This is a genomic window from Roseibium sp. 10G30-5 (genome assembly GCF_055809635.1).
The window spans coordinates 3,651,326-3,708,996 of record NZ_CM147918.1; the positions used below are offsets into that span (position 1 = coordinate 3,651,326).

Annotated in this window: 38 protein-coding genes and 12 pseudogenes (2 of these 50 running past the window's edge); 29 read left to right on the plus strand and 21 right to left on the minus strand. The window is 56.8% G+C overall.

The window, feature by feature from the left end; all coding sequences use genetic code 11:
* The 4 genes and pseudogenes from AC0L7U_RS18420 to rpsF all read right to left on the minus strand — a co-directional run.
* A protein-coding gene (locus AC0L7U_RS18420) for a replicative DNA helicase (protein ID WP_473692729.1) crosses the window boundary here: on the minus strand, positions 1 to 591 show its beginning. Its footprint begins 894 nt before the window's first position; 591 of the gene's 1,485 nt are visible here — the first part of the coding sequence; the start codon lies at positions 589 to 591; its stop codon lies off the left edge, out of view.
* Positions 592 to 967: 376 nt separating this feature from the next.
* A complete protein-coding gene (gene rplI, locus AC0L7U_RS18425) occupies positions 968 to 1,570 on the minus strand; it encodes a 50S ribosomal protein L9 (protein WP_473692730.1) in 603 nt (200 codons plus the stop codon).
* Positions 1,571 to 1,724: 154 nt separating this feature from the next.
* The gene (gene rpsR, locus AC0L7U_RS18430) at positions 1,725 to 1,973 is read right to left on the minus strand and encodes a 30S ribosomal protein S18 (RefSeq protein WP_473692731.1); all 249 of its coding nucleotides are present in this window, start codon (positions 1,971 to 1,973) and stop codon (positions 1,725 to 1,727) included.
* Positions 1,974 to 1,978: 5 nt separating this feature from the next.
* A pseudogene (gene rpsF / locus AC0L7U_RS18435) lies at positions 1,979 to 2,360 on the minus strand (30S ribosomal protein S6).
* 706 nt (positions 2,361 to 3,066) lie between these two features.
* Here rpsF and fabD point away from each other — a divergent pair.
* The 7 genes and pseudogenes from fabD to gmk all read left to right on the plus strand — a co-directional run bounded on the left by fabD (position 3,067) and on the right by gmk (position 9,627).
* Positions 3,067 to 4,012: pseudogene (fabD, locus tag AC0L7U_RS18440) on the plus strand (ACP S-malonyltransferase).
* 45 nt (positions 4,013 to 4,057) lie between these two features.
* On the plus strand, positions 4,058 to 4,795 hold the full coding sequence (fabG, locus tag AC0L7U_RS18445) for a 3-oxoacyl-ACP reductase FabG (protein WP_473692732.1): 738 nt from the start codon (positions 4,058 to 4,060) through the stop codon (positions 4,793 to 4,795).
* Between the two features lie 288 nt (positions 4,796 to 5,083).
* Positions 5,084 to 5,320, plus strand: coding sequence for an acyl carrier protein (locus AC0L7U_RS18450; protein WP_073014292.1), 237 nt, complete (start codon positions 5,084 to 5,086; stop codon positions 5,318 to 5,320).
* Positions 5,321 to 5,402: 82 nt separating this feature from the next.
* Positions 5,403 to 6,669 (plus strand): annotated as a pseudogene (gene fabF / locus AC0L7U_RS18455) (beta-ketoacyl-ACP synthase II).
* Positions 6,670 to 6,798: 129 nt separating this feature from the next.
* Positions 6,799 to 7,995: an endolytic transglycosylase MltG gene (mltG, locus tag AC0L7U_RS18460; protein ID WP_473692733.1), complete on the plus strand. Its 1,197-nt coding sequence runs from the start codon at positions 6,799 to 6,801 to the stop codon at positions 7,993 to 7,995.
* Between the two features lie 20 nt (positions 7,996 to 8,015).
* The gene (locus AC0L7U_RS18465) at positions 8,016 to 8,909 is read left to right on the plus strand and encodes a YicC/YloC family endoribonuclease (protein WP_473692734.1); all 894 of its coding nucleotides are present in this window, start codon (positions 8,016 to 8,018) and stop codon (positions 8,907 to 8,909) included.
* Positions 8,910 to 8,916: 7 nt separating this feature from the next.
* A complete protein-coding gene (gmk, locus tag AC0L7U_RS18470) occupies positions 8,917 to 9,627 on the plus strand; it encodes a guanylate kinase (protein ID WP_473695908.1) in 711 nt (236 codons plus the stop codon).
* A gap of 138 nt (positions 9,628 to 9,765) precedes the next feature.
* Here gmk and rsmA read toward each other — a convergent pair whose 3' ends face one another.
* The 6 genes and pseudogenes from rsmA to lptF form a co-directional block, all read right to left on the minus strand.
* Positions 9,766 to 10,632, minus strand: a complete 867-nt coding sequence (rsmA, locus tag AC0L7U_RS18475; protein WP_473692735.1) for a 16S rRNA (adenine(1518)-N(6)/adenine(1519)-N(6))-dimethyltransferase RsmA — start codon at positions 10,630 to 10,632, stop codon at positions 9,766 to 9,768.
* Between the two features lies 1 nt (position 10,633).
* Entirely contained in the window at positions 10,634 to 11,659 is a 1,026-nt protein-coding gene (gene pdxA, locus AC0L7U_RS18480; RefSeq protein WP_473692736.1) for a 4-hydroxythreonine-4-phosphate dehydrogenase PdxA, read from the minus strand.
* A gap of 7 nt (positions 11,660 to 11,666) precedes the next feature.
* On the minus strand, positions 11,667 to 12,599 hold the full coding sequence (locus AC0L7U_RS18485) for a SurA N-terminal domain-containing protein (protein ID WP_473692737.1): 933 nt from the start codon (positions 12,597 to 12,599) through the stop codon (positions 11,667 to 11,669).
* 367 nt (positions 12,600 to 12,966) lie between these two features.
* Positions 12,967 to 15,255 carry an LPS-assembly protein LptD gene (locus AC0L7U_RS18490; RefSeq protein ID WP_473692738.1) on the minus strand — a complete coding sequence of 763 codons (2,289 nt, stop codon included), beginning with the start codon at positions 15,253 to 15,255 and terminating at the stop codon, positions 12,967 to 12,969.
* Positions 15,256 to 15,382: 127 nt separating this feature from the next.
* Positions 15,383 to 16,477, minus strand: a complete 1,095-nt coding sequence (lptG, locus tag AC0L7U_RS18495) for an LPS export ABC transporter permease LptG (RefSeq protein WP_473692739.1) — start codon at positions 16,475 to 16,477, stop codon at positions 15,383 to 15,385.
* A 2-nt stretch (positions 16,478 to 16,479) separates the two neighbouring features.
* Positions 16,480 to 17,661: pseudogene (lptF, locus tag AC0L7U_RS18500) on the minus strand (LPS export ABC transporter permease LptF).
* 240 nt (positions 17,662 to 17,901) lie between these two features.
* On the opposite strand from lptF, the gene AC0L7U_RS18505 reads away from it, so the two are divergent.
* The 4 genes from AC0L7U_RS18505 to AC0L7U_RS18520 all read left to right on the plus strand — a co-directional run bounded on the left by AC0L7U_RS18505 (position 17,902) and on the right by AC0L7U_RS18520 (position 21,273).
* On the plus strand, positions 17,902 to 19,407 hold the full coding sequence (locus tag AC0L7U_RS18505; protein ID WP_473692740.1) for a leucyl aminopeptidase: 1,506 nt from the start codon (positions 17,902 to 17,904) through the stop codon (positions 19,405 to 19,407).
* A gap of 480 nt (positions 19,408 to 19,887) precedes the next feature.
* Entirely contained in the window at positions 19,888 to 20,343 is a 456-nt protein-coding gene (locus AC0L7U_RS18510; protein WP_473692741.1) for a DNA polymerase III subunit chi, read from the plus strand.
* Positions 20,344 to 20,488: 145 nt separating this feature from the next.
* Complete coding sequence (locus tag AC0L7U_RS18515; protein ID WP_473692742.1) at positions 20,489 to 20,836, plus strand: TM2 domain-containing protein; 348 nt, start codon at positions 20,489 to 20,491, stop codon at positions 20,834 to 20,836.
* Positions 20,837 to 21,003: 167 nt separating this feature from the next.
* Positions 21,004 to 21,273, plus strand: a complete 270-nt coding sequence (locus AC0L7U_RS18520) for a TM2 domain-containing protein (RefSeq protein WP_473692744.1) — start codon at positions 21,004 to 21,006, stop codon at positions 21,271 to 21,273.
* An 80-nt stretch (positions 21,274 to 21,353) separates the two neighbouring features.
* Here the strand turns inward: AC0L7U_RS18520 and AC0L7U_RS18525 are convergent.
* Together AC0L7U_RS18525 and AC0L7U_RS18530 are read right to left on the minus strand one after the other, a co-directional pair.
* Positions 21,354 to 23,255, minus strand: a pseudogene (locus AC0L7U_RS18525) (ABC-F family ATP-binding cassette domain-containing protein).
* A gap of 98 nt (positions 23,256 to 23,353) precedes the next feature.
* A complete protein-coding gene (locus AC0L7U_RS18530; protein ID WP_473692745.1) occupies positions 23,354 to 24,589 on the minus strand; it encodes a hypothetical protein in 1,236 nt (411 codons plus the stop codon).
* A gap of 297 nt (positions 24,590 to 24,886) precedes the next feature.
* On the opposite strand from AC0L7U_RS18530, the gene ndk reads away from it, so the two are divergent.
* Together ndk and AC0L7U_RS18540 are read left to right on the plus strand one after the other, a co-directional pair.
* Complete coding sequence (gene ndk / locus AC0L7U_RS18535; protein WP_473692746.1) at positions 24,887 to 25,309, plus strand: nucleoside-diphosphate kinase; 423 nt, start codon at positions 24,887 to 24,889, stop codon at positions 25,307 to 25,309.
* A 199-nt stretch (positions 25,310 to 25,508) separates the two neighbouring features.
* Positions 25,509 to 27,607: pseudogene (locus tag AC0L7U_RS18540) on the plus strand (molybdopterin-containing oxidoreductase family protein).
* Between the two features lie 111 nt (positions 27,608 to 27,718).
* Here the strand turns inward: AC0L7U_RS18540 and purN are convergent.
* Positions 27,719 to 28,399, minus strand: a complete 681-nt coding sequence (purN, locus tag AC0L7U_RS18545) for a phosphoribosylglycinamide formyltransferase (protein ID WP_473692747.1) — start codon at positions 28,397 to 28,399, stop codon at positions 27,719 to 27,721.
* Between the two features lie 3 nt (positions 28,400 to 28,402).
* A pseudogene (gene purM / locus AC0L7U_RS18550) lies at positions 28,403 to 29,481 on the minus strand (phosphoribosylformylglycinamidine cyclo-ligase).
* A 257-nt stretch (positions 29,482 to 29,738) separates the two neighbouring features.
* On the opposite strand from purM, the pseudogene AC0L7U_RS18555 reads away from it, so the two are divergent.
* From AC0L7U_RS18555 to AC0L7U_RS18570, 4 genes and pseudogenes are all read left to right on the plus strand, one after another.
* Positions 29,739 to 30,823: pseudogene (locus AC0L7U_RS18555) on the plus strand (AI-2E family transporter).
* Between the two features lie 9 nt (positions 30,824 to 30,832).
* Positions 30,833 to 31,513, plus strand: a complete 681-nt coding sequence (locus tag AC0L7U_RS18560; protein ID WP_473692748.1) for an HdaA/DnaA family protein — start codon at positions 30,833 to 30,835, stop codon at positions 31,511 to 31,513.
* Positions 31,514 to 31,600: 87 nt separating this feature from the next.
* Positions 31,601 to 33,820 carry an RNA degradosome polyphosphate kinase gene (locus AC0L7U_RS18565; RefSeq protein ID WP_473692749.1) on the plus strand — a complete coding sequence of 740 codons (2,220 nt, stop codon included), beginning with the start codon at positions 31,601 to 31,603 and terminating at the stop codon, positions 33,818 to 33,820.
* A gap of 59 nt (positions 33,821 to 33,879) precedes the next feature.
* Entirely contained in the window at positions 33,880 to 35,409 is a 1,530-nt protein-coding gene (locus AC0L7U_RS18570; protein ID WP_473692750.1) for a Ppx/GppA family phosphatase, read from the plus strand.
* A gap of 145 nt (positions 35,410 to 35,554) precedes the next feature.
* On the opposite strand, the pseudogene rnd reads toward AC0L7U_RS18570, so the two are convergent.
* Positions 35,555 to 36,744, minus strand: a pseudogene (gene rnd / locus AC0L7U_RS18575) (ribonuclease D).
* 180 nt (positions 36,745 to 36,924) lie between these two features.
* On the opposite strand from rnd, the gene AC0L7U_RS18580 reads away from it, so the two are divergent.
* The 4 genes from AC0L7U_RS18580 (at position 36,925) to AC0L7U_RS18595 (ending at position 41,499) form a co-directional block, all read left to right on the plus strand.
* Positions 36,925 to 37,590, plus strand: coding sequence for a nucleotide-binding protein (locus tag AC0L7U_RS18580; RefSeq protein WP_473692751.1), 666 nt, complete (start codon positions 36,925 to 36,927; stop codon positions 37,588 to 37,590).
* Positions 37,591 to 37,765: 175 nt separating this feature from the next.
* Positions 37,766 to 39,547 carry an aspartate--tRNA ligase gene (aspS, locus tag AC0L7U_RS18585; protein WP_473692752.1) on the plus strand — a complete coding sequence of 594 codons (1,782 nt, stop codon included), beginning with the start codon at positions 37,766 to 37,768 and terminating at the stop codon, positions 39,545 to 39,547.
* 172 nt (positions 39,548 to 39,719) lie between these two features.
* Positions 39,720 to 40,760 carry an ABC transporter permease gene (locus AC0L7U_RS18590; protein WP_473692753.1) on the plus strand — a complete coding sequence of 347 codons (1,041 nt, stop codon included), beginning with the start codon at positions 39,720 to 39,722 and terminating at the stop codon, positions 40,758 to 40,760.
* Positions 40,744 to 41,499: an ABC transporter ATP-binding protein gene (locus AC0L7U_RS18595; protein ID WP_473692754.1), complete on the plus strand. Its 756-nt coding sequence runs from the start codon at positions 40,744 to 40,746 to the stop codon at positions 41,497 to 41,499. Before AC0L7U_RS18590 ends, AC0L7U_RS18595 begins: the two co-directional genes overlap by 17 nt.
* A gap of 119 nt (positions 41,500 to 41,618) precedes the next feature.
* Here the strand turns inward: AC0L7U_RS18595 and AC0L7U_RS18600 are convergent, their stop codons facing one another.
* Together AC0L7U_RS18600 and AC0L7U_RS18605 are read right to left on the minus strand one after the other, a co-directional pair.
* Positions 41,619 to 43,943, minus strand: a complete 2,325-nt coding sequence (locus AC0L7U_RS18600; protein WP_473692755.1) for a hypothetical protein — start codon at positions 43,941 to 43,943, stop codon at positions 41,619 to 41,621.
* Positions 43,944 to 44,008: 65 nt separating this feature from the next.
* Positions 44,009 to 45,202, minus strand: coding sequence for a hypothetical protein (locus AC0L7U_RS18605; protein WP_473692756.1), 1,194 nt, complete (start codon positions 45,200 to 45,202; stop codon positions 44,009 to 44,011).
* Between the two features lie 426 nt (positions 45,203 to 45,628).
* Here AC0L7U_RS18605 and AC0L7U_RS18610 point away from each other — a divergent pair, with 426 nt between their 5' ends.
* The gene (locus AC0L7U_RS18610; RefSeq protein WP_473692757.1) at positions 45,629 to 47,254 is read left to right on the plus strand and encodes an EAL domain-containing protein; all 1,626 of its coding nucleotides are present in this window, start codon (positions 45,629 to 45,631) and stop codon (positions 47,252 to 47,254) included.
* Between the two features lie 25 nt (positions 47,255 to 47,279).
* Here the strand turns inward: AC0L7U_RS18610 and AC0L7U_RS18615 are convergent, their stop codons facing one another.
* Complete coding sequence (locus AC0L7U_RS18615) at positions 47,280 to 47,774, minus strand: ureidoglycolate lyase (RefSeq protein WP_473692758.1); 495 nt, start codon at positions 47,772 to 47,774, stop codon at positions 47,280 to 47,282.
* Positions 47,774 to 48,601, minus strand: coding sequence for a bifunctional allantoicase/(S)-ureidoglycine aminohydrolase (locus AC0L7U_RS18620; protein ID WP_473692759.1), 828 nt, complete (start codon positions 48,599 to 48,601; stop codon positions 47,774 to 47,776). The genes AC0L7U_RS18615 and AC0L7U_RS18620 overlap by 1 nt, the downstream gene beginning before the upstream one ends.
* 259 nt (positions 48,602 to 48,860) lie before the next feature.
* Between AC0L7U_RS18620 and AC0L7U_RS18625 the strand changes: the two are divergent.
* A pseudogene (locus AC0L7U_RS18625) lies at positions 48,861 to 49,254 on the plus strand (NADH:ubiquinone oxidoreductase subunit NDUFA12).
* A gap of 169 nt (positions 49,255 to 49,423) precedes the next feature.
* Positions 49,424 to 49,987 carry a DUF924 family protein gene (locus AC0L7U_RS18630; protein WP_473692760.1) on the plus strand — a complete coding sequence of 188 codons (564 nt, stop codon included), beginning with the start codon at positions 49,424 to 49,426 and terminating at the stop codon, positions 49,985 to 49,987.
* A gap of 21 nt (positions 49,988 to 50,008) precedes the next feature.
* On the opposite strand, the gene AC0L7U_RS18635 is transcribed toward AC0L7U_RS18630, so the two are convergent.
* Both AC0L7U_RS18635 and AC0L7U_RS18640 read right to left on the minus strand, forming a co-directional pair.
* The gene (locus AC0L7U_RS18635; protein ID WP_473692761.1) at positions 50,009 to 50,539 is read right to left on the minus strand and encodes a GNAT family N-acetyltransferase; all 531 of its coding nucleotides are present in this window, start codon (positions 50,537 to 50,539) and stop codon (positions 50,009 to 50,011) included.
* A 148-nt stretch (positions 50,540 to 50,687) separates the two neighbouring features.
* Positions 50,688 to 51,354 (minus strand): annotated as a pseudogene (locus tag AC0L7U_RS18640) (alpha/beta hydrolase).
* Positions 51,355 to 51,634: 280 nt separating this feature from the next.
* Here AC0L7U_RS18640 and AC0L7U_RS18645 point away from each other — a divergent pair.
* The 5 genes and pseudogenes from AC0L7U_RS18645 to AC0L7U_RS18665 all read left to right on the plus strand — a co-directional run.
* Positions 51,635 to 52,825, plus strand: coding sequence for a cysteine desulfurase family protein (locus AC0L7U_RS18645; RefSeq protein WP_473692762.1), 1,191 nt, complete (start codon positions 51,635 to 51,637; stop codon positions 52,823 to 52,825).
* 147 nt (positions 52,826 to 52,972) lie between these two features.
* Positions 52,973 to 54,444 (plus strand): annotated as a pseudogene (gene sufB, locus AC0L7U_RS18650) (Fe-S cluster assembly protein SufB).
* Between the two features lie 82 nt (positions 54,445 to 54,526).
* Positions 54,527 to 55,285, plus strand: coding sequence for a Fe-S cluster assembly ATPase SufC (sufC, locus tag AC0L7U_RS18655; RefSeq protein ID WP_473692763.1), 759 nt, complete (start codon positions 54,527 to 54,529; stop codon positions 55,283 to 55,285).
* A 23-nt stretch (positions 55,286 to 55,308) separates the two neighbouring features.
* Entirely contained in the window at positions 55,309 to 56,631 is a 1,323-nt protein-coding gene (locus tag AC0L7U_RS18660; RefSeq protein WP_473692764.1) for a SufB/SufD family protein, read from the plus strand.
* Positions 56,632 to 56,642: 11 nt separating this feature from the next.
* A protein-coding gene (locus AC0L7U_RS18665; protein WP_473692765.1) for a cysteine desulfurase crosses the window boundary here: on the plus strand, positions 56,643 to 57,671 show its 5' portion. Its footprint extends 225 nt past the window's final position; the window shows 1,029 of its 1,254 coding nt (coding positions 1-1,029); the start codon lies at positions 56,643 to 56,645; its stop codon lies off the right edge, out of view.

A 57,671-nucleotide genomic window follows, 5' to 3' on the forward strand; every position in this document is an offset into this window, starting at 1 on the left:
GATGCCCGACAGTGCGCCTTCACGGTTCCATGCGGCGTGAGCCATCTCGATGGTTTCGGTGAGGGCATCGCCAAAGGCAACGAAGCCACCTTCCTGACGGCCTGTTTCGGCAAGCTCGAAGAGGCGGCGCTCCGCATCGTCGATCTGTTGGTTTGGCGGCACGTCGATGGGCGCGTCATAGGCGATGTTGACCATGTCTTCGCCGATGCGGATCAAGTTCCGGCGCAGGGCAAGATCATAGATCGTGCGGCCATAGTCTTCGGCATTGATGATCGAGGCCGCATCGGCTGCCAGTCGCAGCAGATATTGCGTGGCGCTCAGATCGGCGATTTTGGCTTCCGCCGGATAAAACGTTTTGAGGGTGATCGGCGAAGCGGTTTTGCCGGCGCGGATGAGTTGGCTAACCTTTTCGTAGATTTCCTGATGCTGGGGCACAAAGAAGTGGTGTGTTTCCAGAAAGTCGGAGACCCGGTAAAAAGTCTCGTTGTTGATCAGGATTGCGCCAAGCAACTGGCGTTCGGCCTCCGCATTGTGGGGGGCGAGACGCTGGTCTTTCTCTGCTTGCTCGACCGACTGCAATTTACCCTTCATGTGATCCCCCGAAGCCCGTGACCTTTCCGGTCTAACCGCAAGTTCATGACTCCATCAAGCATCCAATAACCTTGACTGCGATTCAGATTTCAGGCGGGGGAACAACGGGGATATCGTGGCGGGACGCTTGACGGCGGGGCACAATGAGAAGTCGAAATTGAGTGCATTCAAATGATTGATTTTATTGAATTACATTAGCCGAAAGAATGATTTCCGCTAGGTACTCGTGAAACTTGCGGGGTAAAAAAACACAAATGAGAATTGTTAAAATTGACAATGAAATGAATTGAAGCACGTCAATAAAAAAGGACGACATCTCTCGATGCCGTCCTTCTCAATCGCATTTTCAACCTAGTCAATTATGACCATGTGAAAATTACGCGTCTTCGTTTTCGCCTTCGGCGTCTGCAGCGTCTTCCTCAGCAGAGGTGTCTTCTGCATCGCCTTCTGCGTCTTCTTCTTCTTCTTCGAATTCGAAGACTTCATCCTGCGGCGTCGTCAGGTCTTCACCGGCGGACTGGCGGATGGCCTCGTCTTCAGAACGAGCAACGTTGACGTTGACGAACACTTCGACTTCCGGGTGCAGCGCGATGCCGACCGAGTGAATGCCGACTGTCTTGATCGGGTGGTTCAGCTCAATCTGGCCGCGCGAGACGGAGAAGCCCTTGTCGGTCAGGCCGTCTGCAATGTCGCGCTTGGACACAGAGCCGTAAAGCTGACCGGTTTCACCAGCCGAGCGGATCACGATCAGGCTTTCACCATTGACCTTGCCTGCAACGACTTCAGCTTCCTGGCGACGTTCCAGGTTGCGGGCTTCAAGCTGAACACGTTCGCTTTCGAAGCGGGTGATGTTCGCCTTGTTTGCGCGAAGGGCCTTGCCTTGCGGCAGAAGGAAGTTACGAGCGTAACCGTCGCGAACGCGAACAGTGTCACCCATCTGGCCGAGCTTTGCGATACGCTCGAGAAGAATAACTTGCATGGATATCTCCTGCGGTCTGTCCCGCATGGTCTTGTGCCATGCGGTTAGAGGCCGATCACTTCTGGACCGGTCGGCCCCAATCCGGGTTGATCCGGTCCGAAGACCGGATCAATGAGCGGCAATCAGACGATTGCACAATCTCGGGGTCGTTTGCTTAGCTGATGACGAAAGGCAACAGGCCGAGCAGACGGGCGCGCTTGATGGCACGAGCCAGTTCACGCTGCTTCTTTGCAGAAACGGCGGTGATACGGCTCGGAACGATCTTGCCGCGCTCGGAGATGTAACGCTGCAGCAGACGGATGTCCTTGTAGTCGATCTTCGGCGAGTTAGCACCGGAGAACGGACAGGTCTTCCGGCGACGGAAGAACGGACGGCGGCTGGGAAGCTGTGCGATATCAACCATTTTGATTACTCCGCTGCATCAGGTTTACGAGGACCGCGACCGCCACCACGACGATCATCACGATCGCGCTTCTGCATCATCGCCGAAGGATCTTCTTCGTGTGCTTCGACCTTGAAGGTCATGAAGCGCAGGATGTCTTCGCTGAGGCCCATCTGGCGTTCCATTTCTGCAACGGCCGGATGCGGAGCTTCAATGTTCATGAGAACATAGTGAGCCTTACGGTTCTTCTTGATGCGGTATGCGAGGGACCGCAGACCCCAAGTTTCCACCTTGCCGACAGAACCACCATTGGACTCAAGAAGAGCCTTGTACTGTTCGACGAGTTGTTCGACCTGCTGGGCCGACACATCCTGGCGCGCTATGGAATACGTGCTCGTAAAGAGGCATGGAAAAAGCCTTTCCTTGTTAAACCGACGGAAACAGGCGCAAAGCCTCCTCGTGACCCGTGGAAAGGTGACGAGAATTCTAACGAGAGCGGAGACACGGGAAGACGGACCTCTTTTCAGGTGTCCTGGTGCACGCAGCACCCTTCCGTTCAGCCCCCGGCCAAATTTCCGAGTGGGGGCTGTATACACGCTTCAGCATCAAAAGCAAGGCAGAGACCACCGATCAGCGCAGAATTCCGCGCAACTCCGTATCTTTGGAGTGAAACTGCGCTTTTTGTCATTTTGCGGTCTCAAGCAGGCAGACAAAAGCCACTGTCGATCTCCTTATATAATGAATGAGAGACTGGAGCGTGAGGGGCTGCGTCTCTGTCCTGAAGCGTGTCGCAAAGACCGCTTGCTTCCCCCTGATTGCAGAGTGTCGGATGTTGCGCTGCAAGCGATAGGGTGCGGCGCACATCTGTTCACAAGGCGTCGCGAAGCAGGTTATCAACCGCCCAAAAAGGCCGGAAACCGGGCGAAATGCCTGCCGAGCTCTTGACATTCTCTATCAACACGTACCATAGGCACGAAAAACGAGGCGGCAGAGCAATCTGGCCGCTGGCAAGAAGTGGAGCCGCGCTTCGGCGTTGGCGCGCTGCCTTTTCCTGCCATGGGCGACGGGCAGACAGACACTTGATGAACAGAGAACAAGGCGGAGGGGTGCTCCAATGAGTATCGCGTTCACATTTCCGGGTCAGGGCAGCTAAGGCTGTTGGCATGGGCAAGGGGCTTGCTGATGCCTATCCGGAAGCCAAGGCGGTCTTCGACGAGGTTGACGATGCTTTGGGTCAGAAGCTTTCCTCCATCATGTGGGAGGGGCCGGAAAGCGATTTGACGCTGACCGCCAACGCACAGCCGGCGCTGATGGCTGTCAGCCTTGCGACGATGCGCGTTCTGGAATCCAAGGGGCTGGTGCTCAAGGATACGGTCAGCTTCGTTGCCGGACATTCGCTTGGCGAATATTCTGCTCTTGCGGCGGCCGGCAGCCTGGACATTGCGACTGCGGCCAAGCTTTTGCGTATTCGTGGTGATGCCATGCAAAACGCGGTTCCTGTCGGGCAGGGTGGTATGGCCGCTCTTCTCGGGCTTGATTTCGAAACGGCTCAGGCTGTGGCTGAAGAGGCCGCGCAGGGCGAGGTCTGTCAGGCTGCCAATGACAATGCGGATGGTCAGGTTGTCGTCTCCGGTCACCTTGCAGCGGTCGAACGCGCTTGTGAAATCGCCAAGTCCAAGGGCGCACGCCGCGCCGTGATGCTGCCTGTCAGTGCGCCGTTTCATTGTTCCTTGATGGCACCTGCTGCCGATGCCATGGCGGATGCACTTGCCAATGCCAATGTGCGACCGACAGTGGTGCCGCTGGTGGCCAATGTTCTGGCTGCGCCGATCACCGATCCGGCTGAAATCCGCTTGCGTCTCGTTGAACAGGTTACCGGCACTGTACGCTGGCGTGAATCGGTTTTGTGGTTGGCCGAGCAGGGCGTCACTGAATTGGTGGAAGTCGGGTCCGGCAAGGTTTTGTCAGGCATGGTGCGTCGCATTGCAAAGGGCGTCACGGCAACGCCGATCAACACCCCGGAAGAGATTGACGCGCTGATTGCCCGCCTTATCGGCTGAGGCCTCGCGGACAACAGACTGTCACGTCACAGGAAGGAAACAAACATGTTCACCCTTGAAGGGAAAACGGCTCTGGTGACCGGTGCAACCGGCGGGATCGGCGAAGCCATTGCACGCGCACTTCATGCGCAAGGTGCAACGGTCGCCTTGTCCGGTACGCGCGCTGAGAAGCTGGAAACGCTGGCCAATGATCTGGGTGAGCGGGTTTTCGTGACCCCGGCCAATCTGTCGGACCGCGAGGCAGTCGATGCGCTGGTGCCAAACGCCGAGAAGGTCATGGGTCAACTCGACATTCTGGTTAATAACGCTGGCATCACCCGCGACAATCTTTTCATGCGCATGAAAGATGATGAGTGGGATCAGGTTCTCGAAGTCAACCTGACTTCCAACTTCCGCATCTGCCGTGCCGCCATCAAGGGCATGATGAAGCGCCGCTCCGGCCGCATCATCGGCATCACATCGGTTGTTGGTGTGACCGGCAATCCGGGCCAGACCAACTATGCTGCGGCGAAGGCCGGAATGATCGGCATGTACAAGTCGCTTGCTCGTGAGGTTGCCAGCCGTAATATTACGGTCAACACTGTGGCACCCGGATTCATCGAAACAGCGATGACTGATGTGCTGAACGACAAGCAGAAGGAATCGATTCTGCAGAGCGTTCCCAGCGGCCGTTTGGGCAAGGCTGGGGAAATCGCTTCTGCCTGTGCGTTCCTTGCAAGCGATGAAGCTGCCTATGTGACCGGGCAGACGCTGCATGTGAACGGCGGTATGGCTATGATTTAACAGTCAGAATCAAAAAATATCCAAAGAAGTTTCGGGTCGCGTACGCGCGGTCCAGTTCGGCTGGTCAATGCTTCTAAAGTGTGCTACCTACCCGCCGATTGTTCCAGAATGGCGACCACATCAGTCCGACGTGGGGTCAGAACGTGTTCAAAACCGCGAAAGCCAGCGGCTGGTCCGAGTGACAGTTCGAACGGTTCGCGCGTCTTGTACAAACTGAATCGCCGTGACGGCCCTGCTTGCGATCCTGTCGCAAAATGGGTCGAAACAGCAAAATCAAGGAAGTAGAAAATGAGCGATATCGCGGATCGTGTTAAGAAAATCGTAATCGAGCACCTGGGCGTTGACGCCGAGAAAGTTACGGATAACGCTAGCTTCATCGACGATCTCGGCGCAGACAGCCTCGACACGGTCGAGCTGGTCATGGCGTTTGAAGAAGAATTCGGTGTTGAAATTCCGGACGATGCAGCAGAAACCATCCTGACGGTTGGCGATGCAGTCAAGTTCCTGGAAAAGAACGCTGGCTAACCGCCAGCCCTATCTGAAATGACACGGTAGGGGCGGCCTTGGCATTGCAGGGGTCGCCCTACCTTGCAACAAGTGCAGGTTCATGAGGCGAGTTGTCGTAACCGGATTGGGCATGGTGTCTCCGCTTGGCGGAAACGTTGATGCCTCTTGGAAAAACATCCTCGCGGGCAAAAGCGGGGCCCGGCGGATCACCAACTTCGAAGTTGATGATCTGGCGTGTCAGATCGCAGCCCAGTTACCAAGGTGGCGCATCCGAAGACGGCGGCTTCAATGCCGACGACTGGATGGAGCCGAAAGAGCAGCGCAAGGTTGATGATTTCATCGTCTATGCGGTTGCCGCTGCTGATCAGGCCATGGCCGACAGTGGCTGGAAGCCTGAAAAATACGAAGATCAGGTTCGTTCCGGCGTTCTGATCGGGTCCGGCATCGGTGGCCTTCAGGGCATCGAAGAAGCCGCCCATGTCATGCGTGACAAGGGACCTCGTCGGATTTCTCCGTTTTTCATTCCTGACCGTCTGATCAATCTGGCTGGCGGGTATGTTTCAATTCGCCATGGTCTCAAGGGGCCGAACCATGCTGTCGTGACGGCCTGTTCGACCGGCGCGCACGCCATTGGTGATGCATCGCGCCTCATTGGCTATGGCGATGCGGATGTCATGGTCGCGGGTGGAGCTGAATCTCCGGTTTGTCGTCTGGCTCTAGCTGGTTTCGCTGCCTGTCGCGCTCTTTCGACCGGCTATAATGATCAGGCTGAAAAAGCCTCGCGCCCGTATGATCAGGGCCGTGATGGTTTTGTGATGGGCGAAGGCGCGGGTGTTGTCGTTCTGGAAGAGTACGAACATGCCAAGGCGCGTGGAGCCAAGATCTACGCCGAAGTCGTGGGCTACGGCCTGTCGGGCGATGCGTATCACATTACCGCTCCATCTTCTGATGGTGATGGCGCATATCGTTGCATGGAAGCCGCGTTGAACCGCGCAGGCATGACCGCAGCCGATGTGGACTACGTCAACGCGCATGGCACGTCGACTCCACTTGGGGACGAGATCGAACTGGGTGCCATCACGCGTCTGGCCGGTGACAGTGTCTCCAAGCTGACGATGTCCTCGACCAAGTCGTCGACGGGCCATCTTCTGGGTGCTGCTGGTGCCATTGAGGCGATCTTCTCGATTCTTGCAATCCGTGACAGCGTTGCTCCGCCAACCATCAACCTGGACAACCCGTCCGTTGAAACAGCGATTGATCTGGTTCCGCATACGCCCAAGAACATGAACATCGATGTTGCGCTGTCGAACTCCTTTGGGTTCGGTGGCACCAATGCATCTTTGGTGTTCAAGAAGGTCGCGTCCTAAGGCCGACACGCTTTCCGGACCCCGGCGGCCTGTTTTTGCACCGCCGGGGTTCATTCTATTTGCGCCCTTAACAGGCCTCACTTTTCGGCAAGGTCCGAAGGCAACGATTCTCTCGACGAGGCGGTCTCCATGCGCATCAAACCGAAAAGCCCCCGTGAAGCCCTTCAGCCGGATCAGGCGCCAGGTCCACCACCACGGTCTCGTTCGGTGCGCAATCCCTTCGTCATTCTGATCAATATGATTATCACGCTGGTCGTCCTCTGCATTCTGGCAGGCGGCGCGGCACTTTATTTCGGCAAGAAGATTTTTGACGAGCCTGGCCCCTTGCGCGCCGCAAAAACGGTTCTGATCCCCAAAGGCGCCGGATTGTCCGGCATCATCGCCCGCTTGCAGCAGGATGGTTTGATTGACGATGACGTTGTCAACGAAGCCGTCTTCAATGCAGGTGTACGCTTTTACAAGAACACCACCAGCCTCAAGGCCGGTGAGTATGCTTTCGACCCTGGCGTGAGCATGCACGGCATCATGAGCAAGCTGGTGTCAGGCAAGGCTGTTGTTCACGAGTTGACAATCCCGGAAGGTTGGACCACCGATCAGATCGTCGACAAAGTCCGCCAGGATCCGGTTCTGACCGGGCAGATCACGCGGATGCCCAAGGAAGGCGAATTGCTGCCTGAGACCTATAGTTTTAGCCGTGGGACGTCGCGTCAGTCGATTGTTGACGACATGGAGAAGGCACAGCAGAAGCTTTTGAAAAAAGTATGGGCGCGCCGCAGTCCTGATTTGCCGTTGGATGGGCCTGAGCAACTGGTGATTCTCGCATCGATTGTCGAGAAGGAAACAGGCAAGGCGGATGAGCGGCCGCGTGTTGCGGGCGTGTTTATCAACCGTCTGAAAAAGGGGATGCGTCTGCAATCCGATCCGACCATTCTCTATGGTTTGTATCGTGGCAAGGCGTGGACGAAGGATCGTTCGTCGATCAAGCAGTCCGAGTTGAAGCAGGAAAACCCCTACAACACCTATCAGATCAATGGCCTGCCACCGGGGCCGATTGGCAATCCGGGGCGCGCAGCCATGGAGGCTGTTGCAAATCCCTCGCGTACGAAGGATCTTTATTTCGTTGCTGACGGGACCGGTGGTCATGTGTTCGCAGAAACCTATGAGCAGCATCGCAAGAACGTGAGCGAATGGCGGGAGCGTGAAAAAGAACGCAAGGCCAAAGCTGCCGCTGCGGAGGCGACCGAGAGCAAGACCCCAGACGCAGACAAAGCGTCTGAGGACGAAAAGACGGGCGCTGACGGCAAGGCCGATACGTCCGACAAATAAAAAAGACCAGGAGGGACGGCATGGCACTTGCCAGTATGACGGGCTTTTCACGCGCAACCGGCACCAGCGGTACCGTGCGCTGGACATGGGAACTGCGCTCGGTCAATGGCAAGTCGCTGGACCTCCGGCTACGGATGTCCACCGGTCTGGAAGACCTTGAAAGCAAGGTTCGGGCCGCCTGTTCGGCTGTCCTTGCTCGGGGCAATGTCACTGTTGGCTTATCGATGCAGCGCGAACGCGGCACCGATGTGCTCTCGGTCAATCAGGACGCGCTCAATGCTGTTCTGGCCGCAGCCCGTGTGCTGCGCGAGCAGGTTCCGGACGTTATCGCCCCCACGGTTGATGGTCTTTTGTCGCAAAAGGGGGTCATGGAGCTGAAGGAGCCAGAAGACAGCGAGGCTGAAAAAGCCGCGCTTCGGGTCGCCTTGCTGCAAACTCTCGACGAAGCTTTGAGAGGCATGGTGGACATGCGCGCGGGAGAGGGGCAGGCTATCGTTCGGCTTATTAGCGAACAGCTCGACACCATCACCGCATTGACGCAGCGAGCTGAGGGGCTGCCTGCGCGCAGCACGAACGCCATTCGCGAGAAACTTGCCCGTCAGGTGGCGGAATTACTGCGTGCCTCCAATGGCGCTCTCGATGAGCAGCGCCTGCATCAGGAGGCTGCGATCCTGGCCACAAAAGCCGACATTCGTGAAGAGTTGGACCGTCTCAGCGCCCATGTGGCGGCTGCGCACGATCTGCTTGCCAGGGGCGGGGCCGTTGGGCGGCGTCTTGATTTTCTCGCCCAAGAATTCAACCGCGAAGCAAATACGCTCTGCTCCAAATCGAATGACGTCGAGTTGACCACTATCGGGCTGGACCTGAAGGCTGTGATTGACCAGATGCGTGAGCAGATCCAGAATCTGGAGTAACAAGATGATGTCCGACAGGGATGCAAGGCCGACCGGCACCACAGTGAGCAGTGAGCAGGCCGAAAAGGCACGGCGTGGATTGATGCTTGTGTTGTCCTCGCCATCAGGCGCAGGCAAGTCGACCATCGCGCGTATGCTTCTGGAGCGGGAGGACAGTCTGGAATTGTCAATCTCGGTTACGACGCGAGAGCGCCGCGCGCAAGAGATCGACGGAACGCACTATCACTTCCTGACCAAGGACCAATTTGCAGAGCGTCGCGACACGGGCCAGCTGCTGGAATGGGCGGAGGTGCATGGCAATTATTATGCGACGCCGCGTGAGCCTGTCGAGGCGGCGCTGCAGCAGGGTCATGACGTGCTTTTCGACATCGACGTTCAGGGCACCTTCCAACTTTACGAGACAATGCGCTCCGATGTGGTGTCGGTTTTCATCCTGCCGCCGTCCATTATGGAGATGAAAGCGCGTATCAAGGGACGCCAGCAAGAGCCGGAAGAGGTGATTTTGCGTCGCATGAAAACCGCTGTTGGCGAAATGCGGCACTGGTCCAAATATGACTACGTCGTCGTCAATGATGACCTGCAAAAGGCCTATGACAGCGTGCGGTCGATTTTGAAGGCGGAGCGCCTGAAGCAATCACGCTCGCCCGCCGTGGCCCCGTTGATTGACGGCATGGTGCAGGATCTGGAAGACTATGTGAAAGACGTTGACGTGAGCTGAGCTTTCACGTGCGCCGACATTCTGCTGAAATTGAAAAGACGGCCACCGTGGAAACCCCGGTGGCCGTCTTTTCAAATCGCTGATCGAAACATTTGAACTTTGCCGCCATCGGCGATGGCGCCAACGTCGGATTGTGTCTCAACTCTTGATAAGATTGCTGTCAACAAGCTGGCTCAGTCTGACAAAGCCGTCGATGTCGATTTCTTCGGCACGAGATGTGGGAGCAATGCCTGCCTCTGTCAGAAGGCTCTCTACCGGCACGGAAAGGCTTCCCTGAAGCGTTTTCAGGCTGGCCCGAAGCATTTTGCGTCTCTGGCCAAACGCGGCCGCTGTCATCCGCTCAAGCGTCTTCAGAGTGCAAGGAGCCGGTGTGGGTCGGGGAGTCAGATGCACCACAGCCGAGGTGACTTTGGGCGGCGGCGTGAAAGCTTTTGGGTTGAGATCAAACAGGATGCCCGCTTGGGTGCGCCAGCCTGCCAGAACTGCCAGTCGGCCATAAGCCTTGGAGCGTGTGTCGGCGACGATCCGTTCGGCCACTTCTTTCTGGAACATCAGCGTCAGCGACGTCCAGAACGGCGGCCAGTCGGGCGTCGTGATCCAGTTCACCAGCAATTGTGTGCCCACGTTATAGGGCAGGTTGGCGATGATCTTGATCGGACCTTCTGCCGCGAGTGGGCGTGGATCGAAGCTGAGAGCGTCCCCGTCAATCACTTCCAGCCTGTTGTCGTGATAAGCGGCGATCTCAGCCAGGGCTGGAAGACAGCGAGTGTCTTTTTCAATTGCGACGACACGCTTTGCCCCGGCGGCCAGAAGTGCTCTGGTCAGGCCACCGGGACCAGGGCCGATTTCCAGTACGGTGCAATCGCTCAGATCACCGGCTGACCGGGCGATCCGTGATGTCAGGTTCAGGTCGAGCAGAAAGTTCTGGCCGAGCGACTTCTTGGCATCCAGCCCATGCGTCGCAATGACCTCCCGCAGGGGAGGCAGATCGTCGATCTGCGCCATGTTACAGGCTTCCTGATTTTGAGAGCAGCGCTGCCATGCGCAAAGCGGAGACGAAGCTGTCGGGTTTGGCAGTCCCCGTTCCGGCTATGCCATAGGCCGTGCCATGGTCGGGGGAGGTGCGCACAAACGGCAACCCCAGCGTAACATTGACGGCATCATCAAAGCCGATGGTCTTTGCTGGTGTGAGAACCTGATCATGATACATGCCGAGCGCGCAGTCATATGTCGCTCTGGCGCGCGGATGGAACATTGTGTCGGCCGGATGTGGCCCGCTGACCTCAATGCCTTCCGCCTTCAGCGCTGCAATGGCAGGGACCATGATGGTTTGTTCTTCGTGTCCCATGGAGCCGTTTTCACCGGCGTGCGGGTTGAGGCCACACAGGGCAATACGCGGGACAGTCAGGCCGAAACGGTCTTTCAGATCCCTGTAAACAATGCGAACGGTCTCGATCAGCAGATCGCTGGTCAGGGCCTTGGGAACGTCGCCCAAGGCAATGTGGATTGTAACCGGCACCACCATCAATTCCGGCCCGGCGATCATCATCACGGGACGACTGCCGAGTGCATCTGGCCAATGCTGTGCAGCAAGGGCTCCGAGAAATTCCGTGTGACCGGGATAGTCGAAGCCGACACTATAGAGTGCGGCTTTGTTGATCGGATTGGTCACCACGGCGGCGGCCCGTCCAGCCCTGACGTCTTCAACGCAGGCCTCAATGGATTGGATGACGCCGCGCGCCGCGCTCGCGCTTTCCACGCCCGGTGTATCGTCGCCCAGGGGCACATCCGTGGCGACGATTGGCAAACTGGTTTGGAAGATTGTTGTGGCGTCTTCCGGGTCAACAAGCTGAATGGGAACATCAAGCCCCAGTCGCTTGGCACGATGTGCCATGAAGCCCGGGTCGGTGCGCACATAAAAGGGCGGAACGTCCAAGACACCGCGCTGGTGCCAGGCAAGCAGCGTGATGTCAGGACCAATTCCTGCCGGCTCGCCGCAGGTCACCGCAAGCGGCTTGTGACGAGACGCCATGCTTGTCTTACTTCTCAACAATGATCGCATTCTGATGAAGCGTCCGCAGATACCGCTTGGAAAGCTGTTCGCCTTCCTTCTGGCGCAGTTCGTTTTTCATCTTCGACTGTGCAGCAACGTCGGATTTGAGCTCGCGCTTTGAGCAAACGGCAATAAGTTCATAGCCATTCGAGGATTTCTTTGGTGAAGTCAGATGACCTTCTGCGGTTTTTGCGATTTCGTCTTTCAAATCATCCGGAAGCTCTGTTTCAAGACGACGACCGATTGGCTTGACCACCACTTCCTTATATTTGTGCAGCGTTGCCTCGGATGCATCGCAGCCGTTGAACGAGGATCGCAGGCGATTGGCGATCGCATGACGCTGCGACCGATAGCCGTTGCTGGATTTCTCCGGCACCACGACGATGATACGCTCCAGATCATATTCTGTGCTCGTCTGCTTGTCGTCTTTCGGGTCCTTGCGCAAGGCCGCAATGACGTCGGAATCCGTAACATTTACCGTGGCGCGAAACCGCTGGTGCACAATTTCGGACCAGGCGAGTTGTGCTTTGAGGCGGTCCTTCAGCGTTTGAGGGTTGACGCCCCCATGACGCAGGGCTGCCGACAACTGGCTTGGCGACATATGCACGCGCTTGGCAATGCTGGCGAAAGCTCCGTCAACATTGCCTTGCGGCACCGAGACTCCGACGCGCTTGGCCTCGGCGAGCTTCAAGGTGTCGTCAATCAGCTCTTGGCGCGCCAGACGTTGCGCGACACTGGCTGCCTTGCGTTCCGTCATGCGGAGCAGGCGTGCGCGCTGCGAAATATCGTAGGATGTGATCGGTTGGCCATTCACGACCACTTCTATTGAGTTCGCTGCGAAGCTTGGAGCAGGTCCAGCCAAGGCAAAGAGCACCATAAGTGGGGCGAGAAAGGTAAGGCGTGGTGAAATCCTGATCATGCCGATGGTCCGGTATCCTGTCTATCGCAACGCGGGTAGGCGATATTTCGCACATACGCCTGAGAATATCAAAGTCTGAGAACAGTAAAGCAGGTCATTTGTTCGAAAAAATGGCCAATTTCAGGTTCTCTTTGGAAAAGCGGTGCGATGGTCAAGCCACGCGATGTCCGAAATGCCGATGACCATCAGACCGCGGTTTTAAGCAAGGCTATCTTTCTTGCAGAAATCCGCGATGCAGAGGGAACCGAAAGGTTTCGTAAATGTTAACAGTGCAACAAGTGGTCGTTCACTTGAGCCGGATGGTTGAGAACACACAAGCCAATACTGCGGATCAGGACAGTCCCCTTAAGCCGCAGGACCTGGATTTTTAATAATTGTTGCTGAAGTTGGTCGAGCCAAGCGTTCGCAGTCCGATACGCATGAAAATCGTGCGATTGACGTCTTCGGTATCATTATCGCTTCGGTCTTCGCCATAGGCCAGTGACACGGAGAAGCCTTCGTCGTCATATCCGATGCCGAACGCATTCTGCACGATGTCCGAGTTTTCGATGTCGTAGCGCAGTGAGCCAAAGACGCGCCAATTTTCCTGCAACCGCAGGCTGGCTGATGTCAGAACTTCCTGACGCGGGTCGTCGATACCGCGATCTGGCTGTGCGCCGAGATACGCATAGGCAAGCGATCCGACAACCGGCCCATAGGTCCCGGTGATCTGGGTCAAGACACGTTGTGGTGAGAAGTTCTCGTGATCGAAGCGTCCCTGTGCCCCAACGCGGATGCCATATTGGGTGTCAAGATAAAGGCTGCCGACGTAATCGGAGGCATTCGTCTCTAGCCCTGAATCGGCAGACGAGTTCAGAAGATCCGATTCCGCATAGGAATTGTCGCCCGTGATCTGGTAGGAGCGGCCGAGCAGGGCGCTCAGATAATAGCCGCGGTTCAACTGAAGCTTGTAGTTCAAGCCCAGATTGACGCGCGATCCGCCTTCCTCCCGATCAAAGCCCGTGAACTTGTCATAATCAAACAAGCTGGACGCGTCGAAGACAAGACTTTGCGAATCTTCATTGGGAAGATCGTTGATGTGCTGTTCATTCGGACGGAAGATAACCTGAGCCATTGGCTCGATGATCTGGTTGCCGCCACTGAATGTGGAGATGAACGGATAGCGATATTCAAGTCCAATGGCGGGCATTGCCTTGGCCACCATGGTCTGGTCTGTCAGAGCGGTGACGTTGTCGTCGGTCGAATCGACGAAATACAAGTCCCCGCGCACATAAGCAAAAGGCGTGAAGACTTGTCCGAGCGGGTCAATGAACGTGCGCCGCCATTGTCCTTTGACGCTGAAGCGAGAGAAGTTGCCCGCCGCACCACGGAACCGGTCAACGTCGGACCCCGCAGCCTGAAACGCGTCGGTCTGCGAGCGGGTGAGAGCTGTAAAGTTGCTCCGCAATGACACTTCGCCCCACAGAACAGGGTCCGCGAACACATGATTGTAGTCCACCGTGGCAACGTAGGGCTGCTTGTCCTGAAGGTTCTGACCAACCTTTGTAAAGGCCGCGCTCGGGTCATTGGTGCCGTCGGTGGTGTAGTCTTCTTGCGAAATCGAGAAGGCGTAGGCGTTGAATTCAAGCGAATTTCGATCCGTTGCGCCGCGCAGGTAGATGTTGTTCGTGGTGCTGGTATTGACGAATTTCACCATGTCGTAGTCATCGAAGAATTTTCGATCACTCTTGTAGGTGAGGTTCCAGCCGTAGTTCCAGATGTCTGTCAGCTTGAAGGCGCCTGTGGTCGAGATAGCACCCCGGAAATGGCGATCGCCACTGTAGCCCTCGAACACGTCCGGATCGCTCTGCGATATGGCCGCACCTGAAATTGTGTACTGGCCATTCGACAAGCGCTGACGGAATGTCACATCCCCGAGCACGCCCTGCTTGGAAAGTGGCGTGATACGCGTGGTCACATCGTAGCTTGGATTGAGCGCCCAGTAGTAGGGAATGGTTGCACCGACGCCGAGCTGATCCGACATGGTGAAACTGGGGATGAGGAAGCCGGACTTGCGTTTGACCGATGGATCAAGCACGGAGAAAAACGGCAGGTAGGCAATCGGCTTGCCGTAAAACTCAAACGATGCATTGTCGAAATGGATCGTATGCGTCTTGTTGTTGTGAATGATCTTCTGCGCGCGGACCCGCCACAGCGGTGGCTTTGTCGGCGAATAGGGCCGGCTGGTGTAAACGGAGTAGATGCCGTTTTCCATCGTCGTCGTCGTTCCGTTTTCGCGCGATGCTTTTGCGGCGATGAAACGGGTGCGATCCGGCGTGTCGAGCTGAATGGTGTTGGCGAAGCCATTGGCCAGATCTTCGGAGAGCTGCAACTCGCGCGAGCGAACGATATTGCCGTCTGCATCGACGAGAATAACATTGCCCTTGGCCATCAGGGTCTTCTTGCCACGATTGTAGATCAGGCGATCCGCATCAACGGTGACATTCTGATAATAGACCTGCACATGACCATTGGCGACGATCACGTCATGATCGAAGTCATAGGTCAGTTGGGTGGCTTCCAGAAGCATCTGGGAGGTTTTTTTCTGCCCGTCCTTTGCCGCACCGACATGCCCCGGCAGGCTTTGCGCCAAGGCAGGCAGACCAGATGCGCTCACCAGAGCAAGTGTCGAGGCCGACAGGCACAAAGCAACAGAAAGGCTGCGGACTGTCTTATTCAGACGGTCCGTCGCATTTCCACAATTGTTCTGTGGCCTCGTGAAAAAGCAACTGGTCACGCGGTCTTCACCCATCTTCTTGACCCAGGAGGATCGTAAGCCCCATCAAAACCCCAAAAACGCCGGGCGCCCAAGCCGCAAAAACGGGCGGAACAATTCCCGCGCCCCCGAAATCTTTTGCGAGTTCCGATAGAACGTAAAGCACGAACCCGGCAAGGATTCCACCCAGAATCAATCTTCCGAGTCCTCCAAACCTTGAAACTTTTAGCGAAACGGCAGCAGCAATCAAAACCATTGCAGCCAAAAGCAGGGGGCGCGCCAACAAACTTTGGTACTGAAGATCGTATCTATAGGCCGGAAGTCCTGCGTTTTCAGCGAGTTTTATGAACTCTGGCAACTCCCAGAACGAAATCGTTTCGGGGGAGCCGATGCTCTCGCGGACTTCGGTGGATGTCAGATACGTACTCAGTTCATAATTGGTGTAATGCTGTGGATCGCTGGCTGTTGTGTAGACTGTCGCGTCCTTCAGATACCAAACCTTGATTCCCAGATCCGCTTCCTTGGCCTGAATGCGTTCCTGAAACTGGCCCTTTTTGTTGAACGTAAAAATGGTCACATCAAGCAGCTCGGTACCGCCGTTCAACAGCTTCTGAGCCAGAATGACGGATTCTCCGTCCAGGCCGTCTTGTCGGATCCAGACCTGATTGGTGGTTTGGATCAGCATGCTTTGTTTGGTCTTGAACAGCCCCGCAGAGAGCACTTCCGACTTGTGGTCAAGCCACACCGCAACCGGATTGTAGACGAGGATCGAGAAGATCCCCAGGCTGAGGCCAACGACAACGGCAGGCATGGCAAACTGCCAAACAGAAATCCCGGCAGCGCGTGTGATGACCAACTCATTGCCCCGACTAAGGGTGACAAATGCTGCAATCGAGCCGAAGAGTACCGCAAACGGAATGATCTGTTGCAGGATCAGCGGCACCCGGAACAGCGAGATCAGACTGACACGCAGGACAGACACGCCAGCGTCGTCGCTTGAGCGGCGTAAAAGTTCCAGCACATCGAACAACAGCACAAGCGTGGCTGCGAGCAGAAAAATACCGAGGATTGCCTTCAGAAAACGGGCAGAGAAATAAACGGTGAGGGTGCGTCCCAGAACCATGATCAGGAAATCCCTCCGGCTTCGCTGTGCCGCGTCAGCCGTGTATAAAGGCGCGTGATCCCACTGACGATGCTGACCAGCCACTGCGGGGCCGTGGGGCGCTTGTTTCGGATACAGGCCCAGCTTCCCAGTAGAACTCCGAGCAACGGAACGAGATAGACCAAAAAGGTCATGGAGGCGGCGCCAGTGGCCACAGCTTTGGCACCAAAGCCCGCGATGCGAATAATCATGCAGGCAGCAACGGCAAAGGTCACCGCGCCATTGCGGTTCTGCCTGGTCGAACTGACACGCCCCAGAAGCGCAAAGATGATCAGAGCGAAACTGAGATTGTACAGCGGCTCGGAGAAACGCTCATGCAGTTCGATTCGCACCTTGTCCGGATGTTGTTTGACATAAGGATCACTGCTGTCGGGTGACAGCAGATTGAGCGTCGAGCGTTCGCTTGCCTTGTAGGTTGGGGTCACATTCTGTGGCACCAGACTGGACAGATCAAACGCATACGACTTGAAGCGCACGATGGACATGTCATCGCCAACGCCCTTGGGGCGGCGCTGAATGGTTCCGTTTTGCATCACCAGCAGTGTTTTGCCCTTGGCGTCGATGATGTGGCCGGTTTCAGCCGTGTAGGTGAAGATCGTGTTCGGATCGCGCGTGTCATACAGCAGTAGACCGTCAAGCGACCCTTTGCCCGATCTGTTGCGGATATGGAAGGTCAGGCCCTAGTCAACTTCGATGAAACGTCCCGGCTTGACAATATTGGCGATCAGGTCGGCGCGCACACGGGTGATCTCGTCGCGCATCTGGGCGCGCCCGAGAGGCGAGACGTAAATCGACATGAAGGCTGCAAAAATCGTCACAACCACGGCAAACAGCAGCACCGGTTTGAGCACCAGAAACCGCGATCCACCGGTGGCATTGATAACGATCAACTCGCTGTCAGCAGCCATGGCGTTCAAGATGATGATCAATGCAATCATCAGCGCAAACGGGGCAACGATCACCACCAGATAGGGGACGGCCATCAGGGTGATGCCGAAGAACTGCAAGATCGTCTGCCCCTTGGAGGTGACAAGATCAAGCTGCTGTAGGGCTTGGGTTGCCCAGACTACGCCTGTCATGGCCAGAAGGGTCATGAAGAACGCCTGGACGATGCGTTGGAGGATATATCGTTCGAGTGTCTTCATGAGAAAGCTGGACGAAGCGCTCTTTCCATCGTTTGCAAATCACTGTTCCCAATAGCATGCATTTTGGTGAACAGCGCATCAAGAAACAGCGTTAACGAGTGTTTATTTCTGTCCGACTTGCCCCCGGCTTTTGATCGGTCCATCATGACCGTTCACGCATATGGGCAGTTTCGGGGCGTTTTCTGCGGTATATACCGAGGCTGCCAATCTTCAAGCTTATTGTTAAAAATCAGGAACATCATGAGCACAGTGACAAAAGTGTCGTTTGCCGATCTTGCTGCACCGGACACCGGTGTTGTGGTTCTTTTGGCCGGGGAAGGGCTGAGCCTTGGAAATGTGTCGGCCTCGCTTGTGGACGGACTTGAAGGTGGGTTGAAGGCGTTCGCCGATGTTGCTGGCTTTTCCGGCAAGAGCGGTACAGATCTCGATCTGATCGCCCCGGCAGGCGTTTCTGCCAAGCGCGTGATTGTGCTTGGACTGGGAAAGGTCGACGATCTCAGTGAGACAGATATTGTGAACCTGGGTGGAAAAATCCAGGGCAAATTGTCAGCCTTGAAGATTACGGAGGCAACCTGCCTGCTTGAGCCTGTTGGCGCATTGGCGTTTGATGCTGCTGCGCAGGCCTCCGTTGCCATGGGGGCAAAGTTGCGCTCGCACAGCTTTACCACCTATAAGAGCCGCAAGGCGGATGATGACCAGAGTGACAAGGGCGTTTCTCTGACCCTCTCCGTTGGTGACCCGAAAGCGGCTCAAACCGCATGGGACGCTCTTGAAGGGGTGGCTGATGGTGTGCTTCTGGCGCGCGATCTCGTCAACGAGCCAGCCAATATGCTCGGCCCGATCGAATTTGCCGAAAAGGCGCGTGCGCTGGAGGCTTTGGGCGTCGAGGTGGAGATCCTTGGACAGGAAGAGCTTGAAGATCTCAAGATGTACTCGCTGCTGTCGGTGTCGCAAGGCTCGCGTCGTCCGCCACGCCTGGCGATCATGCGCTGGAATGGTGGCAAAGACGGCGAGGCTCCCGTGGCTTTCGTCGGCAAGGGGGTGGTTTTCGACACCGGCGGCATTTCCATCAAGCCTGCTGGCGGCATGGAAGATATGAAGGGTGACATGGGCGGCGCAGCCGCAGTCACCGGCCTGATGCATGCGGTGGCTGCGCGCAAGGCGAAAGCCAATGTCGTCGGCGTCATCGGCATTGTCGAGAATATGCCAGATGGCAATGCCATGCGCCCGGGCGACATTGTTCGCGCCATGTCGGGCACAACCATTGAAATCCTCAACACGGATGCAGAAGGCCGCCTCGTTCTGGCGGATGCGATCTGGTACACGCAGGAGCGTTTCAAGCCAGCCTTCGTGATTGATCTGGCAACATTGACAGGCGCGGTTCTGGTTGCCCTTGGTCACGTCAATTGCGGCCTGTTTTCCAATAATGACGATCTGTCGGCACAGCTCACTGCAGCCGGTCTGGCAAGTGGTGAGCCTGTGTGGCGCCTGCCGGTCTCCAAGGACTATGACAAGCTGATTGATACCCCGAATGCCGATGTGAAGAACACGGGTGGCCGCATGGCTGGCTCCATTACGGCAGCTCAGTTTATTCAGCGTTTCGTCAAGGACGGCACGGTTTGGGCACATCTTGACATTGCCGGTATGGCCTTTGGCGGGCCGAAGACGGACATCGCACAGGGGTGGGCCAGTGGCTATGGCGTACGTCTTCTGGACCGGTTGATTGCCGACAATTATGAAGGCTGATTGCTGAGGTCCGGTTCACGAGCAACAAGCCAAAAAAAGACCCCGGCCAAATGGACCGGGGTCTTTCATCAAACTGTGAAAATGGTGCGGACCTATTCGATCAGCAGGCCTTGTAAGCCTGACACGCTGTGGCCTGTTCTGGAATAACCAGACCAACGCCAGCTGTTATCCCAGCCAAGGCAAAGACAAGAGCGAAAAACACCATAATCCGAGCAACCATGTAAAAACCCCCGACACAACCAGTGTCCCCGGTTCCTCAAGAACCAGCCAGACAAAGCACCACGACCCCAGATCGAAATTGATAATTGATGCGTATTTTTGAAGTGTTAATGCTACGAAGATGTGACCATGTCCATTGACAATATGTCTTGTCTCGCTTCAACACTGGAGACTGTGGCAGGCCTGCATCACGCGCCCCTGCAAGGAGAGTGCTCCCGACACTTTCCAGCGCTTGGCAATCGGAGACCATAAGCAACCGTCATGGCCGTTGAAGTTCTGTTTTATCATCTGACTCGTCAACCACTTGAGGTCGCTCTGCCGAGCCTGTTGGGCAAGTGTCTGCAACGTGACTGGACCGTCACCGTGCAAAGCGGCTCTGTCGAGCACTGCCAAACGCTGGATGGGCAATTGTGGACATTTTCGGCTGATAGCTTTTTGCCTCACGGCACCAAGGAAGATGGTTATGCCGAACATCAGCCGATTTATCTCACAGCAGACGGCGATAACCCCAATGGGGCGACGGTCCGGTTTCTGGTCGACCGTGCCCGCCCGGAAGCGCTTGAGGCCTATGAACGCGTCGTCTTCATGTTTGATGGCAATGATGACGAAGCCGTCAGCGATGCTCGCCAACACTGGAAAATGGTGAAGGCGATGCAGGGCGCGGAACTGACTTATTGGCAGCAATCCGAACAGGGCGGCTGGGTTCGCAAAGCGTAAGTCAAATCTTGAATCGGATCCGGTGGCGTATTGCTTGTCAGGCTCTGAAAGTACCTTGTTTTTTTCTATTTGTTGCCAAATATTTTTGTGCTAGCCAATCGGCGCGCAGTATTGAGAATTTTATCTATTTTCGGAAGGAATTTTGATGACGACGACCGAGGTCCCATCAGGTGAACAGATCCCGGCCTTTGACGCGGTCCATTGCAGTACCTGCGGTAAAGCGATGGCGCGTCTGGCACCAACATGCCCCAAGTGTGGCGCACCGAATGCCCTCGCAGAGCCGGTTGTCTCGCACAAGTCGATGGTGGCCGCTGCACTGCTGTGTTTCTTCCTCGGATCGCTCGGCGTTCACCGTTTCTACGTCGGCAAGATTGGCACCGGCATCCTGATGTTGCTCACGCTTGGTTTTTTTGGCATTTGGACGATCATTGATCTGGTCATGATCATTGTCGGGTCCTTCAAGGATGGTCGTGGCTTGCCGCTGAAGCGATGACAGACGCGTCTGGTGCTGTCAGGTCTTCTGGCTGGAGCTTTTGCGTCCACTGCGGTCAGAAAATCGCCTTTACCGCTTCCGCTTGCCCACAATGCGGAGGGCCTCAGCCGGGGCGCTCCGGTGCGAGGCAGCAAGCTGATGTCAGCGATAAGAAATATGAGGTCGCGGTGGCGCTATGCGGCGTCTTCGGCGTTATGGGCCTCCATCATTTCTATCTTGGCAATATCCTGCATGGCTTGATCGATCTTGGCCTTTTCGTGGGCTGGCTCGCTTGTCTGATTGCTTCGGCGATGCCGGGAAATGAAATCTATGCGACCGGGTTCATAGGGCTTCTGCTGGTGGATGTGGCTCATACGATTGTTGTCTTTATCCGCTTGATTTGCGGGATTGAAAAGGATGGCTCAGGGCGGGTCGTCGCTATCCCCTCAATGCGCTGAAGGCAGATGAAAAGAGATCATATCAAATAGACAAGGTGGACGAGGTCCTTGAGCCTCGTCCACCTTGTTGGGAGCTACACTTAGCTGCTCGCAGCTTCGAATTGGGCGGAAAGCTCCAGCCAGTTTTCTTCGGTCGATGCCAGTTTCTTCTCGCAGAAGGCACGTTCCTTGGCGAACTTGGTGGCGCGCTCGGTCTCCTGCGTGAAAAACTCGGGATCTGAGAGGGCCTGGTCAAGACGCTTGATCTTGTCCTGTAACCGCTTCATCTCCGTTTCGGCCTCGTCGATTTTCTTCTTCAACGGTTTGAGCTGGGTGCGGCGCTCGGCAGCCTGGCTGGCGACGTTCCTGCGTCGATGCCTTTTCAGCCGCTTCCGCTTCTGCCTGAACCCGCTTTTGCCGGTCACGCTCGGCGGCTTCCGGCCCTTGCAGGATCAGACGCTTGTAGTCTTCCATATCACCGTCATAGGTGCCGACCGTGCCGTTGGACACCAGCCAAAGCTGTTCGGCGCAGGCCTCGACCAGGTGTGGCGGTCATGGCTGATCAGCACCACAGCGCCCTGGAAATCGTTCAAGGCATGAACGAGCGCTTCACGGCTGTCGATGTCCAGATGGTTGGTCGGCTCATCGAGGATCAGAAGGTTGGGTCCGTCGAACGTCACCAGTCCAAGCAGCAGGCGAGCTTTTTCGCCCCCCGAGAGATCGCGGGCAGGGGTGTCCATCCGGTCTGTCGGCAGGCCGAATTTGGCTACGCGGCCCCGCACCCTTGCTTCGGGCTGGTTCGGCATCAGCGAGCGTACATGCGCGACGGCACTTTCCGCCGGGCGCAATTCGTCGAGCTGGTGCTGGGCAAAGAAAGCGATCTTCAGCTTTGACGCCTTGACGATTTCGCCCCCCATCGCCCCAAGACGATCTGAGATCAACTTGGCGAAGGTCGACTTGCCGTTGCCATTGGCACCCAGAAGCGCGATGCGGTCATCAGTGTCGATGTTCAGCGTCAGATTGCGCAGGATGGTGGTGTCGCCGTAGCCGGTCGACACGCCCTCCATCTTGATGATCGGTGGCGCAAGACGGCCCTCGGGATTGGGGAAATGCAGCGGCCGCGAGCTTTCTTCGGTCAGGGCTGCAATCGGCTCCATCTTTTCAAGGATCTTGAGACGTGCCTGAGCCTGACGGGCCTTGGACGCCTTGTAGCGGAAGCGATCGACAAAGGATTGCAGGTGCTTGCGCTGGTCGTCCTGCTTTTCCTTGGCTTTTTGCTGCAACATCATGGTCTCGCGACGCTGCCGGTCAAAACTGTCATAGCCACCGCGATAGAAGGTCAGTTTGCCCTGTTCCAGATGCACGATCGAATCGACGGCCTTGTTCAAAAGGTCCCGGTCATGCGAAATCAGCAGCACCTGATGCGGATAGCGCGCAACGTAGTTTTCCAGCCACAAGGTGCCTTCGAGATCGAGGTAGTTGGTCGGCTCGTCGAGGAGCAGCAGGTCCGGTTCGGAAAACAGCACCGCAGCCAGCGCGACGCGCATCCGCCACCCGCCCGAGAAGGCAGAGCAGGGGCGCTGTTGCGCTTCGGTGTCAAAGCCGAGACCAGACAGGATCGCGCCGGCACGCGCTTCTGCGGTGTGGCTGTCGATGTCGGCGAGACGGGTGTGAATATCGGCGATGCGCGTTGGGTCTGTGGCGGTCTCTGCTTCGTGTAACAGAGCGGCTCGCTCGGTGTCGGCGGCCAAAACCACTTCCATCAACGTCTGTTCGCTGCCCGGTGCTTCCTGAGCCACCTGGCCGATGCGGGTGCTCTTCGGCATCTGAATACCGCCGGTCTCGGAAGCGAGATCACCTGTAATCAGTTTGAAGAGGGTTGATTTGCCCGCGCCATTGCGGCCGACAAGGCCGGTCTTCATGCGTGCGGGGAGGGTGACACTGGCCTTCTCGATGAGAAGCCGGTCGCCAATGCGATAGGTAAGGTCAGATATCTGCAACATGGCGCGAAGTTGTGGCGCAAGCTTTGATGCCGCGCAAGCCTTAAGGCGGTGTGCAGGGAAAAAGCTTGCGGGTGGTTGTTGGTGAAGCGTGTTTCGGCTCAATCGACCGGTTTCAGGTTCTTCATATACAGGTTGGCGTAGTCTTTCAGCGCCTCCTGACAGAAGACCACTTCATGATGGGCCGCATCAAAATAGGACGCCCGCACATTCGAGCCACAGGCGGTGTCATGCAAGGCAAGGCCCACTGGCAGTTTGTACTGAGCCTGCAGATCACCAGCGACCTGTTCCATGATCTGGCTCTTCTTGAGGAAATAAGCCAATGCCGCCAGATCGTCGGGGGCCGGGTCGTGGCGAACCATAACGTTCAGACCGGCCTCTGCATTGACATCGGTGTCCAGACCTGCAGGCGTGTCCAGTTGGGTCGTTGCAGCCGTCTGGCCGGTGCTGGCATTAGTTGGCGAAGGCTGGCCCGGGCGCGTGCTTGCCGAATGCACTTGCGTGTCGTCCGCGTTCATGTCCATGCCCAGGTTTTCGGGTTGCAAGTGACCGGCAAAGGTCTTGTTCCAAAGCTTCAGTGTGCTTTTGTAGGTCGTGGCGCAACGGGAAATCTGCTTGCGTCCGAACCCGAGATCCTTGGCGAGCGGGCCATAGGTGGCGGGCGATGCGCCGGCCATTACACAAAGCACTGCGTTGGCCGTTTGCGTGCGGTCGTGGCGCGTGCGTTTTTGCGCGGCGGTTGCTGTCTTTTGAGCGCTCTGGCCGTTGTCCAGAAAGAGGCCGATGATCGCATTGGTCATCATGACTTGCTGATCAGGGATCTGGTCCGCAAGCATCATGACCGCCGTCAAGCGGTCTTTCAACGGTGGTGTCAGCTTCGCAGCGTGGGCCGGGAATTCATTCAAGAGCATGTCTGTGGCGGCCTGATGCAGAGCGAACAGCACATTGGCGCCGACAAAGACATAGAGATCCATGCGTTGATCGTCGGGCAGGCCGGCGATCTGTGCGTCGAGATCCGCCTCTTCGTTAGAGGATGCGTCAGGGTCGTCCGGGGTCAGGCTGTAATCCTGCAAAGACTGCGGATCAAACGCTGCAGGCCGCAGCGAGATGCCAACGTTGGGAGCAAGGGCCATGGCGGAGGTGTCAAGCGACAGCGACAGCCCGGCAACACCGGCGGAAAGAAGAAGAAAGGACAGAGCAGCCTTGAGGCTGCGGCGCGCCGTGATCATGTCGTATGCCTTCTGCAAGGTCGTCCGGCGCGTTTGACCATCGGGATCGACCAGTTTGCAGGTTCGCTTTTGGCCGCAGATGATCTTCCGTGAAAGACCAGCGGTCATGGATTTCGTCTCAAGCCCCTTGCTTTCATGATTAGATTGAAACGGAAAACTTCGCAAACAACAATATTGCGAGCGACATGCTTATACCCGGCACAGATGAGGAGCGAAACGGACTGTGCAGAGCCGGGCACGGTGGTGGTTTCAGGACGGGTTTCCCTTGCACATCTGCATTGGCAAAGTTATACGAAGCGCGAGTGTTTCCAAGGGATCTGCTGGCCTGACGTGGGCTGAGCACGCCCTTTAGAGAATGAACGTTTCGACCAGATGGTTGAAAAACATGAGAGGAAAATCTGAGCAATGGCAATTGAACGCACTTTTTCGATGATCAAGCCGGACGCAACAAAGCGCAACCTGACGGGCGCTATCACCAAGTTGCTTGAAGAGGCTGGCCTGCGCGTCGTTGCTTCCAAGCGTGTCTGGATGTCCCAGCGCGAAGCTGAAGCTTTCTACGCCGTCCACAAGGACCGTCCTTTCTTCGGCGAATTGACTGAATTCATGTCCTCCGCACCGACCATCGTTCAGGTTCTCGAAGGCGAAAACGCTGTTGCCAAGAACCGTGAAGTCATGGGCGCAACCAACCCGGCTGAAGCTGCTGAAGGCACGATCCGTAAGGAATTCGCCTTGTCGATCGGAGAAAACTCGGTTCACGGTTCCGATGCTCCTGAAACGGCTGCAGAAGAAATCGCATTCTGGTTTGCTGGAACTGAAATCGTCGGTTAATCGCTGATTTCACGATCTGATACGAGAAAGGCCAGTTCCATCGGGAACTGGCCTTTTTGCTGTTTCAAGAGACGGATCTCGAACGAGTGGTATTTTGTAACGCGTGCGTCATACCAGATGACGATACCGCAAGGCTTTTATCGCGGTGCACGATCGCGTATTGGTGGGGCAAGAGTTCTTCCAGCAAGGCGCAACTGTTATGAACAAGTCTGTCCTCCCTCCGGCCTTTTCTGCCTGCCCGCATGATTGCCCGTCGACCTGTGCACTGGACGTACATCTGGACGAGGACGGGCGCGTCAAGCGGGTCAATGGCGCGCGGGAGAACAGCTATACCGCCGGGGTGATCTGCGCCAAGGTAGCCCGCTATGCAGAGCGATTGTATCATCCGGATCGGTTGATGAAGCCCTTGCGCCGCGTTGGTCGCAAAGGGGAGGGCCGGTTTGAGGAAATTTCCTGGGAAGAGGCGCTGGATCTGGTGGCGGAGAAGTTTCTTGCTGCCGAAGCCGATTATGGCGCCGAAAGTGTGTGGCTGAACTATTTCGCCGGCACCATGGGACTGGTTCAGCGCGACAGCATCAACCGTCTGAGCCGTGCCAAGGGCTATTCCGGCTTGTTTGGAAGCTTCTGCACCAACATGGCATGGACGGGCTTCATGGCCGGGACAGGCAAACTGGCCGGGCCAGACCCGCGCGAAATGGCAGTGTCCGATCAAATTGTCATTTGGGGCACCAACCCGGTGGCGACGCAGATCAACGTCATGACCCACGTCACCACCGCGCGAAAAAAGCGCGGCGCCAAGATCATCGTCGTGGATGTCTATCGCACGGAGACTATGAAGCAAGCCGATATTGGCCTGATCCTGAAGCCTGGCACCGATGCGGCGCTGGCTTGTGGCATCATGCATGTGCTGTTTCGCGATGGGTTGGCCGACTGGGACTATCTGAAAGCCTATACCGATTGCCCGGAAGAGTTGGCAACGCACCTTGAAAGCCGCACGCCGCAATGGGCTGCTGACATCACGGGGCTGAGCGTCGACCAGATCGAGGAGGTCGCCCATTTGATCGGGGAGACCAAGAAGACATATTTCCGGTTGGGGTATGGCTTTACCCGGTCTCGCAACGGAACCGTGGGAATGCACGCGGCCTTGTCGATTGCTGCCGTCACAGGCGCATGGCAATACGAGGGCGGTGGCGCGTTCCACAGCAACAGCGGCATCTTCAAGACCGACAAGCGGCTTGTGGAAGCGCCGGAGCTGGATCGTCCCGAGGTGCGCGAGCTTGATCAAAGCCTGATCGGGCGTGTGCTATGCAGTGATCCGGAAACGCTGGCGGGTGGTCCGCCAGTCAAGGCAATGCTGATCCAGAATACCAATCCGGCGTCTGTTGCGCCCGAGCAGGAAAAGGTCAAGCAGGGCTTCGCGCGTGAAGATCTTTTCCTTTGCGTGCATGAGCAGTTCATGACGGAAACGGCCAAACTGGCCGATGTAGTGTTGCCCGCCACGCAGTTTCTGGAGCACGACGACATCTACAAGGGGGGCGGTCAGCAGCATCTTCTGCTCGGTCCCAAGGTGGTTGAGCCGCCGGAAGGGCCACGCGAAAACATCTACGTCATCAATGAGCTGGCGCGGCGCGTTGGCGCAGGCGATCATCGAGGTTTCCAGATGACGGCCCGCGAGCATGTTGACTGGATGCTGAAATCCTCCGGCTATGGCTCCTAGGATGAAATGCATCAAAGTCGATGGATCGACCTGCAACCCGACTTCCGCGAATCGCATTTTCTGGATGGCTTCGGCCATGAAGATGGCAAGTTCCATTTCCACCCGGACTGGGGGCGCTCAAAGTCGCCCAATACGCCGAAAAACGGCGAGGCACTGGGCCCTGGCAGGCCATGCCGGTGTTGCCGGATCAATGGGATGCTATCGAGCAGGCTGATGAAGACCATCCCTTCCGGCTGGTGACCGCTCCCGCGCGCTCCTTCCTCAATTCAAGTTTCAACGAGACGTCCAGTTCGGTGAAAAAGGAAGGTCGTCCGAACGTGATGATGCGCGCTGATCAGGCAGATGCCTTGGGCTTGGCCGATGGTGATCTTGTGCGCATGGGCAATGCGCGCGGCGTGGTGACGCTGCACCTGCGGCTTTATGACGATGTGACGCCGGGAACTGTGATCTCGGAAGGGATCTGGCCGAACGAGGCTTTTGCGGACGGGCGCGGCATCAACACGTTGACGGGCGCTGACCCAGTCGCGCCTTACGGCGGGGCGGCATTCCATGACACCGCGGTCTGGATCAAACGCGCCTGAAACAAACGCGCCAGACGTGAAGGGGGAGGCGCGTCTTCAATGCGCCTCAAGGCCCTTGCTGTTCATGGATCAAGACGAAGACGCGGGCCGCGCAAAGAGACCAGAGCGCGGTCATTCCGCTTTCGGCGCAGAAGACGAATGCGGAATGAACTGCGTGTCCTGATGATGGTCGGCAAGACCACTGCAAAATACGGTTTCGCCCTTCATGCGGGCCTGTCCGGAGGCAATGAGCCGCAAGGCTTCCGGATAAAGCTTGTGCTCCAGTTTCAGAACCCGCGCGCCGAGAGTGTCCGGCGTATCCTCATCCAGAACCGGCACCGCCCCTTGTAGAATAATAGGACCATCGTCCATTTCGGATGAGACGAAATGCACCGTCGCCCCATGCAGCTTGACGCCCGTGTCGAGCGCCCGCTCGTGGGTTCCGAGCCCTTTGAAGCTCGGCAGGAGCGCGGGATGAATGTTGATCAGCCGATGCTTCCATTCGCCAACGAAATACGGGGTGAGCAACCGCATGAACCCTGCAAGCGCAATCAGCTCGATCTTGTGATCGCAAAGAATGGCATGCAGCGCGCGCTCAAAGGCTTCGCGCTCGCCCTTGAACTCCGTATGATCGACCACAGCTGTTGCAATGCCATGGCTGCTGGCAAACTCAAGGCCGGCGGCATCCGGGCGGTTGGATATGACCAAAGCGATCTCCGCCGGATAGTCGGCCGCGGCCGCGGCGGTGATCAGCGCCTGCATGTTGCTGCCACGTCCAGAGATCAGAACGGCAACTCTCTTGCGCGTGCTCATGCTTTAAAATCCCGAGGAATTGTCGAAGACCACGGGGGTGTCTAGATCCTTGACGATCTCGCCGATCCGCGCGACCGTTTCGCCCGATGTCTCAAGGCTGGCGATGACAGCATCCACCTTGTCCCGGTCGACAACCACCACCATGCCAACGCCACAGTTGAAAGTGCGCAGCATTTCGCTCTCGGCAACGCCGCCTGTCTGCGATAGCCACTTGAACACCGCTGGCACATCGATGGACGACAGATCAATGCGGGCACCGGTGCCTTCGGGCAGAACGCGGGGCAGGTTTTCTGGAAGACCACCGCCCGTGATGTGGGCGAGGGCCTTGATGCCGGAAGTTTGCTTGATCGCGGCCAGCAATGGCTTCACGTAGATGCGGGTCGGCTCCATCAGCGCTGCGCCAAGCGAGCGATCGCTGGCGAAGGGAGCCTGGCTGTCCCAATCGAAGCCAGAAACCTCAACAATCTTGCGCACCATCGAATAGCCATTGGAGTGGACGCCGGACGAGGCTAAGGCTCCAGCAACACGTCGCCTTCGCGAACATCAGCACGCGGCAACAGGGTGCCCCGTTCGGCAGCGCCAACAGAAAAACCTGCAAGATCATAGTCGTCTTCGGCATACATGCCCGGCATTTCGGCAGTCTCCCCACCGATCAACGCGCACCCGGCCTGTTTGCAGCCCTCTGCAATGCCTGCCACGACTTCGGTGGCCTTCTCGACCTCCAGGCTGCCACAGGCAAAGTAATCCAGGAAGAACAGCGGTTCGGCACCTTGCACCACCAGATCGTTGACGCACATGGCGACCAGATCAATGCCAACGGTGGCATGTTGGTTGGTGTCGATGGCAATCTTCAGCTTTGTTCCAACGCCGTCATTGGCTGCCACCAGAATGGGATCGGTAAAGCCTGCGGCCTTGAGATCGAACAATCCGCCAAAACCGCCGATGGCGCCATCTGCGCCCGAGCGCAACGTCGCCTTGACCAAAGGCTTGATGTTCTGCACCAGCGCATTGCCTGCATCGATGTCGACGCCAGCTTCAGCATACGTGAGGCCATTGGATTGGGGCTGCTTGGACTGGCTCATGGATTGAAACTCCGATGCGGATGCGCCTGATCATACGGGATAGTGTGCCCGATTAGCGCGAGTGTCTGCGGAACTCAAGCAGAAAGGCGGCGGTTTGCCTGTGTGTTGACGTGTACGAACCAAATTCCTGCACAAAACCGGCGCGCACGCTACAGCTTCTTGACGTCCAGCGTGTATGCTCCGTATGTGACGGGAGACTTCGCCATGGAACCATCCGGAGCGGCGACGTCTTTTCAAGGTATTTGGAGACGTCTTTTATGAGTTTAACTCGGCAAATGCAGTTCTGGCTGTGCTCCTTGGTGGTTTTCATCATCTTCATGATGATTTTCTCCAAGATCCTGCTGCCTTTCGTTGCAGGAATGGCCGTTGCCTATCTGCTCGATCCGGTTTGCGACCGTCTGGAGAATATTGGCTTCAACCGCCTGTCGGCCACCGGTGCCATCCTGCTCGTGTTTCTCGTCATCATTGTGGCGTTTTTGGTGCTGGTACTGCCGGTTCTGGGCAATCAGACGGCCAGTTTCATTCAGAAATTGCCAAATCTGCTGAACCAGTTGCATGACCTGTTCAAGGGGCACCTGAGCGAAAGAGTCATGAGTGCGCTGGGCATGCAGCCAAATGACCTGTCGGATTCCGTCTCAAAACTGATGGGGCAGGGAGCAACCTGGGTGACGAGCCTGCTCAAGTCGGTCTGGACCGGAAGCCAGACGCTGATTTCCGTCATATCGCTTTTGGTGGTAACGCCGGTTGTTGCCTTTTATCTGCTGCGCGACTGGGACGTGATGGTTGAGCGCGTCGATGATTGGGTGCCGGTGGAGCATCGCTCGACCGTGCGCACTCTCGCCCGCGACATGGACCGTGCGGTTGCAGGTTTTGTCCGTGGCCAGGTTTCGGTCTGCCTGCTGCTCGGTGCGTTCTACGCGATCAGTCTTCTTTTGGCAGGCCTCAACTTCGGTTTGCTGATTGGTATTGGTGCAGGCCTTGTCAGCTTCATTCCCTTCGTCGGGGCGACGCTCGGCTTTGTCGTGTCCATCTCGGTGGCGCTGGTTCAGTTCTGGCCAGACCCTGGATGATCGGTTTGATCCTTGGTATTTTTGCTGTTGGACAATTTTTGGAAGGAAATGTTCTACAACCCACACTTATCGGCGAAAGGGCTGGTTTGCACCCGGTTGCCTTGATGTTTGCGTTGTTTGCCTTTGGATATCTCTTTGGATTTGTGGGTCTGTTGATCGCCGTTCCGACTGCCGCGATGATTGGTGTGCTTGCGCGCTTCGCGTTGAGCAAATATCTAGCGAGCCCTATTTATACCGGAAATGGCCGCAACTCGTCGGTCCAAAAAGAATAAGGCGAAAACATGGCGGAAACTCCTCGCCAGTTGCCACTGATCCTGCCGTACGAGCAGGCGTTGGGGCTTGACGATTATCTGGTTGGCGATCCGAATCGCGCAGCCTTCGAGTTGCTGCAACGCTGGCCCGATTGGCCCGCGCCTGTTGCCATCATTGCGGGTCCGCAGGGATCAGGCAAAACCCATCTGGTTCAGGCGTGGGCGTCTGAAGTGGGCGGTGCCGTGCTTCAGTCGACCGACCTGATGGTGGACGACGTGGAACCGCTGGTCTTCACGGGGGCCGTGGTCATCGAAGATGCGCATGAGGGCGTCGACGAGACGGCCTTGTTCCATTTGCTCAATGCGGCGCGTCAGGCCAATGTGCGGGTTCTGCTGACCGCCCGAAGCTGGCCGTCCATGTGGAATTTGACACTGGCCGATCTGAAGTCTCGTCTGCGGGCGGCGACGCCGGTGGGGATTGCCGAGCCGGATGACGAGCTCTTGCAGCAGGTGCTGATCAAACTGTTCGCCGATCGTCAGTTGTCTGTCGATCTGGCGGTGATCGACTATCTGGTGTTGCGCATGGAGCGCTCGCTTGGGGTGGCATGCGATATGGTCGACAAGATCGACCGCGATTCGCTGGCGCGCCGGTTCAAAATCTCAAAGCCTCTGGTCGGCCGTATTCTGGATCAGATGGCTGAAGCGGGGTGAGTTTTTAAATTGGCATAGCGGCGTCAAATTCGGTATGCCGACCTGACACTTTGAAAATGATGGGGCACTATGGCGGACGAGGGGACGATGAACGACACTGTGGATCTGTCACAGGCGGTGGAAGCTTCGGCCAGTGCTCCGAATACATTGTCGAGTGATCCGGCTCAGGACCTCGACCGGCTGGCGACGTCTTCTTCCCGCTTCATGAACCGGGAACTGTCGTGGTTGCAGTTCAACCACCGGGTTCTCGAAGAGGCGATGAACCGCAATCACCCTTTGCTGGAGCGTCTGCGCTTCCTGTCGATCTCGGCCAACAATCTGGACGAGTTCTTCATGGTCCGTGTGGCGGGTCTGCGCGGCCAGCAACGTGCGTCTGTGGCCACGCTGTCGGACGATGGCCTGACCCCGGGCGAACAGCTTGCCAAGATCAACGAGGCCGTGCGGGGGCTGCAAGCCAAGCAACAGGCAATCTGGCGCGAAGTGCGCAGTGAGATCGCGGTAACGGGTATCGTTACCCTCAACGTTCGAGACCTCAGCGCACGCGAACAGGCCTGGCTGGAAGAGCATTTCCTCACCTATGTGTTCCCTGTTTTGACGCCGCTTGCCATTGATCCGGCGCATCCGTTTCCCTTCATTCCCAACCTTGGCTTCTCGATTGTTTTCGATCTGGCGCTGAACGGCGGCGGCAAGGGGATGATTGCGCTGTTGCGCATCCCCGCGCAGGTCGACCGTTTCGTTCAGCTTCCTGATGGTCCGGACGGTGAGGCCCGCTTCATCACCATTGAGCGGGTGATCAGCCATTTTATCGACCATCTGTTCCCCGGTCACATCATTCGCGGCAAGGGGGCCTTCCGCGTGATCCGTGACAGCGATCTGGAAATCGAAGAAGAAGCCGAAGATCTCGTCCGTCTGTTCGAGAGCGCCTTGAAACGGCGCCGGCGCGGCTCGGTCATTCGGTTGGAAATTCAGGACACGACACCAGGCTCCCTGCGTGAGTTTGTCGTCAATGCGCTGGATGTCGGTCTGCATGAAACTTTTCTGGCGGACGGGCTTCTGGGCCTCAACAATCTGTCTCAGCTTGTTGACCTGGAACGCAAGGACCTCAAGTTCGAGCCCTATTCAGCGCGTTTTCCCGAGCGTATCCGCGAGCACAATGGTGATTGCTTTGCCGCCATTCGCCAGAAGGACATCATCGTCCATCACCCATATGAATCCTTCGATGTGGTGGTGCAATATTTGCGTCAAGCCGCGCGTGATCCCGATGTGGTGGCGATCAAGCAAACGCTGTACCGCACGTCAAACAATTCGCCGATCGTTAAGGCGTTGGCTGAGGCGGCTGAGGCTGGAAAATCGGTCACCGCTCTGGTGGAGCTGAAAGCGCGGTTTGATGAAGCCGCCAACATCAAATGGGCGCGCGATCTGGAGCGGGCCGGGGTTCAGGTGGTCTTTGGCTTCATTGAACTGAAGACACACTCCAAGCTCTCCATGGTCGTGCGTCGTGAGCACGGCGGCCTGAAAACCTATTGTCACATCGGAACGGGTAACTATCATCCGATCACGGCGCGGATTTATGAAGACCTGTCGTTCTTCACCGATGACGACCGGGTTGCACAAGAGGCTGCGCGTGTCTTCAACTACATCACCGGCTATGCTGAACCGGGTAAGCTTGAGTTGCTGGCGGTGTCGCCACTCAATCTGCGTCAGAAGATCCTGGATCTGACGGCAGCCGAGATCGAGCACGTCAAGGCGGGTCGCAAGGGCCAGATCTGGATGAAGATGAACTCGCTCGTTGATCCGCAGATCATCGACGCGCTGTATGAGGCAAGTTGCGCAGGCGTTGAGGTGGATCTCATCATCCGCGGTATTTGCTGCCTGCGTCCGGGCATCGCAGGCCTGTCGGAAAACATCCGCGTGAAATCAATTGTCGGCCGTTTTCTGGAACATGCGCGTATTTTCTGCTTCGGCAATGGCTTCGGTCTGCCGTCACCGCAGGCACATGTCTTCATTGGATCCGCCGATTTGATGCCCCGCAACATTGACCGCCGGGTCGAGGTTCTGGTGCCTTTGCAAACGCAGACGGTGCATGAACAGGTGTTGGATCAGATCATGGTTGCCAATCTACGTGATAACCAGCAGAGCTGGCGGATTTTGCCCGATGGCTCGCATGAGCGTATCGTGCCAAACGAAGACGAAGAACCGTTCAATGCGCATCGCTTCTTCATGACCAATCCCTCGCTGTCAGGGCGGGGCAAGTCACTGAAGAGTGATGCGCCACGGCCTTTCGTCAAGCGCGAGGTTCAGGAATAGGCTTGCGTGCAGGTCGTATAAACTGAAGACGCTGGTTTTGCAGGAAAAGAAAGACCAACATGGACGGAATGCACGGAACAGCACGTGGACGCCTCAAGGGGAGCGGGCCGATTTCGGTGATCGATATCGGATCGAACTCGGTGCGTTTGGTGATCTACGAGCGCAAGGCCCGAACGCCGACCATGCTCTTCAACGAGAAGGTGTTGGCGGGCCTGGGGCGCGGTGTGGCAGCCACCGGACGGCTGAACGACGAATCGGTTGAGATCGCCTTGCAGGCGCTGACGCGTTTTCGCGCCGTAGTCGAGCATATGGGCGTGACCGAGGTTCACCTCGTGGCAACGGCTGCGGCCCGTGATGCCGAGAATGGTCCGGACTTCGTTGCGCGTGTCGAGGAGCTGTTCGAACATGACGTTCGTATCCTCAACGGCGGCGAAGAGGCTTATTATTCTGCGCTTGGGGTTATTGCAGGTTTCTGGGACCCCGTCGGAATCGTCGGCGATATGGGCGGTGGCAGCCTTGAATTGATCCCGGTGGCGGGGGGCGAGCCGGGCAAAGGCGAAACCTATCCTCTGGGTGGGTTGCGCTTGCAGGAAACCTCCGAGGACGATCTGAACAAGGCGGAGAAGATCGCCGAGAAGGTGCTTGAGGAGTATACTTGGCCGGATCTGCCGGAAGGCTTGCCGCGGACTTTTTACGCGGTTGGAGGCACCTGGCGCTCACTGGCACGCCTTCATCTCTATGAGCGCGGTTATCCGCTGCATGTGATGCATGCCTATGAGATCCCGGCCGAGGAGGCGATTGCGTTCTGCAAGAAGGTGATCAACAAAGAAACTGTCGGAGACTTCAAACACTCCGGTGTGGTCTCGAAACAACGCCGTGGACTGTTGCCGTTCGGGGCCATCGTCCTTGAAAAAGTGCTGAAGGGGATGAAGGCCGACCGGGTGGTCATGTCGGCAACGGGTGTGCGTGAAGGCTTGCTGCATGAGCAATTGCCGGAAGGTCTGAGAACACAAGACCCGGTGGTTGAAGCGGCGCGAGAATTTGCCGTGTTGCGGGCTCGGTCTCCCGAACAGTCTGAAGAGCTGATTCTCTGGAGCAATGCTATTTTCGACTTGCTGTCGCTGGAAGAAACACGACAGGAGCGCAGTCTGAGACATGCCGCCTGCCTGTTGTCCGATATCGGGTGGCGGGCGCATCCGGATTATCGCGGCCAGCAGAGCTTCAATATCATCCTGAATGCCGCTTTCATCGGGCTGGAGCATTCGGGCCGTGGATATATGGCAGCCAGCGTTTTCTATCGTTACGAGGGTATGTCTGAAGAGGTGCTGCCTGATGTGGTGCAGCAGGTCTGTAGCGACCGATTGTTCGAGCGTGCTCGGATCCTGGGCGGGGTCTTGCGGGTGGCTTCGGTCCTCAGTGCATCCGCGCCTGGCATCTTGCCGCATACTTCGCTGCGGTTGGAGGACGATACATTGATCCTGGTCTTGCCGCGCGAATTTGAAATGTTTGACGGCTCGCGTTTGCGCAAGCGTTTCAATCAGTTCGCCAAGATGGTGAAGTTGAAGAGTGACGTTGAAATCGAGGACTGACCCGGGATCATTGCTGCTGACTGGCCTCACAGCCTGTGGCAAGCATTGATGTAAGAAAAAAGCCGGTTGGTCGCTCCCTGTTATAGGGAAAGATCAACCGGCTTTCGTGTTTTGTGACTGTTGGCGGCAGCGTGGTGCAGCAGACTTATTCGGCGGCCTCGTCGACGTCATCCTCGATCTCTGCCGGCGGTTGATCCAGCAAGACAATCTGACGATCGCGGAACGCAAGAGCCACTTCACCGCGTTTCAGTTTCAGGGCTTTCTCTCCAAAGAGTTCTCGTCGCCAACCCTGAAGTGCAGCCACATCCGCATCATCGCTGGCGGCAATCTTTTCAAGATCGTCTACCGTGGCGATGACCTTAGAGGCAACGCCCTCTGCTTCACTCACGAGCTTCAAGAGCACCTTCAGCAGATCCACAGCGGCAGCGGACCCATCCGGGCCTGGCGGCCCTTGGGGACTTTCGGCAGGTCTCTTTGCGGGATCTTCAAGGCCGTGTTGACGGCTTCCAGAATGCTGTCGGCCTGCTTGGATCGTTCAAAGCCGCGCGGAATGCTGCGCAGGCGCCCAAGTGCCTCGGTATCTTGAGGTTGTTGTGCCGCGATCTCGTAAATTGCGTCATCCTTGATCACCCGGCTGCGTGGAATGTCGCGCGCTTGCGCTTCACGCTCGCGCCACGCCGCCAATTCCATCATTACGGCCAGTTCAATTGGCTTGCGTACACGCATTTTCAGGCGCTGCCATGCCTTGGCAGGTTCGCTGACGTAGGTGTCTTCGGATGTGAGGACCCGCATTTCGTCGACGACCCAATGGGTGCGCTTCTGTTCTTCCAGGTTGGCCTTCAGGAACATGTAGACGTCGCGCAGATGTGTGACATCTGCCAAGGCGTAGGTGAGCTGCTTTTTGGTCAGCGGACGGCGCGACCAGTCCGTAAAGCGGGACGATTTGTCGATGCGTTCGCCGGACACCTTGAAAACAAGCTGATCATAAGAGATCGAATCACCGAATCCGCAGACCATCGCGGCGACCTGACTGTCGAACAGGGGGATCGGGATCAGACCACCCATATGGTGGATGATCTCCACGTCCTGACGCGCGGCATGAAACACCTTGATGACATTTTCGTCGCCCATGAGATCGAAAAACGGCGCCAGATCAAGATCAGGCGCAAGTGCATCGACGATCACGGCAAGATCCGCCCCTGCCATCTGAATGACACACAGTTTGGGCCAGAATGTCGTTTCCCGAAGGAATTCCGTGTCAACGGTGATGAAATCGTTTTGCGCGAGACTCTTGCAAGCCTCAGCGAGGTCTGTTGTCTTTGTAATTACTTGCATGGTGCTCCAAGCTATAACGTAATCTTGGCATGTTGTCGCGTCGAAATCTGCTGGTCGCCGTGCTTGGCTGTACCTCACAACAGAAGGCTTTGCAAAGTGCTTCTTGTTGAACTGCAGGGGCTTGCCGGTGTTTTTCCGTCCTGGGTGAGGTGAAGAAATCGTGCTTGAAGGAATGTGGTCTTGAAAAGAATACTGATCGTGAATGCCAAGGGAGGATGTGGCAAGACAACGCTGGCGACCAATTTGGTAACGTTGTTTGCGGCGCGTGGGCAGCGTGTCGTGCTGGCTGATGCCGACCGGCAGAAATCCTGTCTCGATTGGGCTGCTCGCCGGTTGAAGCGAAACAAGAAACTTCCGAAAGATGCACGGTTTCCCGAGATCGAGACGCTGGACTGGACCAAGAGCAATGCCATTGGCACAGCATGGCCGGACACGTCCACTCAGCCGGATCTGGTGGTGATTGATGGTCCGGGTGGGTTGCGAGAAGAAAAAGCCAAGCTGTTGGTGGCTGAAGCATCGCATATTATTGTGCCCTTGTTGCCGTCGGCATTCGATTCCCGGGCTACCATTGGTTTTCTGAAGCAACTCAACGAGTTGAAGCGTGTGCGCAAAGGCAAGGCCGAAATGCATCTGGTTGCTAACCGTGTCGGCCGCTCGACGCTGGAAGTCGAAGCGTTGCACAAGCAGATGGCCAAGGCAGGCTTTCCGATCCTGTGTGCCTTGTCCGACCGGATCGCTTATGCCCGGTGTGCGGGGGAGGGAAGCGGGATTTTCGATTACAGCGGGGCTGCCACCCAGCCGTTGCGTGACCAATGGACCCCCTTGCTCCATCAGCTTGAGGAGTGATAATCACCTTCCATGCGGCACGCCTTGCCGTTCAGACATGCGTTTGCCGTTGGCTTTCTGCCACCATACCTTGACTTTGGCGGGGGAACGTGGCTTGTCCAGCGGTTGAACGAGGACGCTGGCGCACGTGTCGCTGCTCCGCTTTTTATGATGCCTAGAGACTATCGAGGACTACATGCACCGCTACCGTAGCCACACATGCGGCGATCTGCGCTTGACTGACGTAGGCGGCACCGTTCGCCTTTCCGGTTGGGTTCATCGCGTTCGAGATCATGGGGGCCTTCTATTCATCGACCTGCGTGATCACTACGGCGTCACGCAGTGCGTCATTGATCCGGATTCCCCGGCCTTCAAGCTGGCAGAAACGCTGCGCTCGGAATGGTGTATCCGCATCGACGGAGACGTGAAGAAGCGGACAGACGAAACAATCAATGACGGTTTGCCCACCGGGTCGGTGGAGATCTTCATTCGGGATCTGGAAGTTCTCGGATCGTCTAATGAATTGCCGATGCCGGTTTTCGGCGACGTCGAATACCCGGAAGAAATTCGCCTCAAGTACCGTTACCTGGACCTGCGCCGCGAGAAGCTGCACAACAACATGTTGTTGCGCTCCAACGTCGTGCGCGATCTGCGCAAGCGTATGTGGGACATTGGTTTCAACGAGTTTCAGACGCCGATCATCACGGCATCCTCGCCTGAAGGCGCGCGTGACTTTCTGATCCCGTCGCGTCTGCATCCCGGCAAGTTCTATGCGTTGCCTCAGGCACCACAGCAGTTCAAGCAGCTGATCATGGTGTCGGGTTTCGACAAGTACTTCCAGATCGCTCCCTGCTTCCGCGATGAAGATCCGCGTGCCGATCGGTCGCCGACGGATTTCTACCAGCTTGATCTGGAAATGTCCTTTGTCACGCAGCAGGATGTTTTCGACACCATTGAGCCGGTGATCGCAGGGTGTTTCGAGACTTTTGGCAAGGGCCGTCCGGTTAATCGGAACTGGCCGCAGATTTCCTACAAGGACGCGGCTCTGTGGTACGGCTCCGACAAGCCGGATCTGCGCAACCCGATCAAGATGCAGGTCGTCTCCGAACATTTCCGTGACAGTGGCTTTGCGATTTTTGCAAACCTCCTTCAGCAGGATGGCACCGAAATTCGTGCGATCCCGGCTCCCAAGGGCGGAAGTCGCAAGTTCTGTGACCGGATGAACAAGTTTGCTCAGCAGGAAGGTCTGCCGGGTATGGGCTATATCTTCTGGCGCAAGGCGGAAGATGGGTCCATGGAGGCTGCGGGGCCGCTGGCCAAAAATATTGGCCCGGAGCGTACCGAAGCCATTCGTGCGCAGCTTGATCTCACCATCGGTGATGCAGCCTTCTTCCTGGGCGGCAAGCCAAAAAGCTTCCAGCGCGTGGCGGGCAAGGCCCGCGACGTGATTGGCGAAGAGCTTGGTCTGACCGATCTTGAGCGCTTTGAGTTCTGCTGGATCGTTGACTTCCCGATTTACGAGCGCGACGAAGATACCGGCGAGATCGACTTCGAGCACAACCCCTTCTCCATGCCTCAGGGCGGGCTGGACGCGCTTGATGGCGATCCGCTCGAGGTTCTGGGGTACCAGTATGATCTGGCCTGTAACGGCTATGAGCTTGTTTCAGGTGCGATCCGTAACCATCTCCCCGAGATCATGTACAAGGCATTCGACATTGCCGGATATGGCAAGGATGAAGTCGAGAAGCGCTTTGGCGGCATGGTCAACGCATTCCAGTACGGTGCACCGCCGCATGGTGGCTGCGCTGCAGGAATCGACCGCATGGTCATGCTGCTGGCCGGTGAAGAGAACATCCGCGAAGTGGTGATGTTCCCGATGAACCAGAAGGCGGAAGACCTGATGATGGCAGCGCCGTCCGATCCGACGGCGACGCAGTTGCGCGAATTGCACCTGCGGCTGAACCTGCCAGACAATTGATGGACTTGGGCCGGGTCCGATGCTGATCTTGAAAGAGAGGACGCAGCGGATCATCGGCCCGGGACTTTCTCGGAGATCCGCTGCACCCAGTGTTCAGCGGTCGACTTGGGGCCGGGAAACCGGCCCTTTTGCATGAAAGGGAGCAACCTTGCTCAATCCAGCAAAGTGGTCGATGTGGACCGACCCTGATGGCAGTTGGGTCTTGATCCGACGTCTGATGACAGAGAATGCGCGTCAATATATACCGCGCTATCTGCTGGCTTTTGTCTTTATGGGCCTTGTGGCAGGAACGACAGCGGCAAGCGCCTGGATCATGAAGGACGTGATCAATCAGGTCTTCATTCAACGCAATCCCGAGATGATCTACGTTGTCGCAGGCTTGGTCCTGCTGATTTTTACAGTCAAGGGGTTTGCCAACTACGGTCAGTCGTTGGTTCTCAGCCGGATCGGCAATTCCATCGTCGCAAATTGCCAACGCCGTCTGTTCGATCGCTTGATCGAGCAGGACATGGCCTATTACGACCGTACAACCTTGGGTGAAATCGCAACGCGGGTTCTTAGCAATGCGGGTGCCGCCAGGCCGGTAATCGATATGCTGGCGCTGACACTGGGGCGTGATGTCTTGACCCTGATCGGCCTTCTCGCCGTGATGGTGTTCCAAAATCCATTGTTGTCGCTGATTTCTCTGGTGATCGTTCCGCCATCAGTCTGGGGGGTATCGAAGTTGGTGAAGCGCGTTCGCAAATACGCGAAGGCCAATTTCTATTCAGCCTCCCGCATGCAGAGTGTCATTCATGAAACGACGGTTGGCGTCCGGGTGGTCAAGGCCTTCCGTACGCAGCCTTTGCAGCAGCGGTCATTTGATCGTGCGGTGAATGAAATTCAGCACCAGTCCAACAAGATTGCGGCTTTGACCGCGCGCACCTCGCCGATCATGGAAACACTGGGTGGTGTTTCCATTGCGCTGGTGATTTTTTACGGTGGCTATGCGGTTGTCCATCTGGGACAGGATCCAGGAGCCTTCTTCTCGTTCATCACTGCGCTTCTGCTGGCCTATGATCCGGCCAAGCGCCTTGCCCGTTTGCACGTCAACTTGAACAATAGTCTTGTTGGTGTCCGGCTGATGTATGAGCTGATCGACGATGTGCCAGACCTGAAAGAGAAACCAAACGCCACCGCGCTGCGCGTTAATGCGGGTGAGATTCTGCTTTGAGGATGTTCAGTTTGGCTATGGTGAAAGCCAGGCTCTGCGTGGTCTGTCGCTTATCGCGGCTCCGGGAAAGACCACGGCGTTGGTCGGTGCGTCAGGCGCCGGCAAGTCGACCATGTTTTCGTTGATTGAGCGATTTTATGATCCGGAGCGTGGGCGCATCGTTATTGATGGCCAGGACATTCAGGATGTCACCCTGGCAACCTTGCGCGATCAGATTGCCATGGTAACGCAGGACACCTTCCTGTTTGATGTTTCTGTGCGTGATAACATTGCCGTTGGCCGCCCCGATGCGGCAGAGGAAGAAATCATCGAGGCGGCGAAAAACGCTAATGCGCATGAGTTCATTCTTGAACTGCCCAGAGGCTATGACACCATTGTTGGCGAGGGCGGTGGGCGGTTGTCCGGTGGTCAGAAGCAGCGTGTGGCCATCGCTCGGGCCATGCTGCGCGACGCTCCAATCTTGCTTCTGGATGAAGCGACCTCAGCACTGGATGCCGAATCCGAGGCCAAGGTTCAGTCCGCCTTGCACCGCTTGATGCAGGGGCGCACAACACTTGTCATCGCACACCGATTGGCGACAGTGCGACATGCTGATTGTATCCACGTGCTGGACAAGGGCGTTTGCGTTGAAAGCGGTACGCACAATGAGCTGTTTGATGCTGACGGAATTTATCGTCGGCTGTGTGAATTGCAATTTACCGAAAAGAAGGTGGATGCATCTGCTGAAGAGGTCGGTTGATCTCATTGCATGAGACACATGACCTCAGTGTCGAAATTGAGAAGGCCGCTCCATCAGAAGATGGAGCGGCCTTTTTCTTTGTAAGTCAGTCCCGTGCCGAGACTGTCATTCGGCCGGCCTCACTTGCCGTTGCTGATGTTCACATTGAGCGTTGACAAAAGGTTGTCAGGAGAAACCGCGAGACTTCCCATCAAGGTGGCAAAAGACACCGGACTGTCGGGGGTGAGTGTAAGTGTCAGCTTGTCCGGGTCAGCGAGAAAGTCCGCCACCTGAGCTTCCACGTGCGCGCGAAAGGTTGGATCGCTCACTCCGGTCAGGTTTTTGGCAACGAGCTGACGAGCCAGACCCTTGGCCACGACAGTCGGAGGCACATCGCGTTTGCGACTCTCTGTCTGGATCAGATGCGTGATGGTCCCGCGGTCCTCAAGTTGCACCTGAGCGGATTTCAAAGTGCTTGTCACCAGGGCCAGCCGTGCCATCGTGCCGCCTTCAAACAAGCCTTTCGAGACATTGCCAAGCGTGAGAGAGGCTTTCAGATCAAGCCCATCTGCAAGCACCAGATGCACATTCTTCAAGATGAAGTCATGTGTTGTCGGGTCCCAGCGGGTCTGAAGAGATTGGTCGATGACCAGATGTTTCAGCCCCATGTTGTGCAGTTGCAATGCCAGCTCAGGCTGGCCAAGAGCACTCGGTGCCAGTTTTAAATGATTGATGATGGTGCTGGTTGTCGTCGGGATTGTGCCGATAAACTGTGATTGCAAGGTTTCCAGCAGACGCAGGGAAATCAGTGTTCTGCCAGACCCTGCGGGCAAGCGCTTTCCATCTGGCCCGGAGGCTGGTGTGTCGGTCATCTTGAGGCCGCTGAGAAACAATCGGCCAACTTGCGGCAGGCTTTTCATCGCATCATCATTTGTGCTGAAGCCTGATAGCACAGTGTTTTTCACGTCATCCAGTTTTGGAAACTGTACGTTGTTGAGCGCAAAATGGTTGAGCTTGAAGCGTTTGCCATGATCCCAGTCTGCCGTGAGGTTCGAAAGTTCAAAGTCTGCCAGACCATCGCGACTTAGATTGTTCAGCACGATAGATCCAAGATGGCCACTCGTTTGCATCGCTTCAGACGAACCCGTCTGAAACTTCAGATCAGACAATGCCAACCGGTCAAGTGCGAGATGTTGCAAAACAGACAGGGCGTCGAAGCCGAGTTGCAGGGAGCCGTTGCGGTCCGGTGTGGCAAGTGCATCACCGAGGAGCTTCAACAGGTCGACAGAATCAGACGAATTGAGCCGCCACCCGTCTAAATGAAGGCCGCCGATCGACATGGTCAGACCGTTCTCCCGGATGATCAGAGGCCCACTTGTCTGAGACGCAATCAGTGTTCGTCGATCTGGCTCCGGCGGCAGTCCGAAAAGGCTTGCTATCGCCACGATGTCGATACCGCGCGAGGTGATGTTGGTCGCATGTGTGCGGGTCGTCGGGACGCTTTTGGCGGCACCCGGGGCCGCACCGCTTGGCCGTGAGGTGGTGATCAATTGCCCGACACGTTCCTGTGCAACACGACCATCCATCCAGCCGGTCAGAGAAAGATCGGAGAGAATGCTCGTTTCCTCAACAGAGGTCGTAAGCTGGCTTGTTCTGCGCACGGACCGGGCATGAAGGTTGCCGACATGAATCTTGCGAACAACATCGAGAAACGTGGCAGGAATCAGGGATTGTGCCGTGTCGTCGGCTTGGTCCTGCGGTGCTCTTTTGTCTGGCTGCCTGTCGCTCTGTGGTGTCTGGCTTGGGGAAGCCTCACTTGACGCGGTCTTGAGGGCCGGAGACTGACTGGTGGCGGCTTGCGTTACAAGACCCACAAGTTGGCTCGGCAGATCGATGTCGTCGATCGTCAACCCGTCATAGCTGACTTGATAGGTCACGGGCTGTGGCGGCTTACCTGATGTGGCGGGGGCCGTTGTCGTCCCGGATGGGGCAGGCTGTTGTTCTGGAGCCGCAGGTTTGGTTGCCACTGGCGGAGCAGGCGGTTGATAGACGAGAGAAAAAGAAAAACGGGTATCTGCTGTCACCTTGTCGGCATGCAACAGGCCGTTGCTTTTGCGCAGTCCAGTGAAAGTGATCTGCGGCGCCGTAATGCGGATGTTCAGCGTACCGGGCAGGATAGGCAGCAGGCCGGTCATCTCGGCGCGTATATTGAGATCGTCAATGCTGGCGTTGCGGGCCTTGCTGTCAGCCTTGATCGCCGAATAGGAGACCTTGAAGGGCGTATGATCTCCCAGGTCGGTTGCCCAGCCGTTGAGCAGGTCAGTGGCCACATTCCGGGTCTTCGCCTGTGCAAAAGCCGGCGAAACAACCAGTGTCGAGGCAATCAGCACTGTTGTCAGGCGAAGGGAAGAACGACCTGACAACAAAGGCAGGCGTGAATTGGGAGACGTCATATGCTTGTGCATGAGATCCATCCAGTAAGCCTTAAAAAACCGGCCGCGGAAAGCGGCCGGTTCGTTCAAATGTCTCATCACTCTGAGGTGTTGGCCTTCACCGTTACACCCAGAAGATCGGGGATCGACTGCGGCGCGATCATCGCCGCGCCGATAAGTTGCTGAACCTGCACCGGGGTGTCAGGTGTGGCCGTGATGGCCAGCGATTGAGGATCGTCGAGATAGGTCGAGACCGCCTCGTTGACCTGTTTTTCAAACGCCGGGTTCTTCAGCTTATGCAGGGCAAGCGGCATGGCCCCGGAAAGCTGGTCCGCCATTTCGGAGCGGCTGATGCCCATCTTGTCAGCCTGTGCCTTGAGCAAGCGTCCGGTGAGCGACTTGTCGTCGAACCTCAGTTTGATGCTGGCAATGGAAACACCCTGCAAGCTGCCAAGCTTGGCCATCGCAGGCATGTCAGGTTTCAGCAGTTCCTTGTAAACCTTGTCCGTCATCCCCTTCATCGAAAGGGAGGCTTTCAGCGTACCACCGTCGACACCATCAATGACGAGAGGATTGAGCGTGAGATCGCCACTATCCATATTCCAATGCAGCTTTGAGTGCATGTTGATGGTCAGGCCGTCGTCGTAGCCGAGCTTTCCCAGTTCACCGGCGTCGTCTTCAAAAGCGCCTTTGGGAAGGTGCATGTTGGAAACGGTGACGGTGGTGTCCTGCGGCATGCCGTCCTTGAAGTTCTCACCGGTGCTGGCGAAGTGGTCCAACGTGATGTCATAGCCTTTTTTGGACGTATAGGTCACGGTCGTCAGATCCAGCGACTTGTAAGGCGGTTCGCTCGGGTTCAGCGTGCTTGCATGAAACAGGTCCCGCAGCTTCTTCGGCACCTTGATGTCGCCTGCGATGGCGGTCCCGATCGTCAAGTGGCCCTCGGGAGCGCGCGACGACACATCCGTCAATGTCAGCTTGTCAATGTTCAGCGTATCGTCCGGGGCCAAAACGCCATGGTCGATGACAGTCTGCCCGATTGTCAGTTCATCACGCTTGGGATTATCCTTGCGGATAACCTTGACGTCGCTCAGCGTGACAAGATCACCAGAGGCTTCGACGTCCTTTGTGCTCGCAACAAAATTGGAATTGCTTTCCAGTCGCTGCAAATAGGCGTCGGCGATGGCATTTCCTGTCGGTTCGAACGCAAATGCTGGCGCGACCATGGACAGACTGGACACAGAGGTGGCCAAAGCAGCAAGGGCCGCGAGATGCTTCGGGCGAAACGTCATACAGTATTCTCCATATTGTCTGGACCGTTGAAAATTATTGTCGGAATGCGTCCAGAAAGCTTTCTGCTGTCGAATTGGGACATATGAGTGACATTACGAAAAACAGGGTCACGTAACGCCAAGTTTATGGGGACATGAGGGGGAAGGCAAAAAGTCCCGTTCATGCAGAGAGAGAAAGTTTTCGGCGATAAGTCGTTGATGGATCGTCTTTAAACACATGCCGTTAAACTTTGAATGATTCAATTAACGCAAGATTTGGCCCAAATGTGGCCTAAAGCGTTCATGAGGCTGGTTTGACTGTCATTCTTGTTGAGGAAACTCCACACTGCATATGTGTCAATGCTTGTCAAAACATACGAGATGGATGCGCAGGAATGAGAGCTGAAAGTCGTGCCGACAGGCCGCAGCGGAAGGGGAACTGAGGGAGTGTCTGGTCGTTATCTCAGCTTCCTGAGGGCTGTTGCGATTGCCCTGACACTGGCAATCGGGCCCTCCATTGTGGCCAATTACATTCTCAATCACTATGCCGAAGATCGCGCTCTCGACGAGATGTCGTCGATGGGCGAGCGTTATGTGCATCGTGCCGAAGCCGAAATCAACACTGTTGTCACGACTTTGCAGAAACTGGACCGCGATGGGGTTCAGACCTGCTCGCCGAAGGACCGTGTTGTCTTCCAAAAGGTTCTGGCTAACATCAAGGTTGTGCAGGCAATGGGGCTGGTCGATGCCAATGGCCAGCGCATGTGTGTGGTCCCTGATATGCCGATCAACGGTGACCCGATCTTGCCGAAGTTGCAGGCGGATGGGCCGTTGGTGGGAATTGGTATGCTCAAGAAGCCCTATCAGGGTGTCAATGTCGCCGTGATCAGTTGGGATCTGCGTAACAATCAGCGTCTTTATGCAGAGGTCAATCCCGCCGCGATGGTGCTGGATCCGGGCCCTGATTATCTGCGGCCTTATCGGCGCATCGAACTGCATCTCGGCAAGGAGCTGCAATGGGTGGTGCTGGGCGGCTACACCTCCGAGGCGCAGGGGCCGGGAGAAAAGCTCTCCGTTGATTATCGCTCACAACGTTATCCGCTGGTGGGAACCGTTATTGCGCCACGCGCTGCGGCTCTCAGTCTTGTCGAGCCGCTCAAGGTGATTGTCGGCATCGCCAGCGCCGCCTTCTCGGTTCTGTTCATTGCTATCGGAGTCTGGTTCTCCTGGCGGCCTGAGACGGAAGCCAATGAGGATTTTCTCGCAGCAATCCGCAACGGCGAGTTCATTCCCTATTACCAACCCGTCATGGACATTGTGACGGGAGAAGTGCGCGGGTGCGAGGTGCTGATGCGCTGGCGCCGTCCCAATGGCACGATGGTGTCACCGGGGCAATTCATGGCTTATGCTGAAAGCACGGGTCATATTTTTGAGATGACGCGTCACCTCATGGTTCAGACATGCACTGAAGTTGGCAAACTGTATAAGGATAATCCGAGTTTCAAGTTGTCGGTGAACCTGTTCGCCGGGCATTTCAAAAATCGGGAAATCATCAGCGACATCAAACATATCTATGCTAATTCGGATATTTCCTTTCAGCAGCTCGTTATGGAAGTAACTGAGCGCTATCCTTTGGAAGACATGGATCTGGCGCGTAAGATCATCGCCGAAATGCAGGCCATGGGCGTACGTGTTGCGCTTGATGACGTCGGCACCGGCCATGGCGGCATGGCCTATCTGCAAAAGCTTGGCATCGACATCATCAAGATCGACAAGATGTTCGTCGACAGTATCGGCTCTGATGATAATTCGACGACGATTGTCGATTCGATGGTCGAACTGGCCGACAACCTCGGCATGGCCATCATTGCGGAAGGCGTTGAGCACGAAGAGCAGACTGACAAGCTGCGTGAGATGGGCGTTAGCTGGGCGCAGGGCTATTTCTACGCCAAGCCGATGCCTGCTGATGAGTACATTCAGTTTGCAGCCGACATCGAGGCGAAACTCGAACAGGACCGCGCGCAAGCGGAGGCGGATGCAGCAGCCATGGCGGCTGTCGAAACGGACGCTTGATGCTGTCTGGCCCGTCGCCGCGTATTTATGGAGCGTTGATCAGATAGGGTTCGTCAAACCAGACTTCCTCGAGGTTTGCTCCGGGGCCGATCCGATCGACCACGGCAAACAGGCCCGGCTCCGAAAGCGGCGTCAGCACACCGTGCCATGTTCCCTTTGAGAAGTTGATGGCTTGCCCGGGACGGGTGATGAAGGCGACCGGTGTGCCCGGCTTGCCCGCTTCATCGGGGCAAACGATGACCAGAAACGGCGCTTCGGTCATTGGCAGGAAGGCTTGCGAGCCAAGTGGGTGGCGCTCGACCATCTCCAGCGTGTAGGGGAACGTGCGTTTCTGCGACTGAAACAGACTGATTCCGAGGCGAGCATCCTCGCCGTCGCTCTCCAGCGTTGCAAGATCGTGATACCGGCCGCAAAGCCCCTGATTGATGATCTTGTCCGGCGCTCCGGCGACCTCCAGCACCTCGCCGTAAGGAGCAAAGGCCGCCGGTGTCAGCGGGCGTGGCGTCAGGGAAGGAAGCATCACGGCCGTCCTAACTTCATGTGGCGGTTGACGTCCTTGTATAGCAGGTAGCGGAAGTCGCTTGGGCCCCCCGCATAGCAGGCCTGCGGGCAGAAGGCGCGTAGCCACATATAGTCGCCAGCCTCGACCTCAACCCATTCCTGATTAAGCCGATACACTGCCTTGCCTTCCAGAACATAGAGCCCGTGTTCCATAACGTGGGTTTCCGGGAAAGGAATGACCGCCCCCGGTTTCAACGTCACGATAGTGACGTGCATGTCGTGACGCAGATCAGTAGGGTCGACAAAACGAGTCGTGGCCCGAGCCCCGTCTGTATCTGGCATGACGGTTGGGGCAATCTCATTTTCCTGCGCCACAAAGGCCTCTGGCGTGTCTAGTCCGGGCACGGCTTCATACTGTTTGCGAATCCAGTGAAAGCGTACTGGCGTGTCGCTGGCATTAGTGAGACGCCAGACCTGACCGGCAGGCAGATAGGCATAGGCCCCAGGCTTCAGCGTGTGTGTGGTTTCATCAAGGGTCAGGTGCGCTTCCCCATCCACCACGAAGAGACTGCCTTGCGCAGACGCATCTGTTTCGGGTGTTGCACTGCCGCCGCCCGGAGAGACCTCCATCACGTAATGTGAAAAGGTTTCGGCAAAGCCTGACAGGGGACGGGCAATGACCCAAAGCCGGGTTTTTTCCCAGAACGGCAGAAAGCTGGTCGTGATGTCGGAGAACGTGCCTTTTGGGATTACGGCAAAGGCCTCCGTGAACATGGCTCTGTCTGTCAGAAGTTGAGTTTGCGGCGGCAGGCCGCCGGTTGGCGCGTAGTAGGACCCGGTGGTCATGAATGTTTCCTCTGAAAAAGGCGCGCGGAAGGGGAGGGATCTTGCTTGCGAGGGCAGCATGACCCTTGATATTTTGGCCGAGCGTATCGGGGAAAGAACTGCGACGGCAAGGAAATTTTGACTGTGGCGAGGCTGGACATGGGCGTGGCTTGGGGGCATATTCCGGCGAACAACAGATCCTCGCGGGTGCGATTGCCTGCCTGATTCCATGATCTGAGCCGGACATAAACCGGAACGAATACAAGGACCCGATCGGGCAATGAAAAAACTGCTTCTCGGTATCTTCACCTTGGTGGAACAGCCAGACGATGGGCACACGCCTTTTCACGTGGCGCAAAGGCGAGCGTGTTGGGCAGGACGAACTGGGCAACACCTACTATCGTGAAAAGAGCGGTCGTCGTCGCTGGGTCATTTACAATGGTGTGGCAGATGCCTCTGCCATTCCTGCGGGCTGGCATGGCTGGATGCATCATCGCGTTGACACGCCTCCGGTCGATGAAACCTATCGGGCAAAGGATTGGGAAAAGTCGCATGAGCCGAACTTTACCGGCACACCGCGTGCTTATCGCCCGGACGGCTCCATTCTGACGCCGCAAAGCCGACCGCAGGTGTCGGGAGATTACAATGCCTTAGTCGCCCGGCGACTGAGCTGAGACGCTGAAAAAGAAAAGCCCCGCCAGTGTGCGGGGCTTTTTTTGATGTTCACATTGGCATTTTCTACTTTTTATTTTCATGATGTGGTCAGTCGCAGATGCCCGCACGTGGGACCGTATTGAGATGTGGCAGTGCGAGCTATCGGCTGGTGTTGAGCAGGAGACTGTGATGAACGACGAACAGAGTGCCGTGCTTGATTTCTGGTTCCGGGAGTTGACGCCCGCCGATTGGTTTCAAGGCGGGGCCGACCTCGATGAAACGATCCGCGAACGGTTCACTGATCTGCTGGCGCAGGCCATTGCCGGTGAGCTTGAGAGTTGGGCGGAAACGCCGGTTGGTCGCTTGGCGCTGATTCTGGTGCTCGATCAGTTTTCCCGCAACATCTACCGCGATACGCCACGCGCTTATGCCGGAGATGCAAAGGCGCAGGACCTTTGCGTTTCGGGCATTGAGCAGGGGATGGACAAGCGATTGAGTTTTTCTCATCGCCAATTTTTCTACATGCCGTTGATGCATGCCGAGGACCGTGCCCTGCAAGAACTGTCGGTAGACCGTTTTCAATCGCTTGTTGCGTTTGCACAGGACATCATGAAATTTGCCAAGGGGCACGGAAACATCGTCCAGACGTATGGTCGATTTCCGCATCGCAATGGCATGTTGAGTCGTGTGTCGACGGCAGAGGAAGAGGTGTTTCTGGTTTCGGATGAAAATCCGTTCAAAAAAACCTCGTGATGCGCTTCGGAGTACGCCGTCTCAGGTGGGGTTGATCTGCCGTCGCGGATAACCTTCCGCTCTCAGTTCGTAGCCTATCTTGCGGCGTTCAAAGCCAACCTTTTCGTAGAATGCTTGCGCCTGTGTGTTTTTATCACCAGTCAACAATCCGACGCGATAGCACCCGGCTGCCCAGGCCGCGTCGAATGCGGCGTGGATCAGTATTTCTCCAATGCCCTGACTGCGATAGGCGCGGTGTGTCACCACATTCTCGATGAAAGCATAGGACGCGCAGCCACGGGTAATGTTGGGCACCACGATCAAAGTGCAGGTAGCGACGGCACGCTCTTCGATCACACCGACATGGATGGTCAACCCCGGATGATCGAGCAGTGTCTGGTATGTGGCGGCCAGCAATTGCGGATCGCAGGGCGGGTCCTGGAGATCGAGGTGGTTCTGATACAGATCCTGCAAGGCTGCAAGGTCGTCACGTGTCGCCGTCCGCAAGGTGATCGGTGATGGCAGTGGGGCGTCGTTTTCGGGCCTCTCAGCGGGTGGTCTTGGTCCGGTCATTCTGCTCTCCAGCAAGTCTGATCTTGATCAGATTACCTTTAGAACGGCTTGAATCGCATAAAAAAGCCCGCCGGGAAGGCGGGCTTTTTGTGTGTCTACTCACCTCTGGCGTTGAATTTCGCCGTCAGTAGGGCTTCGCTCTGCTCTATCAGTTGATTGGCAGATAATCATCTGGCGTCAGGCCAAGCCGCTCATCAATGTAATCGCCGCAGCGTTCCAGCAGATTGTCGATGTCATTTTCAAAGAAATGATCTGCACCCGGCATGATCTGATGATTGATCTCGATGCCCTTCTGCGTCTTCAATTTGTCGACCAGCGTCTGCACATCCTTTGGCGGCACAACCTTGTCGTTGTCACCGTGAATGATCAGGCCCGAAGACGGGCAGGGAGCTAGGAACGAGAAATCATAAAGGTTGGGGAGGGGGCGATCGAGATAAAGCCTTCAACCTCTGGTCGGCGCATCAGAAGCTGCATGCCAATCCAGGAGCCAAACGAGAAGCCGCCAATCCAGCATGCGCGTGCATCCGGGTGAACCGTCTGAACCCAGTCCAGTGCGGCGGCCGCGTCGGACAACTCTCCTTACCATGATCAAATGACCCTTGTGATCGTCCGACACCACGAAAGTTGAAGCGCAGCACGGCAAAACCGCGTTGTGCAAACATGTAGTACATCTGGTAGACGATCTGATTGTTCATCGTTCCGCCAAACTGCGGGTGTTGATGAAGAAGAAGAGCGATGGGCGCATTCCGCTTCTTGGCGGGGTGGAACCGGCCTTCGAGCCGGCCGGCGGGACCGTTGAAGATCACCTCAGGCATAAAATACGCTGTCCTTTATGGTTGGTCTTGCAGAGGCACTGGACGCCTTGTTTAATGCCGGGCGAAAAGCCGGGTTCTAAACTTGACTCTGTGGCTCCGAGTTTATAAAACTCTGTTTAGAATTATTCGAAAGTGGTGCAGCCTTTGAAACAGGCAGCATAGACCATCTTTGAGTGTCGAGGCACGTTTACGTCATTCAGCCGGAAAATTTCAAGGTTTCCGTGCATGGGAGACAAAGAAATCCTGTTTCGCGCCCAAAATCGGTCGAGGGAATGAAACAATGAGCAGGCGTCCCCATATCTATCTTGATCATAACGCCAGTTCGCCACTACGTGCCGGTGCGCGTGAGATCATGATCGAGATGTTCGACAAGGTCGGCAATGCCTCCTCGGTGCATGGCGATGGACGGCGCGCGCGCAGTCATGTTGAAGAGGCACGAGAGGACGTGGCCCGGCTATGTGGTGCCAAAACCCGCGCTGTGACCTTTGTGTCTGGCGGGACGGAAGCGAACATGAGCGCTTTGACGGATCAGTGGCGCGATCAGGGGGAGCCGGTGTATTTGTCCCGGCTTCTACGCAGTAGCGCAGAACATCCCTCCGTTGTCACGGGCGGTCGCTTTCCGCCATCGATGCAGGACGTGCTGCCCGTTGATGAGAATGGTCTCGTTCGCCTTGATGTGCTTGAGGAAAAACTCGCAGTTAGTGAGCCGACGCTGGTGTCGATCATGGCGGCGAACAATGAAACCGGTGTGCTGCAACCGCTTGAAGAAATTGGGCGGCTGACGAAGGCCGCTGGGGCGTTTCTACATGTCGATGCCATTCAGATGGCAGGCCGTTTGCCCATCGACATGGAGACCTGGCAGGCGGATGCCCTCAGCCTTTCGGCGCACAAGTTCGGTGGGCCGCAAGGCATGGGAGCCTTGGTGGTACGCAGCACCGCACGCGTTCCTGCGCCCTTCGTGATCGGTGGTGGACAGGAAAACTGGCGCCGTGCGGGGACTGAAAATGTTGCCGGGATTGCTGGTTTCGGACGGGCCGCACGATTGGCCCGGGAAGAGCTGGAAGCGCACGTCTCTGCGGTACCGTCCGGGTCGACAGGGCAGGCCGCGCTTCGGGATCGGCTGGAGGCCGGATTGCGGCGTGTGTGTCCGGGACTAACGATTTTCGGGGAGGCGGTCGCCCGTCTACCCAATACGACGTGTTTTGCTGTTGAGGGAATTTCTGCGGAAACGGCATTGATTGCCTTCGACCTGGAGAACATATCCCTGTCATCAGGGTCCGCCTGCTCGTCAGGCAAGGTGTCGGTCTCGCATGTGCTGACGGCGATGGGGGTGAAAGAGTCCCTGGCCCGCTGCGCGATGCGCGTCAGTCTGGGCTGGAACTCGACGGAAGGCGACATCGACGGCTTTCTGGAAGTCTGGCCGAATGTGGTCGATCGCCTGAACCCCGAGGCGCGCAATCAGGCCGCCTGACGGGGCCGAAACGACGTTTTGAGACGGGGCGCTGTTCAAGCGCTGCGTCTGTCCAAATCATCCTCTGGGGCGATTGCAACGCCTTAGCAGGGATGACCTTTTGCAAGGCGGACAGCCTGTTGCTGTTCGCAAGATGGAGTTGAAAACATGCCCGCTGTGCAGGAGACAATCGATCAGGTCAAGGCGATCGATGTTGACCAGTATAAATACGGCTTTGTGACGGACATCGAGTCGGACAAGACGGCCAAGGGCCTGTCCGAGGAAACCGTTCGCTTCCTGTCCGCCAAGAAAGAAGAGCCAGAGTGGATGACGGAGTGGCGGCTTGATGCCCTGCGCCGTTTCCGCACCATGGAAGAGCCCACCTGGGCACGCGTCCACTACCCGAAGATCAACTTCGACGAGATTTATTATTACGCTGCGCCGAAATCGACCGAAGGCCCCAAGAGCCTCGATGAGGTTGATCCGGAATTGTTGGCAACCTACGAAAAGCTGGGCATTCCCTTGCGTGAGCAGGAAATCCTAGCTGGTGTTGAGCCGAAGAACCGGGTCGCCGTTGACGCTGTTTTCGACAGCGTGTCCGTTGTCACTACGTTCAAGGAAGAGCTGAAGAAGGCCGGTGTCATCTTCTGTTCGATCTCGGAGGCCATTCGGGAGCATCCTGAACTGGTCAAGAAGTACCTCGGCTCGGTCGTGCCGTCTTCTGACAATTATTACGCCACGCTGAACTCGGCAGTCTTTTCGGACGGATCGTTTGTCTATGTGCCGGAGGGCGTTCGGTGCCCGATGGAACTGTCGACCTACTTCCGCATCAACGAGATGAACACAGGTCAGTTCGAGCGCACGCTGATCATTGCCGAGAAGGGCGCCTACGTGTCCTACCTCGAAGGCTGCACAGCTCCACAGCGCGACGAAAACCAGTTGCATGCGGCTGTCGTTGAGCTGGTTGCGCTCGACGATGCCGAGATCAAATATTCGACGGTGCAGAACTGGTATCCGGGCGATTCTGAAGGCAAGGGCGGCATCTACAACTTCGTCACCAAGCGCGGTGACTGCCGTGGCAAGAACGCCAAGATTTCCTGGACACAGGTTGAAACCGGTTCGGCCATCACCTGCAAATATCCGTCCTGCATTCTGCGCGGCGACAACTCGGTCGGTGAGTTCTACTCCATTGCCGTATCCAATGGCCGTCAGCAGATCGACAGCGGCACCAAGATGATCCATCTGGGCAAGAACACGTCCAGCCGCGTTATCTCCAAGGGGATCTCGGCCGGCAAGTCGGAAAACACCTACCGCGGTCTGATCTCGGCGCACCGCCGCGCTTCGAACGCGCGTAACTTTACCCAGTGCGACAGCCTGCTGATTGGCCAGGATTGCGGCGCCCACACAGTGCCTTACATCGAAAGCAAGAACTCATCAGCCGTCTTCGAGCATGAGGCAACCACCTCGAAAATCTCCGATGACCAGATGTTCTACTGCCAGCAGCGTGGCATGTCTGACGAGGAGGCCGTGGCGCTGATCGTCAACGGCTTCGTCAAGGATGTGATCCAGCAGTTGCCGATGGAATTCGCAGTGGAAGCGCAGAAGCTGATCTCGATCAGCCTGAAGGCTCTGTGGGCTGATCCTGCGATCAGCCTGCGCTCCGTATTTGAATTTGATTTGCGAAGCCAAGCGCTTCGACCTTTTTGAACGAGGAACATCTCAATGCTTGAGATCAAGAACCTGCACGCCCGCATCGCCGACGAAGGCACCGAAATTCTGCGCGGTATCGATTTGAGTGTGAACGCTGGCGAAATCCACGCCATCATGGGCCCGAACGGTTCGGGCAAGTCCACGCTGTCTTATATCCTCGCTGGCAAGTCTGACTACGAAGTCACTGAGGGCGAAATCATCTTCCACGGCCAGAACCTGCTGGATATGGAAGCCGATGAGCGTGCCGCCGCTGGCGTTTTCCTGGCATTCCAGTACCCGATTGAAATTCCAGGCGTGGCCACGATGGAATTCCTCAAGACGGCTTTGAATGCACAGCGCAAGGCACAGGGCAAGGCTGTTCTGTCGATCCCGGACTTCATGAAACTGGTTCGCGAAAAGGCCTCCGACCTGAACGTCACCATGGACATGTTGAAGCGCCCGTTGAACGTGGGCTTCTCCGGTGGTGAGAAGAAGCGCTCCGAGATCCTGCAGATGTCGCTGCTTGAGCCGAGCCTCTGTGTTCTCGATGAAACCGATTCCGGTCTCGACATTGATGCCCTGCGCATCGTCTCGGAAGGCGTCAACAAGTTGCGGTCGCCGGATCGTGCAATGGTTGTCATCACGCACTACCAGCGCCTGTTGGACCACATCGTGCCGGACGTCGTTCATGTCCTTTCCAAGGGCAAGATCGTCAAGACCGGCGGCAAGGAACTGGCTCTCGAACTCGAAAAGAACGGCTACGCGGACTACGTCGGCGAAGCTGCTGCCTGAACGAGGGGAGCAAAGGATCCAAAATGACCATGAATACCCCGATCAAACACACCAAGGCAGAAGCCGATCTGCTTGAGCGTTTCGAGACATCGAGCCTCAAGCTGTCCGGCAGCGATGCCGTGGCAAAGCTGCGCTCCGGTGCAGCCGATGCGCTGAAGACGCGCGGCCTGCCGCATCGCCGCGTCGAGGAGTATAAATACTCCGATCTGCGTGCCTTCATGACCTCAGCCGCACCATTGGCCGCTGAAGCGGTTGCGGCCGACGCCAAGGCCGTTCTCGATGGCTTTGAGCGCTTTGACGGCGTTGATCGCTACACCGTCGTGATTGCCAATGGCAGCTTTGTAGCCGACTTGTCGGATCTCGAAGCTCTCGCTGACGAAGGCGTCAAGCTTGAAGACTTTGCCAAGCTGCTTTTGGCCGAAGACGGCGCAAGCCTTCTGTCCGTTCCGCCACGCGCAACAGGTGATGGCACGCTGGCACTCAACACGGCCTTTGTGCAGGGCGGCATCTTTCTTGAGGTCGAGACTGGCCGCGAGATCTCCAAGCCGATCGAGATCGTCCATGTGGCGGCCGGAACCGGCGCGCAGGTAACCCGTAACCGTATCGTTCTTGGCAAGGGCGCCAAGGTGAAGCTGCTGGAGACCTTCTGTGGCGACACAGGCGAAGGCGAGATCAACGCCGTTTTCGATTACGACGTGTCCGACGAAGCTGAACTGTCGGTCACACGTCTGATGGTCGGTAAGGCGGAGGCCCCGCGTCTGTTCACCACGCTGGCCCGTCTGGGCGGGGAAGCCCTCTTCAAGATCATGGGCTTTGTTGCCGGTCCAAGCTTTGCCCGCAATCAGCAATTCGTGCTGTTTGATGGCGAGAATTCGGATGCCAAGCTCTACGGCGTCAACATGGCGTCGGGTCGTGCGCTGGCCGATCAGACGTTGGTCATTGACCACGCCGTTCCTCATTGCAACAGCCGTGAGTTCTATAAGACGGTTCTGAATGATGAAGCCAAGGGCGTGTATCAGGGACGCATCAATGTGGCACCTCATGCACAGAAGTCTGACGGCGAGATGATGACGCAGGCGCTGCTCCTCTCCGAGGGCTGCGAAATGGCGAACAAGCCGGAACTTGAGATCTTTGCCGATGACGTGCTGTGTGCCCATGGCGCGACCAGCGGTCAGATTGATGAAGACCTGCTGTTCTATCTGCGGGCACGTGGCATTCCTGAAGCCGAAGCCCGCACCTTGCTGATCCTGGCCTTCCTGTCGGAAGCGATCGGGGAATTCGAGGAAGAAGCAGCGACTGATGAATTGACGAGACGCGTTCGTGCGTGGCTCGGTCAGCCTGCTTAAGGAGTAAGACAATGACGGCTCAAGTGGCTCCGGCGCAAGACGCCCTTGCATATGACGTGGAGCGTGTGCGCGAGGATTTTCCGATCCTGTCGCAAAAGGTCTATGGCAAACCGCTGGTCTATCTGGACAATGGTGCGTCTGCCCAGAAGCCGCAGGCCGTCATCGACGCGGTGACCCATGCGTATTCTGCTGAATACGCCAATGTTCACCGCGGTCTTCATTACATGTCGAATGCGGCAACGGACGCCTTTGAAGCGGCGCGCGAAAAGGTGCGCCGTTTCCTCAATGCCGGGTCAAGTGACGAGGTGGTTTTCACCCGGTCGTCGACTGAGGCCATCAATCTCGTGGCTCATGGCCTGGGAGAGGATTTCTTTCAGGAAGGCGATGAGATTGTTCTGTCAATCATGGAGCATCACTCCAACATCGTGCCTTGGCATTTCCACCGTGAACGCAAGGGCGCCGTGCTGAAGTGGGTCTATGTGCGTGAGGATGGCTCCTTTGATCTGGAAGCCTTCGAGAACGCCTTGAGCGAGCGGACCAAGCTTGTTGCCATCACGCATGTGTCCAATGTTCTGGGCACTGTGGTGCCGATCAAGGAAGTCTGTGAGATCGCGCATCGTCATGGCATTCAGGTGCTGGTGGACGGCAGCCAGAGTGCAGTGCATCTGCCGGTCGACGTACAGGATCTCGGCTGTGATTATTTCGTCTTCACTGGTCACAAGGTTTATGGCCCGACCGGCATTGGTGTGCTGTGGGGCAAGCCCGAGCGCCTGGAAGCCATGCGGCCTTTCAATGGCGGCGGAGAGATGATTGGCGAAGTCACTGAAGACATCGTCACCTATGCCGAGCCACCGCATCGCTTCGAGGCTGGGACGCCGCCCATCGTTCAGGCCATCGGTCTGGGAGCTGCGCTGGATTACATGGACCGGATCGGGCGAGACCGGATTGCCGCGCATGAGGCGGATCTGGGCGCATATGCCCATCAGCGACTGAGCGAAATCGACGGCCTGCGTATCTTCGGCAAGGCTCCGGGCAAGAGC

What these genes read in the sequence shown, in the direction of transcription:
- aspS (WP_473692752.1), top strand. Translation starts at nt 37,766, where the DNA reads ATGCACCGCTACCGTAGCCACACATGCGGCGATCTGCGCTTGACTGAC.
- AC0L7U_RS18620 (WP_473692759.1), bottom strand. Translation starts at nt 48,601, where the DNA reads ATGACCACCGGGTCCTACTACGCGCCAACCGGCGGCCTGCCGCCGCAA.
- AC0L7U_RS18530 (WP_473692745.1), bottom strand. Translation starts at nt 24,589, where the DNA reads ATGACCGCTGGTCTTTCACGGAAGATCATCTGCGGCCAAAAGCGAACC.
- AC0L7U_RS18615 (WP_473692758.1), bottom strand. Translation starts at nt 47,774, where the DNA reads ATGCTTCCTTCCCTGACGCCACGCCCGCTGACACCGGCGGCCTTTGCT.
- fabG (WP_473692732.1), top strand. Translation starts at nt 4,058, where the DNA reads ATGTTCACCCTTGAAGGGAAAACGGCTCTGGTGACCGGTGCAACCGGC.
- AC0L7U_RS18450 (WP_073014292.1), top strand. Translation starts at nt 5,084, where the DNA reads ATGAGCGATATCGCGGATCGTGTTAAGAAAATCGTAATCGAGCACCTG.
- AC0L7U_RS18600 (WP_473692755.1), bottom strand. Translation starts at nt 43,943, where the DNA reads ATGCACAAGCATATGACGTCTCCCAATTCACGCCTGCCTTTGTTGTCA.
- AC0L7U_RS18515 (WP_473692742.1), top strand. Translation starts at nt 20,489, where the DNA reads ATGACGACGACCGAGGTCCCATCAGGTGAACAGATCCCGGCCTTTGAC.
- AC0L7U_RS18570 (WP_473692750.1), top strand. Translation starts at nt 33,880, where the DNA reads ATGGACGGAATGCACGGAACAGCACGTGGACGCCTCAAGGGGAGCGGG.
- AC0L7U_RS18645 (WP_473692762.1), top strand. Translation starts at nt 51,635, where the DNA reads ATGAGCAGGCGTCCCCATATCTATCTTGATCATAACGCCAGTTCGCCA.
- AC0L7U_RS18505 (WP_473692740.1), top strand. Translation starts at nt 17,902, where the DNA reads ATGAGCACAGTGACAAAAGTGTCGTTTGCCGATCTTGCTGCACCGGAC.
- lptG (WP_473692739.1), bottom strand. Translation starts at nt 16,477, where the DNA reads ATGGTTCTGGGACGCACCCTCACCGTTTATTTCTCTGCCCGTTTTCTG.
- AC0L7U_RS18565 (WP_473692749.1), top strand. Translation starts at nt 31,601, where the DNA reads ATGAACGACACTGTGGATCTGTCACAGGCGGTGGAAGCTTCGGCCAGT.
- ndk (WP_473692746.1), top strand. Translation starts at nt 24,887, where the DNA reads ATGGCAATTGAACGCACTTTTTCGATGATCAAGCCGGACGCAACAAAG.
- sufC (WP_473692763.1), top strand. Translation starts at nt 54,527, where the DNA reads ATGCTTGAGATCAAGAACCTGCACGCCCGCATCGCCGACGAAGGCACC.
- gmk (WP_473695908.1), top strand. Translation starts at nt 8,917, where the DNA reads ATGTCCGACAGGGATGCAAGGCCGACCGGCACCACAGTGAGCAGTGAG.
- AC0L7U_RS18465 (WP_473692734.1), top strand. Translation starts at nt 8,016, where the DNA reads ATGGCACTTGCCAGTATGACGGGCTTTTCACGCGCAACCGGCACCAGC.
- rplI (WP_473692730.1), bottom strand. Translation starts at nt 1,570, where the DNA reads ATGCAAGTTATTCTTCTCGAGCGTATCGCAAAGCTCGGCCAGATGGGT.
- rpsR (WP_473692731.1), bottom strand. Translation starts at nt 1,973, where the DNA reads ATGGTTGATATCGCACAGCTTCCCAGCCGCCGTCCGTTCTTCCGTCGC.
- AC0L7U_RS18605 (WP_473692756.1), bottom strand. Translation starts at nt 45,202, where the DNA reads ATGACGTTTCGCCCGAAGCATCTCGCGGCCCTTGCTGCTTTGGCCACC.
- rsmA (WP_473692735.1), bottom strand. Translation starts at nt 10,632, where the DNA reads ATGGCGCAGATCGACGATCTGCCTCCCCTGCGGGAGGTCATTGCGACG.
- mltG (WP_473692733.1), top strand. Translation starts at nt 6,799, where the DNA reads ATGCGCATCAAACCGAAAAGCCCCCGTGAAGCCCTTCAGCCGGATCAG.
- AC0L7U_RS18590 (WP_473692753.1), top strand. Translation starts at nt 39,720, where the DNA reads ATGTGGACCGACCCTGATGGCAGTTGGGTCTTGATCCGACGTCTGATG.
- purN (WP_473692747.1), bottom strand. Translation starts at nt 28,399, where the DNA reads ATGAGCACGCGCAAGAGAGTTGCCGTTCTGATCTCTGGACGTGGCAGC.
- AC0L7U_RS18485 (WP_473692737.1), bottom strand. Translation starts at nt 12,599, where the DNA reads ATGATCAGGATTTCACCACGCCTTACCTTTCTCGCCCCACTTATGGTG.
- AC0L7U_RS18635 (WP_473692761.1), bottom strand. Translation starts at nt 50,539, where the DNA reads ATGACCGGACCAAGACCACCCGCTGAGAGGCCCGAAAACGACGCCCCA.
- pdxA (WP_473692736.1), bottom strand. Translation starts at nt 11,659, where the DNA reads ATGGCGTCTCGTCACAAGCCGCTTGCGGTGACCTGCGGCGAGCCGGCA.
- AC0L7U_RS18660 (WP_473692764.1), top strand. Translation starts at nt 55,309, where the DNA reads ATGACCATGAATACCCCGATCAAACACACCAAGGCAGAAGCCGATCTG.
- AC0L7U_RS18630 (WP_473692760.1), top strand. Translation starts at nt 49,424, where the DNA reads ATGAACGACGAACAGAGTGCCGTGCTTGATTTCTGGTTCCGGGAGTTG.
- AC0L7U_RS18560 (WP_473692748.1), top strand. Translation starts at nt 30,833, where the DNA reads ATGGCGGAAACTCCTCGCCAGTTGCCACTGATCCTGCCGTACGAGCAG.
- AC0L7U_RS18510 (WP_473692741.1), top strand. Translation starts at nt 19,888, where the DNA reads ATGGCCGTTGAAGTTCTGTTTTATCATCTGACTCGTCAACCACTTGAG.